47 protein-coding genes (1 of these 47 cut by a window edge) are annotated in these 57671 nt (G+C 71.8%); 21 read left to right on the forward strand and 26 right to left on the reverse strand.

Features of this window, described 5'->3' with window-relative positions; genetic code table 11:
* Positions 1-44 precede the first annotated feature (44 nt).
* The 6 genes from ACZ56U_RS15220 to ACZ56U_RS15245 form a co-directional block, all read right to left on the reverse strand.
* A complete protein-coding gene (locus tag ACZ56U_RS15220; RefSeq protein ID WP_469084472.1) occupies positions 45-2042 on the reverse strand; it encodes a glycosyltransferase family 2 protein in 1998 nt (665 codons plus the stop codon).
* A gap of 573 nt (positions 2043-2615) precedes the next feature.
* Positions 2616-3203 carry a Uma2 family endonuclease gene (locus tag ACZ56U_RS15225; RefSeq protein WP_469084473.1) on the reverse strand — a complete coding sequence of 196 codons (588 nt, stop codon included), beginning with the start codon at positions 3201-3203 and terminating at the stop codon, positions 2616-2618.
* A gap of 136 nt (positions 3204-3339) precedes the next feature.
* Positions 3340-4500: an acyl-CoA dehydrogenase family protein gene (locus ACZ56U_RS15230; protein ID WP_469084474.1), complete on the reverse strand. Its 1161-nt coding sequence runs from the start codon at positions 4498-4500 to the stop codon at positions 3340-3342.
* 6 nt (positions 4501-4506) lie between these two features.
* Positions 4507-5439 carry a hydroxymethylglutaryl-CoA lyase gene (locus ACZ56U_RS15235; RefSeq protein WP_469084475.1) on the reverse strand — a complete coding sequence of 311 codons (933 nt, stop codon included), beginning with the start codon at positions 5437-5439 and terminating at the stop codon, positions 4507-4509.
* Positions 5436-7430, reverse strand: coding sequence for an acetyl/propionyl/methylcrotonyl-CoA carboxylase subunit alpha (locus ACZ56U_RS15240; RefSeq protein WP_469084476.1), 1995 nt, complete (start codon positions 7428-7430; stop codon positions 5436-5438). Before ACZ56U_RS15240 ends, ACZ56U_RS15235 begins: the two co-directional genes overlap by 4 nt.
* Positions 7431-7444: 14 nt before the next feature.
* Positions 7445-9061 (reverse strand): carboxyl transferase domain-containing protein, encoded by a 1617-nt coding sequence (locus ACZ56U_RS15245; RefSeq protein WP_469084477.1) that lies wholly within the window; start codon positions 9059-9061, stop codon positions 7445-7447.
* An 87-nt stretch (positions 9062-9148) separates the two neighbouring features.
* Here ACZ56U_RS15245 and ACZ56U_RS15250 point away from each other — a divergent pair, with 87 nt between their 5' ends.
* The 4 genes from ACZ56U_RS15250 to ACZ56U_RS15265 all read left to right on the forward strand — a co-directional run bounded on the left by ACZ56U_RS15250 (position 9149) and on the right by ACZ56U_RS15265 (position 12956).
* On the forward strand, positions 9149-9742 hold the full coding sequence (locus ACZ56U_RS15250) for an SACE_7040 family transcriptional regulator (RefSeq protein ID WP_469084478.1): 594 nt from the start codon (positions 9149-9151) through the stop codon (positions 9740-9742).
* A 165-nt stretch (positions 9743-9907) separates the two neighbouring features.
* Positions 9908-11065, forward strand: coding sequence for an acyl-CoA dehydrogenase family protein (locus ACZ56U_RS15255; protein ID WP_469084479.1), 1158 nt, complete (start codon positions 9908-9910; stop codon positions 11063-11065).
* 35 nt (positions 11066-11100) lie between these two features.
* Positions 11101-11973: an acyl-CoA thioesterase gene (locus ACZ56U_RS15260; RefSeq protein WP_469084480.1), complete on the forward strand. Its 873-nt coding sequence runs from the start codon at positions 11101-11103 to the stop codon at positions 11971-11973.
* A 5-nt stretch (positions 11974-11978) separates the two neighbouring features.
* Positions 11979-12956 carry a cation diffusion facilitator family transporter gene (locus ACZ56U_RS15265; RefSeq protein ID WP_469084481.1) on the forward strand — a complete coding sequence of 326 codons (978 nt, stop codon included), beginning with the start codon at positions 11979-11981 and terminating at the stop codon, positions 12954-12956.
* Between the two features lie 22 nt (positions 12957-12978).
* On the opposite strand, the gene ACZ56U_RS15270 is transcribed toward ACZ56U_RS15265, so the two are convergent.
* A complete protein-coding gene (locus ACZ56U_RS15270) occupies positions 12979-13767 on the reverse strand; it encodes a phosphatase (RefSeq protein WP_469084482.1) in 789 nt (262 codons plus the stop codon).
* Between the two features lie 62 nt (positions 13768-13829).
* Positions 13830-15293: a PucR family transcriptional regulator gene (locus ACZ56U_RS15275; RefSeq protein ID WP_469084483.1), complete on the reverse strand. Its 1464-nt coding sequence runs from the start codon at positions 15291-15293 to the stop codon at positions 13830-13832.
* A gap of 135 nt (positions 15294-15428) precedes the next feature.
* On the opposite strand from ACZ56U_RS15275, the gene speB reads away from it, so the two are divergent.
* Together speB and ACZ56U_RS15285 are read left to right on the forward strand one after the other, a co-directional pair.
* On the forward strand, positions 15429-16397 hold the full coding sequence (speB, locus tag ACZ56U_RS15280) for an agmatinase (protein WP_469084484.1): 969 nt from the start codon (positions 15429-15431) through the stop codon (positions 16395-16397).
* Positions 16394-18082: a thiamine pyrophosphate-binding protein gene (locus ACZ56U_RS15285; RefSeq protein ID WP_469084485.1), complete on the forward strand. Its 1689-nt coding sequence runs from the start codon at positions 16394-16396 to the stop codon at positions 18080-18082. Before speB ends, ACZ56U_RS15285 begins: the two co-directional genes overlap by 4 nt.
* A gap of 60 nt (positions 18083-18142) precedes the next feature.
* Here ACZ56U_RS15285 and ACZ56U_RS15290 read toward each other — a convergent pair whose 3' ends face one another.
* On the reverse strand, positions 18143-18952 hold the full coding sequence (locus ACZ56U_RS15290) for an endonuclease I family protein (protein WP_469084486.1): 810 nt from the start codon (positions 18950-18952) through the stop codon (positions 18143-18145).
* A gap of 330 nt (positions 18953-19282) precedes the next feature.
* Between ACZ56U_RS15290 and ACZ56U_RS15295 the strand changes: the two genes are divergently transcribed.
* Entirely contained in the window at positions 19283-20125 is an 843-nt protein-coding gene (locus ACZ56U_RS15295; protein ID WP_469084487.1) for a serine hydrolase, read from the forward strand.
* 175 nt (positions 20126-20300) lie between these two features.
* Here the strand turns inward: ACZ56U_RS15295 and ACZ56U_RS15300 are convergent, their stop codons facing one another.
* Positions 20301-20849, reverse strand: coding sequence for a GlcG/HbpS family heme-binding protein (locus ACZ56U_RS15300; RefSeq protein ID WP_469084488.1), 549 nt, complete (start codon positions 20847-20849; stop codon positions 20301-20303).
* A 307-nt stretch (positions 20850-21156) separates the two neighbouring features.
* Here ACZ56U_RS15300 and ACZ56U_RS15305 point away from each other — a divergent pair, with 307 nt between their 5' ends.
* Positions 21157-22392: a sensor histidine kinase gene (locus ACZ56U_RS15305; protein WP_469084672.1), complete on the forward strand. Its 1236-nt coding sequence runs from the start codon at positions 21157-21159 to the stop codon at positions 22390-22392.
* The gene (locus ACZ56U_RS15310; RefSeq protein ID WP_469084489.1) at positions 22389-23057 is read left to right on the forward strand and encodes a response regulator; all 669 of its coding nucleotides are present in this window, start codon (positions 22389-22391) and stop codon (positions 23055-23057) included. The genes ACZ56U_RS15305 and ACZ56U_RS15310 overlap by 4 nt, the downstream gene beginning before the upstream one ends.
* Positions 23058-23076: 19 nt before the next feature.
* On the opposite strand, the gene ACZ56U_RS15315 is transcribed toward ACZ56U_RS15310, so the two are convergent.
* Positions 23077-23646, reverse strand: a complete 570-nt coding sequence (locus ACZ56U_RS15315; RefSeq protein WP_469084490.1) for a hypothetical protein — start codon at positions 23644-23646, stop codon at positions 23077-23079.
* Between the two features lie 168 nt (positions 23647-23814).
* Between ACZ56U_RS15315 and ACZ56U_RS15320 the strand changes: the two genes are divergently transcribed.
* The 3 genes from ACZ56U_RS15320 to ACZ56U_RS15330 all read left to right on the forward strand — a co-directional run bounded on the left by ACZ56U_RS15320 (position 23815) and on the right by ACZ56U_RS15330 (position 29601).
* Entirely contained in the window at positions 23815-27543 is a 3729-nt protein-coding gene (locus ACZ56U_RS15320) for an ABC transporter ATP-binding protein (protein WP_469084491.1), read from the forward strand.
* A 119-nt stretch (positions 27544-27662) separates the two neighbouring features.
* Positions 27663-28049, forward strand: coding sequence for a hypothetical protein (locus tag ACZ56U_RS15325; RefSeq protein ID WP_469084492.1), 387 nt, complete (start codon positions 27663-27665; stop codon positions 28047-28049).
* A 121-nt stretch (positions 28050-28170) separates the two neighbouring features.
* The gene (locus ACZ56U_RS15330) at positions 28171-29601 is read left to right on the forward strand and encodes a S28 family serine protease (RefSeq protein WP_469084493.1); all 1431 of its coding nucleotides are present in this window, start codon (positions 28171-28173) and stop codon (positions 29599-29601) included.
* A 25-nt stretch (positions 29602-29626) separates the two neighbouring features.
* Here ACZ56U_RS15330 and ACZ56U_RS15335 read toward each other — a convergent pair whose 3' ends face one another.
* Together ACZ56U_RS15335 and ACZ56U_RS15340 are read right to left on the reverse strand one after the other, a co-directional pair.
* Positions 29627-30262: a hypothetical protein gene (locus tag ACZ56U_RS15335; RefSeq protein ID WP_469084494.1), complete on the reverse strand. Its 636-nt coding sequence runs from the start codon at positions 30260-30262 to the stop codon at positions 29627-29629.
* 116 nt (positions 30263-30378) lie between these two features.
* Positions 30379-32178, reverse strand: a complete 1800-nt coding sequence (locus tag ACZ56U_RS15340) for a glycoside hydrolase family 3 protein (protein WP_469084495.1) — start codon at positions 32176-32178, stop codon at positions 30379-30381.
* Positions 32179-32718: 540 nt separating this feature from the next.
* On the opposite strand from ACZ56U_RS15340, the gene aroA reads away from it, so the two are divergent.
* The gene (aroA, locus tag ACZ56U_RS15345) at positions 32719-33972 is read left to right on the forward strand and encodes a 3-phosphoshikimate 1-carboxyvinyltransferase (RefSeq protein ID WP_469084496.1); all 1254 of its coding nucleotides are present in this window, start codon (positions 32719-32721) and stop codon (positions 33970-33972) included.
* Positions 33969-34595 carry a GNAT family N-acetyltransferase gene (locus ACZ56U_RS15350; protein WP_469084497.1) on the forward strand — a complete coding sequence of 209 codons (627 nt, stop codon included), beginning with the start codon at positions 33969-33971 and terminating at the stop codon, positions 34593-34595. The genes aroA and ACZ56U_RS15350 overlap by 4 nt, the downstream gene beginning before the upstream one ends.
* A 30-nt stretch (positions 34596-34625) precedes the next feature.
* On the opposite strand, the gene ACZ56U_RS15355 is transcribed toward ACZ56U_RS15350, so the two are convergent.
* Positions 34626-35570 (reverse strand): LysR family transcriptional regulator, encoded by a 945-nt coding sequence (locus ACZ56U_RS15355; protein WP_469084498.1) that lies wholly within the window; start codon positions 35568-35570, stop codon positions 34626-34628.
* Positions 35571-35620: 50 nt separating this feature from the next.
* Between ACZ56U_RS15355 and ACZ56U_RS15360 the strand changes: the two genes are divergently transcribed.
* Positions 35621-36190, forward strand: coding sequence for an RBBP9/YdeN family alpha/beta hydrolase (locus ACZ56U_RS15360; RefSeq protein WP_469084499.1), 570 nt, complete (start codon positions 35621-35623; stop codon positions 36188-36190).
* Here ACZ56U_RS15360 and ACZ56U_RS15365 read toward each other — a convergent pair.
* The 5 genes from ACZ56U_RS15365 to ACZ56U_RS15385 form a co-directional block, all read right to left on the reverse strand.
* Positions 36174-37505, reverse strand: a complete 1332-nt coding sequence (locus ACZ56U_RS15365; protein WP_469084500.1) for an MFS transporter — start codon at positions 37503-37505, stop codon at positions 36174-36176. The genes ACZ56U_RS15360 and ACZ56U_RS15365 overlap by 17 nt on opposite strands.
* 121 nt (positions 37506-37626) lie before the next feature.
* Complete coding sequence (locus ACZ56U_RS15370) at positions 37627-38427, reverse strand: sugar phosphate isomerase/epimerase family protein (protein WP_469084501.1); 801 nt, start codon at positions 38425-38427, stop codon at positions 37627-37629.
* Between the two features lie 18 nt (positions 38428-38445).
* The gene (locus ACZ56U_RS15375; RefSeq protein ID WP_469084502.1) at positions 38446-38619 is read right to left on the reverse strand and encodes a hypothetical protein; all 174 of its coding nucleotides are present in this window, start codon (positions 38617-38619) and stop codon (positions 38446-38448) included.
* Between the two features lie 5 nt (positions 38620-38624).
* Complete coding sequence (locus tag ACZ56U_RS15380; protein ID WP_469084503.1) at positions 38625-39230, reverse strand: dihydrofolate reductase family protein; 606 nt, start codon at positions 39228-39230, stop codon at positions 38625-38627.
* Positions 39231-39661: 431 nt separating this feature from the next.
* The gene (locus ACZ56U_RS15385; protein ID WP_469084504.1) at positions 39662-40708 is read right to left on the reverse strand and encodes a LacI family DNA-binding transcriptional regulator; all 1047 of its coding nucleotides are present in this window, start codon (positions 40706-40708) and stop codon (positions 39662-39664) included.
* Between the two features lie 293 nt (positions 40709-41001).
* Here ACZ56U_RS15385 and ACZ56U_RS15390 point away from each other — a divergent pair, with 293 nt between their 5' ends.
* Genes ACZ56U_RS15390 through ACZ56U_RS15400 form a run of 3 tightly spaced genes read left to right on the forward strand, consistent with a single transcriptional unit; the run spans position 41002 to position 44131 of the window.
* Positions 41002-42153 (forward strand): Gfo/Idh/MocA family protein, encoded by a 1152-nt coding sequence (locus tag ACZ56U_RS15390; protein ID WP_469084505.1) that lies wholly within the window; start codon positions 41002-41004, stop codon positions 42151-42153.
* Entirely contained in the window at positions 42150-43304 is a 1155-nt protein-coding gene (locus ACZ56U_RS15395) for a dihydrodipicolinate synthase family protein (RefSeq protein ID WP_469084506.1), read from the forward strand. Before ACZ56U_RS15390 ends, ACZ56U_RS15395 begins: the two co-directional genes overlap by 4 nt.
* Positions 43301-44131, forward strand: a complete 831-nt coding sequence (locus tag ACZ56U_RS15400) for a sugar phosphate isomerase/epimerase family protein (protein ID WP_469084507.1) — start codon at positions 43301-43303, stop codon at positions 44129-44131. Before ACZ56U_RS15395 ends, ACZ56U_RS15400 begins: the two co-directional genes overlap by 4 nt.
* A gap of 174 nt (positions 44132-44305) precedes the next feature.
* Here ACZ56U_RS15400 and rbsD read toward each other — a convergent pair whose 3' ends face one another.
* The 5 genes from rbsD to ACZ56U_RS15425 form a co-directional block, all read right to left on the reverse strand.
* Positions 44306-44698: a D-ribose pyranase gene (rbsD, locus tag ACZ56U_RS15405; protein WP_469084508.1), complete on the reverse strand. Its 393-nt coding sequence runs from the start codon at positions 44696-44698 to the stop codon at positions 44306-44308.
* Positions 44695-45597, reverse strand: a complete 903-nt coding sequence (locus tag ACZ56U_RS15410) for a ribokinase (RefSeq protein WP_469084509.1) — start codon at positions 45595-45597, stop codon at positions 44695-44697. Before ACZ56U_RS15410 ends, rbsD begins: the two co-directional genes overlap by 4 nt.
* Positions 45598-45665: 68 nt before the next feature.
* On the reverse strand, positions 45666-47606 hold the full coding sequence (locus ACZ56U_RS15415) for an ABC transporter permease/substrate-binding protein (protein WP_469084510.1): 1941 nt from the start codon (positions 47604-47606) through the stop codon (positions 45666-45668).
* Positions 47596-49119 carry a sugar ABC transporter ATP-binding protein gene (locus ACZ56U_RS15420; protein ID WP_469084511.1) on the reverse strand — a complete coding sequence of 508 codons (1524 nt, stop codon included), beginning with the start codon at positions 49117-49119 and terminating at the stop codon, positions 47596-47598. The genes ACZ56U_RS15415 and ACZ56U_RS15420 overlap by 11 nt, the downstream gene beginning before the upstream one ends.
* A complete protein-coding gene (locus tag ACZ56U_RS15425) occupies positions 49116-50153 on the reverse strand; it encodes a LacI family DNA-binding transcriptional regulator (protein WP_469084512.1) in 1038 nt (345 codons plus the stop codon). Before ACZ56U_RS15425 ends, ACZ56U_RS15420 begins: the two co-directional genes overlap by 4 nt.
* A 201-nt stretch (positions 50154-50354) precedes the next feature.
* Between ACZ56U_RS15425 and ACZ56U_RS15430 the strand changes: the two genes are divergently transcribed.
* From ACZ56U_RS15430 to ACZ56U_RS15440, 3 genes are all read left to right on the forward strand, one after another.
* Entirely contained in the window at positions 50355-50720 is a 366-nt protein-coding gene (locus tag ACZ56U_RS15430; protein ID WP_469084513.1) for a cupin domain-containing protein, read from the forward strand.
* A 53-nt stretch (positions 50721-50773) separates the two neighbouring features.
* Entirely contained in the window at positions 50774-53038 is a 2265-nt protein-coding gene (gene recD2, locus ACZ56U_RS15435; RefSeq protein WP_469084514.1) for an SF1B family DNA helicase RecD2, read from the forward strand.
* 233 nt (positions 53039-53271) lie between these two features.
* On the forward strand, positions 53272-54561 hold the full coding sequence (locus ACZ56U_RS15440) for a citrate synthase (protein WP_266826777.1): 1290 nt from the start codon (positions 53272-53274) through the stop codon (positions 54559-54561).
* 611 nt (positions 54562-55172) lie between these two features.
* Here the strand turns inward: ACZ56U_RS15440 and ACZ56U_RS15445 are convergent.
* A complete protein-coding gene (locus tag ACZ56U_RS15445; RefSeq protein WP_469084515.1) occupies positions 55173-57392 on the reverse strand; it encodes a heavy metal translocating P-type ATPase in 2220 nt (739 codons plus the stop codon).
* Positions 57393-57511: 119 nt separating this feature from the next.
* Positions 57512-57671, reverse strand: the 3' portion of a protein-coding gene (locus ACZ56U_RS15450) for a heavy-metal-associated domain-containing protein (RefSeq protein ID WP_391235707.1). Its footprint extends 80 nt past the window's final position; 160 of the gene's 240 nt are visible here — the last part of the coding sequence; the start codon falls outside the window, past its right edge; its stop codon occupies positions 57512-57514.

Genomic DNA, 57671 nt, shown 5'->3' on the forward strand with positions numbered 1-57671 from the left:
GTGGATGGCGGGCCGATCACGCGGTGAGTGTGACAACCCTCCACTCAGCCCTTGACGCGTCTGGTCATGGCTCTCACCAGATCGGTCCTGGTCACTTGCAGGGCAAACCTCTTGTCGTTGCCCGGCGCGGGCTTCGCGTACCAGGGCAGGCCGCGACGGCGCCACTTGGCGGGTGCAAGGTCCTGGGGGAGCTCAGGGAGAGGTAGTGACCACCTTCCGAGCCGGACTTCACCGCGCCAGACGCCACTCGGAAGCTCGCTGACCGGTACTCGTACGGCGAACTCGGCGCTCTCGGTAGAGCGGCGGGCGGAGAAGGTGACGAGGTGCCCCTGCTCGTCGGTCAGCGTCACGGTGAGAGCGGCCTCCGGGTAGTCAGCGAGCGTGCAGCGGCCGGTGAACTCCAGCTCGGTGGGTGCGTCGGAGGCCCAGCGGACGGTGTCGATGCTCAGGTGCGGCAGTACGTCGTGCTTCTGCTCGCCGATGTCGAGGGTGAAGTTGCCGTGCGGCCTGGTGGCATAGAGGGTGACGGCGCGCATGTCCCCCGCGAGATCAATGACGCGCGTAGAGGCCGTGCCCGAGACGTCGGAGGCCCGCTTGGTACCGATGCGGACCTCTCGTGACAGACCCTGGGCGCCGATCGCGAGGGAGATGTCCCACAGCCCGTCGCTGAGAGGGCTGCCGTCGGCGGCCGTGGCGAGGTCGACGGCGGCTTCGAAGCCGGCCTGTTCGTACGCGAACCGGCCTTCGTCATCGTCGGCGCCCAGACCAGGGGTCGCGGTGTGCGTGACCGGCAGTCGGTACTCCACTGACGTGTCGCGCTCGCGTAGGACCAACTCGGTGGTGACGTCGCGGGTTTCTATTCGGTGGATGTAGGCGTGGCCGGCCGCATGCAGTGTGGTGCCGTTGATCTCGGCCCGGGTGACGTGGTGGCGTGTAGCCAGCTGAGCAGTGACGTCGTAGCAGATGTCGGGGATGCTCCGGTCGGTGTCACGGAGGAACGGGTATCGGGCGAGGGCGCGCCCGTCCTCGACGATGACGGGAGTGGCCGCCTTGCTCTCCTTGATCTGCCTCTCGAAGGCGATCAGTTCCAGGAGCTCGTCGAGCATGTGATGGCGCACCAAGTGCACCCTGAGGCGGGCCATGGCCGAGAGGTGGTCGTTCATCCCGTGGTGCCACAGCGGCTCGATGATCCCGGCGAGCTGACGCAGCATCTTCTGCTGCGTCTCGCGGGGTTCGTGAACCAGGTGGTCTCGCAGGATCTCCTGTACCTCCACGGTCAGGTGACGATGTGCGAGGTGGTCGCGTCCGGGGCCGGAGGGTACGTGCTCGAGGAGCAGATCGACCATGTGCGGCAGGAACCGCAGCCGGGGCTCCGAACCCCGGTTGAGGACGGTGGTGTTGCCTCCGTCCTCCCGCAGGGTGCAGTACATGCAGTCATAGTCCGCAATCACGGAGATGCCTGACGCCCGCAGGTACGCAAGGGCCACGAATGGCTGGTCCTCGCCGATGGGCAGGCCGGTCGGGAAGCGCAGCGCGTGCCGTTCCAGCAGGTCACGACGGAACAGCTTGAGTGGGTTGAGGGCCCAGTACACACGGGAGTTGAAGACGTCCGTCTTCGGCTGGTTGCGCTTGAACATGGTCATGGGGAGGTTGCGCCCACCAACGCCCACCATTTTGCCGAGGACGATGTCAGTGCCGTTCTTCTCGGCCATCGAGACCATGCGTTCCAGGGTCTCGGGCCCCAGATGGTCGTCGGCGTCCAGGAAGAACACGAAGCGCCCCTGGGCGAGGTCGAGTCCGGTGTTCCTTGGCGCTGCGGGACCGCCGGAGTTCTCCTGGTGGACCACCTGCATCAACCCGGGGTACATGCCCGACAGTCGGACCAGCTCCTCCGCCGTCCCGTCGGTCGAGCCGTCGTCGACGACGATGACCTCCAGCGCCTCCTGGCCGATACTTTGCTCCGCAACGGAGGAAATGCATCGAGTCAAGTAGGGCATCGCGTTGTACGCGGGAATAATGATCGAAACGGTTGGATCGGCCATCCTGATGATCTCCAAAAGGTGGGGGCACGCCCCTTTTTGGATGGCTCATTTTCCGGTACCGACGTGACCGCGGGGCGCCATTTGTGAGGGAAAGGTGCCGCAAGGGTTGTGAAGATATCATGAGGTGCCCGCGATCGCCAGGTGACTTCTGCAGCAGTGCCTGGTCGCGCCAGGTCCACGCCGTATGGCCGGATGGTTGATTTGGGTGTGTCTCGACCGGAAAAGCGCTCTCTGATGACGACCTCGTGGATATCTTCGCTCCAGCAGACTGTTCCGAGGTCGGAACGCTAGAAGACCAGCCAGCGGCGATGCGGAAGCTGTTTCGCATGAAATGAAGTTGATTCACCTTGGGCAAATCTGATGGCCCCGCCAGATAATTCCGGTGGGGGCATCAGGGCGATGTGACGGCAGCTCTGACGGCAAACGTCAGCGGACAGCTGCTGTGGTGGGCGGGTCGTCTGGGGCGTCGTCGGCCGGGGGTTCCGCGCGTACCAGCTTGCTTGCCCACGCGTGCCGCCTTCGCACGGCTTCAGGGACGGCGATGCCACGGAGGCGAGGACGCCGCTGGTGGGGTCATCGGGCACCGCCGTTCTCCGTCTTGCCGTAACGCCGGAAGGACGCCGTCTCCACCGTCCACGGACCGAACGGCACCGAGTCCCCGAAGATGTACGGCTCCTTGCTGCTGTACCGGCCCTTGCACGGCTCGGAGTGCACCTCGATCGTCCCGGTCCGGGGGTCGACGATCAGGTAGTGGGCGATGCCCATGGCCGGATACTCGGTGAGTTTGTCGCCGTAGTCGTTGTTCGGGTTGGACGGGGAGACGATCTCGACGACGGCCAGGGCTTCTGTGGCGTCGACGGCGAGACCTTCTTCGTCGAGTACGCGCTCCGGGATGACGACCGCGTCAGGGCGGCGCATGCGGCCGATCGACGGATGTTCGATCTCGGGGCCGTTCGCGCAGATGTAGCCGGGGTGGGTGGTGAGCAGTTGCTCGTCCAGTTGCTTGCAGATGCGGCGTACGGTGCCCTCGTGGCGCTTCGACGGGCGCCTCATGGCCAGTACCGGGCCCGACGGACCGATCTCGACGGTCCAGGAGCCCTCAAGGCGCTCAGCGTGGGCTCCGAGGTCCGCGGCGATCGCGCGCATCTTGGCGTAGTCCATACCCGAAACGTAACGAGGGTTGCGCAGAGTGGTCATCCGTTCCGACCGGAGTATGCGGAGGTCGTGAACGGACCGGGGCCGGTGGCACCCGCAGGACGTCGGCCCGAGTCCCTCGGAGTCGGGCCGACGTCATCCCTCAGCTCGTCAGGCCCAGTTCCCGCGCGATCAGCATCCGCTGCACCTCGCTCGTGCCCTCCCCGATCTCCAGGATCTTGGAGTCACGCCACATGCGGGCCACCGGGTACTCGTTCATGAAGCCGTAGCCGCCGTGGACCTGGGTGGCGTCGCGGGCGTTGTCCACCGCGACCGTCGACGAGTAGAGCTTGGCGAGGGCCGCCTCCTTCTTGAAGGGCTCGCCCGAGACCAGGCGGGAAGCGGCGTCGCGCCAGGCCAACCTCGCCGTGTGGGCCTTCATCTCCATGTCGGCGATCTTGAACTGGATGGCCTGGTTGGAGCCGATCGGCCGGCCGAAGGCGTGGCGTTCCTTGGCGTACTTCACCGACTCGTCCACACAGCCCTGGGCCAGCCCCGTCGCCAGCGCCGCGATCGCGATGCGGCCCTCGTCGAGGATGCGCAGGAACTGGGCGTAGCCGCGGCCCTCGGTGCCCAGCAGGTTCTCCGCCGGGACCCGGACGTCGGTGAAGGACAACTCCCGGGTGTCGGAGGCGTTCCAGCCGACCTTGGAGTACGGGGCCGCGACCGAGAAGCCCGGGGTGCCGGAAGGGACGATGATCGAGGAGATCAGCGGCTTGCCGTCCGGCTTGCGGCCGGTGACCGCCGTGACCGTCACCAGGCCCGTGATGTCCGTGCCCGAGTTGGTGATGAAGCACTTGGTGCCGTTGATCACCCACTCGTTCGTCGACTCGTCCAGGCGGGCCGTGGTGCGGGTCGCGCCCGCGTCGCTGCCGCCGTCCGGCTCCGTCAGACCGAACGCGCCAAGGATCTCGCCCGAGCAGAGCCGGGGGAGCCACTCCCGCTTCTGCGCCTCCGTGCCGTACAGGTGGAACGGCATCGCGCCCAGCGACACCCCCGCCTCCAGGGTGATGGCCACCGAGGAGTCCACCCGCGCCAGTTCCTCCAGGGCCACGCCCAGCGCCAGGTAGTCGCCGCCCATGCCGCCGTACTCCTCCGGGAAGGGCAGGCCGAACAGGCCCATGCGGCCCATCTCCCGGACGATCTCGTAGGGGAACTCGTGGTGCTCGTAGTACTCACCGATCTTCGGCGCCACGACGTCGTGCGCGAACTCCTCGACCGTACGGCGGAGTTCGTCGAGTTCGGGGGAGAGACGATGGTCCATGGCGGGTCACTGCTCCTTGTGGGACAGGGCTCGGACGGTGCGGGACGGGCTGGGTCGGCCCAGTTGTTCGGCCATCCAGACGCTGGTGGCGACGAGACGGTCGAGGTCGACGCCGGTGTCGATGCCAAGGCCCCGCAGCATCCACACGAGGTCCTCGGTGGCGAGGTTGCCGGTGGCGGACTTGGCGTACGGGCAGCCGCCGAGGCCGCCCGCGGAGGCGTCGACCGTGGTGACGCCGTGCTGGAGGGCGGCGTAGGTGTTGGCGAGGGCCTGGCCGTAGGTGTCGTGGAAGTGCACGCCCAGGATCTCCACGGGCACGCCGTGGCCGGTCAGTTCGCTCAGCAGCGCCCGGACGTGGCCCGGCGTCGCCACGCCGATGGTGTCGCCCAGGCTCAGCTCGTCGCAGCCCATGTCGAGCAGCGCCCGGCAGACGTCCACCACCTGCGGGACGGGCACCGGGCCCTCCCAGGGGTCGCCGAAGCACATCGACAGATAGCCGCGGACATGGACGCCGGCCTCCTTGGCGCGCGTCACGACCGGCGCGAACATCGCGAGCGCCGCGTCCAGGGTCCGGTTGAGGTTGGCCTTGGCGAAGGACTCGCTGGCACTGGCGAAGACGGCCACGCGGGTGGCCTTGAGCGCCAGGGCGCGGTCCAGGCCGCGTTCGTTCGGCACGAGCACCGGCAGGTCCACCGGGAGGTCGGCGACCTGCGGGAACAGCTCCTCCGCGTCGGCCAGTTGGGGCACCCATCGCGGGTGGACGAAGCTGGTCGCCTCGATCGTGGTCAGGCCCGCGTCGGCCAGACGGCGGATGAACTGCGCCTTGACCGCCGTCGGGACCGTGCCCTTCTCGTTCTGCAGCCCGTCGCGGGCACCCACCTCGTGGATGCGCACCCGGGCGGGCAGGCCGGGTTCGGGGACCGTCATGGGCAGGTTCACGGCGCCGCCTCCTCATGGGGGGCGATCACGGCCAGCACCTGGTCCATGGCGACCGTCGCGCCGGGGGTGACGTCGAGTTCGGCGACCGTACCGGCGTGCGGGGCGGAGACGACGTGCTCCATCTTCATCGCCTCCACCACCAACAGGCTCTGCCCCGCGGCCACTTCGTCACCGAGCGCGACCTTCACCACCGTCACCGTCCCCGGCATGGGCGCGGTGAGCGAGTCGGCGCCCGCGTGCTTGGCGCCGGTGAGGGAGGCGGCCACCGGGTCGTGGTCGCGCACCTGCCAGGCGTCACCGTCGCGGCCCAGCCAGGTGCCGTCCGGCAGGGCGCTGAAGGTGTGGGTGCGGCCGTCGAGCTGGAAGGTGAACCGGCCCTCGGCGACCGAGGTCGGCGGCCGCCCCGCGAGCGGTGACTCCGCGCCGTCGAGCAGCACCTCCACCCCGCCGCCCGGGGTGCTGCGCACGCGGACGGCGAGCGCGTCGTGACCGGCGGCGTGCAGGTGGTGCGGCGTCCAGACCGGCTCGCCGCCCAGCCGCCAGCCGCTCGGGACGGAGTACGGATCGACCCAGCCGGAGTCCGGCGCGGGGGCCAGAGCGGCGTGCCGCACCAGCGCCGCGGCCGCGTAGACCGCCGGCGGTACGTCGGTGGGGACGAGCGCCGCCACCTCCCGCTCCACCAGACCGGTGTCCAACTCGCCCGCCACGACCGCCGGATGGCCCAGCAGCCGCCGCAGGAACCCGGCGTTCGTCTGCACGCCGAGCGTGACCGTCTCCGCGAGCGCCGCCCGGAGCTTGCGGATCGCGGTGGCGCGGTCGGGGCCGTACGCGATCACCTTGCTCAGCATCGGGTCGTACAGGCTGCCGACCTCGGTGCCCTCGCTGAGCCCGGAGTCGGTGCGGACGCCGTCACCCTGGGGCTCGCGCAGCCGCAGGACGGTGCCGCCGGACGGCAGGAACCCGCGCGCGGGGTCCTCGGCGCAGACGCGGGCCTCGATGGCGTGCCCGGTGAGCGTGACGTCGTCCTGGCCGAAGCCCAGCCGCTCGCCCGCGGCCACCCGCAGCTGCCACTCGACCAGGTCCAGGCCGGTGATCAGCTCGGTGACCGGGTGTTCCACCTGGAGGCGGGTGTTCATCTCCATGAAGTAGTACGAGGAGGGGTCGTCGCCCGGGACGATGAACTCCACCGTGCCCGCGCCCCGGTAGCCGCAGGAGCGGGCCGCCTCGACCGCCGCGCCGCCCATCGACGCGCGCGTGGTCTCGTCGAGCAGGACGCTGGGCGCCTCCTCGATGATCTTCTGGTGGCGGCGCTGGAGCGAGCACTCGCGTTCGCCGAGGTGGACGACGTTGCCGTGGCCGTCCGCCAGGACCTGGATCTCGATGTGCCGGGGGCGGTCGACCCAGCGCTCGACGAGGAGGGTGTCGTCGCCGAAGGAGGCGCGGGCCTCACGGCGGGCGGCCGCGATCTCCTCGTCCAGGAGGTCGAGGTCGCGGACCAGGCGCATGCCCTTGCCGCCGCCGCCCGCGGAGGGCTTGAGCAGGACCGGGGCGCCCAGGGCCCGGGCGGCGTCGGCCAGTTCGGGGTCGCGGCCGCCGGGGACCACGGGGACGCCCGCGGCCTGGACGGTCTCCTTGGCGCGGATCTTGTCGCCCATCAGGGCGATGGCGTCGGCGGGCGGCCCGATGAAGACCAGCCCCGCGTCGGCGCACGCCCGCGCGAAGGCCGCGTTCTCGGCGAGGAAGCCGTACCCGGGGTGGACGGCCTGGGCGCCGGTGCGGGCGGCGGCGTCGAGCAGCCGCTCCACCGACAGATAGCTCTCGGCCGCCGGTGCCGGGCCGATCCGTACCGCGGTGTCGGCCTCGCGGACGTGCCGGGCGTCGGCGTCGGCGTCGGAGAAGACGGCGACGGAGCGCACCCCCATCGAGCGCAGGGTCCGGATCACGCGGACCGCGATCTCGCCCCGGTTGGCGACAAGCACTGTGTCGAACATCGTGTGGAAGTCCCTCACATCCGGAAGACGCCGAACTGGGGGTCACCCAGCGGCGCGTTGGCGCAGGCGGTCAGGGCCAGACCCAGGACCTGCCGGGTCTCCAGGGGATCGATGACCCCGTCGTCCCACAGCCGGGCCGTCGCGTAGTAGGCGTTCCCCTGACGCTCGTACTGCGCGCGGATCGGGTCCTTGAAGCTCTCCTCGTCCTCCGCGGCCCAGGACTCGCCGCGCGCCTCCAACTGGTCCCGCTTGACGGTCGCGAGGACCGAGGCGGCCTGCTCGCCGCCCATGACGGAGATCTTGGCGTTGGGCCACATCCACAGGAAGCGGGGGGAGTAGGCCCGCCCGCACATGGAGTAGTTGCCCGCCCCGTAGGACCCGCCGACCACGACGGTCAGCTTGGGCACGCGCGTGCAGGCCACCGCGGTCACCATCTTGGCGCCGTGCTTGGCGATGCCGCCCGCCTCGTAGTCCTTGCCGACCATGAAGCCGGAGATGTTCTGGAGGAAGAGCAGCGGGATGCCGCGCTGGTCGCACAGCTCGATGAAGTGGGCGCCCTTCTGGGCGGACTCGGAGAAGAGGATGCCGTTGTTGGCGACGATGCCCACCGGGTGGCCGTGGATGTGGGCGAAACCGGTGACCAGGGTCTGCCCGAACTCGGCCTTGAACTCCGAGAAGCGGGAGCCGTCGGCGACGCGGGCGATGATCTCGCGCACGTCGTAGGGGGTGCGGGAGTCGACGGGCACGGCGCCGTAGAGGCCGTAGGGGTCGACCTTCGGCTCCTCGGGGGTGCGCACCTCCCAGGGGAGCGGTCCGCGCGCGGGCAGCGTCGCGGCGATATTCCGCACGATCCGCAGGGCGTGCGCGTCGTCCTCGGCGAGGTGGTCGGTGACCCCGGAGGTCCGGGAGTGCACCTCGCCGCCGCCCAGCTCCTCGGCGGTGACGACCTCGCCGGTGGCGGCCTTCACCAGCGGTGGGCCGCCCAGGAAGATCGTGCCCTGGTTGCGCACGATGACGGCCTCGTCGCTCATGGCCGGCACATAGGCGCCGCCGGCCGTGCAGGAGCCGAGGACCGCGGCGATCTGCGGGATGCCCGCGCCGGACATCCGGGCCTGGTTGAAGAAGATCCGCCCGAAGTGCTCACGGTCGGGGAAGACCTCGTCCTGCATCGGCAGGAAGGCGCCGCCGGAGTCCACGAGGTAGAGGCAGGGCAGCCGGTTCTCCAGGGCCACCTCCTGGGCCCGCAGGTGCTTCTTCACCGTCATCGGGTAGTAGGTGCCGCCCTTGACGGTGGCGTCGTTGGCGACGATCACGCACTCGCGCCCGCTGACCCGCCCGATCCCGGCGATCACACCGGCCGCCGGGGCCTGGCCCTCGTACATCCCGTCGGCGGCGAGGGGGGCGAGCTCCAGGAAGGGGGAGCCGGGGTCGAGCAGGGCGTCGACCCGGTCGCGCGGCAGCAGCTTGCCGCGCGCGGTGTGCCGGGCGCGGGCCTTCTCGCCCCCGCCGAGACGGGCGGCGGCGAGCTTGTCGCGCAGCTCCTCGACGAGTCGCCGGTGACCCCGCTCGTTGGCCCGCCAGGCCTCCGACGCGGGGTCCGCCGCGCTGTGGAGCTCCGGTGCCTGATGCATCCTCGCGATCCCCTCACCTTGTTAATGAGCGTTAACGCATTTCGTCCAGGTTAACGAGCGCTAACCTCCCTGTCTAGAATTGCCTCCATGGCCACCAGAACCGACGCCCCCACCCGCCGCGAGCAGATCCTCAAGGAGGCCGCTCGGCTCTTCGCCGAGCGCGGCTTCCACGGCGTCGGCGTGGACGAGATAGGGGCCGCGGTCGGCATCAGCGGGCCGGGGCTGTACCGCCACTTCGCGGGCAAGGACGCGATGCTCGCCGAGCTCCTGGTGGGGATCAGCGAGCAGCTCCTCAGGGGCGCCAGGCACCGTCTGGCGGAGGTCGACGGCTCCGGTGCCTCGGAGATCCTCGACTCGCTCATCGAGGGGCACATCGACTTCGCGCTCGACGACCGCCCCCTGATCACCCTGCACGACCGCGAGCTGGACCGCCTGCGCGACAGCGACCGCAAGCTCGTACGACAGCTCCAGCGGCAGTACGTCGAGCTGTGGGTGGGCGTCGTGCGCGAGGTGTACCCGGGGCTGACGGAACCCACGGCGCGCTCGGCCGTGCACTCGGTCTTCGGCCTGCTGAACTCGACGCCGCACCTGGGGCGCCCCGGCTCGCTGCCGGGCCGCGGCGCCATGGCCGCTCTGCTGCACCGGATGGCCCGGGGGGCGTTCGCGGCGGCCGGGGAGTGACGAGCGTTACGGACGGGTTCCTCTGGACGGCTCTCGCTACCGGCCGGTACGGTGGATGAGCAAGCGCTTAGCCGTGCGGACCGCAACCATCGATTGAGGAACCCCAACGGCGAGCAACCACCTACGCGAGAGCGGCGCCGACTGAGGCGCAAAGGAGGTGCGGCGGTGCGCCGTACGGTGTTCAACGAGGATCACGAGGCGTTCCGGGAGACCCTCCGGGCCTTCATCGAGGCCGAGGTCGTACCCGTCTACGACGAGTGGTTCGCCGCGGGCCAGGCACCGCGCGACTTCTACTACAAGCTCGCCGAGCTCGGCGTCTTCGGCATCCGCGTGGACGAGGAGTACGGCGGCGCCGGCATCGACTCGTACAAGTTCGAGGCCGTGATGTACGAGGAGACGGCCCGCGCGGGCGTCCAGTTCGGCGGCTCCGGCGTGCACGTGCTGCTCGGCCTGCCGTACATCAAGATGCTCGCCACCGACGAGCAGAAGAAGCGCTTCCTGCCGAAGTTCGTCTCCGGCGAGGAGATGTGGGCCCTGGCGATGACCGAGCCGGGCACCGGCTCCGACCTCGCGGGCATGAAGACCACCGCCAAGCTCTCCGAGGACGGCACGCACTACGTCCTCAACGGCTCCAAGACCTTCATCACCGGCGGCGTCCACGCCGACCGCGTGATCGTCTGCGCCCGCACCTCCGCGCCGACCGCCGAGGACCGCCGCTTCGGCATCTCCCTGTTCGCCGTGGACACCAAGTCCGAGGGCTACTCCATCGGCCGCAAGCTCGACAAGCTCGGCCTGAAGACCTCCGACACCGCCGAGCTGGCGTTCGTCGACGTGAAGGTCCCGGTCGAGGACCTCCTCGGCGAGGAGAACAAGGGCTTCTACTACCTCGGCCACAACCTGGCCTCCGAGCGCTGGGGCATCGCCTTCGGCGCCTACGCGCAGGCCAAGGCCGCCGTCCGGTTCGCCAAGGAGTACGTCCGGGAGCGCACCGTCTTCGGCAAGCCCGTCGCGTCCTTCCAGAACACCAAGTTCGAGCTGGCCGCCTGCCAGGCCGAGGTGGACGCGGCCGAGGCCGTCGTCGACCGCGCCCTGGAGGCCCTGGACGCCGGTGAGCTCACCCCCGCCGAGGCCGCCAGCGCCAAGCTGTTCGCCACCGAGGTCGCGCACCGCGTGATCGACCGCTGCCTCCAGCTGCACGGCGGCTACGGCTTCATGAACGAGTACCCGATCGCCCGCCTCTACGCGGACAACCGCGTCAACCGCATCTACGGCGGCACCAGCGAGATCATGAAGTCGATCATCGCCAAGGACATGGGGCTGTAAGGTTCCGGAAAATCCCCGCCCGTAGCGTCGGCTCCATGAGTCAGGCACTTCAGGATCTCCTCGATCTGCTCGACCTCGAGCAGATCGAGGAGACCATCTTCCGCGGCCGCTCCCGGCCCGCGATCGTCCCCCGTGTCTTCGGCGGCCAGGTCGCGGCCCAGGCACTCGTCGCCGCCGGCCGGACGGTCCCCGAGGACCGCCTCGCCCACTCCCTGCACGCGTACTTCCTGCGCACCGGGGACCCGGGCGCCCCCATCGTGTACACGGTCGAGCCCCTGAACGACGGTCGTTCCTTCACCACCCGCCGCGTGGTCGCCGTCCAGCACGGCAAGCCGATCTTCGCGCTGTCCGCCTCCTTCCAGAGGCACGAGGACGGCTTCGACCACCAGGCCCCCATGCCGCCCGCCCCCGACCCGGCCACCCTCCCCACCTCCGCGGACCGGCTGCGCGGCTACGCCCACATCGCCCCCGACGTCATCGAGAAGTTCCTGGAGGCCCGCGAGGCGATCGACCTGCGCTATGTCGACGAGCCGCCGTACGGGAAGTTCGGCGAGCCGCGCGAGCCGCACTCCCAGGTCTGGTTCCGCACCAACGGCAAGCTGGCGGACGACCCCCTCCTGCACGTCGTCCTCGCCACCTACGTCTCCGACATGACCCTGCTCGACTCGGTCCTCCTCGCCCACGGGCGCGGCGGCTGGGCCGTCGGGGACGTCGTCGGCGCCTCCCTGGACCACGCGATGTGGTTCCACCGCCCCTTCCGCGCCGACGAGTGGCTCCTCTACGACCAGGAGTCGCCCTCCGCGCACGGCGGCCGCGGTCTCGGCCAGGCGCGCATCTACACCCGGGACGGACGGCTCGCCATCTCGGTGATCCAGGAAGGCGTGGTCCGCTCACCTCGGGAAAACTGAAGGGCATGACGAGCGGCAGCACTTCTGAGGACGACGGCGGCGGCGAGTCCACCTTCACGGTGATCGTCGCCGCCGTCGCCAATCTCGGCATCGCGGTGGCCAAGGCCGTCGCCGGTGTCATCAGCGGATCGAGCGCGATGCTGTCGGAGGCGGCCCACTCCGTCGCCGACACCGTCACCGAGGTGCTGCTGCTCACCGCGCTCAAACGCAGCGAGAAACCCGCCGACGAGGACCATCCGCTGGGCTACGGGCCCGAGCGCTACATCTGGGCGATGCTCGCCGCCGTCGCCACCTTCGTCGGCGGCGCGGTCTTCTCCCTCTACGACGGCGTCCACACCCTCGTCACCGGCGAGGAACTCGGCGACCCGCTCGTGTCGTACGTCGTCCTGGGCGTCGCCTTCCTGCTGGAGGGCTACTCCCTGCGGACCGGCGTCAAGCAGGCGCGGGGCGAGGCGGCCAGGTTCCGGGCGCCCTTCCGGGTCTATCTGCGCCACACACCCGACACCGCCGTGAAGGCCGTGGTCCTGGAGGACTCCGCCGCGCTCATCGGGCTCCTGCTCGCCGCGGGCGGCCTGCTCGGCGGGCAGCTCACCGGCTCCGGCGTCTGGGACGGGATCGCCTCGCTGCTCATCGGGCTGCTGCTGCTCTACGTGGCGTGGGTGCTCGGGCGGTCCAACGCCGAGCTGCTCATCGGCCGGCCGCTGCCGAAGCCGATGCGGGAGCGGATCCGGGCCGAGCTGCTGGCGGTGGAGCACATCGAGGCCGTGCTGGAGCTGACCACCCTGGTCCAGGGGCCGCGCGAGGCGCTGGTCGCGGCCAAGGTCGACTTCCGGGACGTGTCGACGGCGGCCCAGATCGAGTGGGCCTGCGAACAGGCCGAGCTGCGGCTGCGGGCGACGTTCCCCGAGGTGAGCCGGGTGTACCTGGACCCGACACCGGGGTACGCGCAGGACCGGACGCAGGGGCTGAATCCCTGGCCGTGACGCCGGGGTCCGGCCCGCCGCCCTACGCCAGCCCCGCCTCCGCCAGCAGATACGCCGTCATCGGGTCGTAGTGGCGGGGGCTGACGACGTGGTCGTCGAGGGGGACCGTCACCTGGACGGTGCCCTCCGCCTCGGCGAGGAAGAGCGCCGGGTCGTTGCAGTCGGCGTAGCCCACGGAGTCGACGCCGTGCTGACCGGCGTAACCCGCCCAGCCGTGGTCGGCGACGACCAGGTCCGGCAGCGGACGGCCCGCGCGCTCCAGTCCGGTCAGGATCGCCTTCATCGGCTCGCCGGAGTGGGTGTGCCACAGCGTGGCCCCGTGCTCCAGGACCGCCACGTCCGCGAACTGCACGACGTACCCCTCGTCCGTCTGGAGCCCCTCCGGGATGACGACGATCTCGCAGCCGGCGGCCCGCAGCGCGGCGGCCGTGGAGTGGTGGACCTCCAGGAGCCCGCCGGGGTGGCCGGTGGCGAACAGGACGCGCTGCCGGCCGTCGGCGGCCTTGCGCAGCCGTGCCGCCATGCGATCCAGGCCGTCCACGGTCAGCTCGGGGTCGATGGTGTCCTGGCCGTACCGGTACTCCGGGTCGTCGTTGACGCCCACCCGCTCCGCCATCACCGCGAGCACGTCCTGCTCGTCACTCCAGCGGTCGCCGAGCTCCAGGCCGAGCCAGAAGTTGCGGACGCCGTTGGCCAGCTGACGGTAGTGGGAGAGGTTGTTCTCGCGGGGCGTCGCGACATCGCCCGCGATGCGGGTCCGTACGAGGTGGTCGACGAGCTCGGCGCGGCTGGGGGTCCCGGGTATCGGCATGCTGCCCATTGTGAGGCAGAGGGCCGCGAGCGTGCCGGGCGGACCGGCCGCTGGGACGCGGGTCACTGCCGCAGGGCGAACCACAACTCCATGCGTACGTCGGGGTCGTCCAGGTCCGCCTCCAGCAGGGACGCGCAACGGGCGATGCGTTGGCGGACGGTGTTGCGGTGCACGGCGAGGGCGACGGCGGTGCGGTCCCAACTGCCGTGCAGGGAGAGCCAGGTGCGCAGGGTGTCGGTGAGCGCCGCCTGGCCCCCGAGAGGCGCGAGGAGCGTGCGGGCGTGGGCCGCCGCCGCGTCGGGCGGGACCAGTGCGGCGAGTGCGGGGCGGGCGCCGTGCCGGACGAGCGCGGTGCGGGTCGCCCGGGCGCGGGCCAGGGCGCGGGCGGCCTGGGTGTCGGCGGACGGCCAGTCGCGCGGAGCGGCGGGGGCGCTGACGCCGAGGGTCCAGCCGGGCTGCGCCGCGGTGTCCCGGTCGGCCGGCACCAGGACCCGTACGACGTCGTCCGCCAGGTCCACCAGCGGCGACCCGAGCGCGGCCCCGAGCCCCGAGGCGGCGACGGCGTCGGGCGCCTGCGCGTCGGGACGGGCGTGCACGACGACCCACCGCCCGCCGCCCAGCAGCCCGGCCACCTCCTCCGGCGGGGCACCCAGCAGCAGCCGTACGAGGGCGAAGGACCGTGCCGCGCCGGAGCCGCTCTGGTGCTCGCCGGTGAGCAGGGAGAGCAGGACGGCGGCGACGGAGGCGATGGTGTGGTCGCCGGGCACCCCCTCGGGCGAGGCGACCCCGAGCACGAACCCCCGGCCCGGGCCGAGCGCGTAGGCGGCGAGATGGGTGCCGGCGACGGTGTCGGTGGCGGTGGTGGTCGAGGAGGCGCGGCCGTTGACGATCTGCGGCAGCTGTGCGAGCGCGTCGCGCACGGCGTCGCCGGGAGCCCGGCCCGCCGAGGCGACCTCCGTCCCCTCCGGCCCGTACAGCACGGCCCACCCCCCGACCCGCTGGGCCAGCCGGCGCAGCACGGACGGCACCGGGTCCGGGCGGGAGGCCGCCGCCGCCAGGCTCTGCTGGGCCTCGGTGACCCGGCGCAGCTCGGCGAGGCGGGCCTGGGCCATGAGCTGCCAGACCGCGCGGGCCACCCCGGAGAAGGTGGTCCGCGGCGGGACCTCGACGAGCGGGAGGCCGGCCGCGTCGCAGGCCGCCACCAGGGCTGTCGGCACCGTGTCGTGCACCGGCGCCACGCCGAAGCCGAGGGCCGCGCCGCCCGCCGCCACGATCCGGGAGACGTAGTCGGCGAAGTAGCTCCCCGAGCCCGCCGCCTGCGCCTGCGGGACATGGACGCCGGCGGTCAGCAGCAGCTCGCCGCCCAGCAGATACGGGTACGGGTCCGCCATCTCCGAGGCGTGCGCCCAGTGGATCGTCGTGGCGGGGTCGCGGGGCCCCGCGATCTGCCGCAGGGCGAGGTCCTCACGGGCCAGGAGTGCCGCGAGGGGCACCGGGGGAGTGGGCGGGACCGCGGGATCCGACATGATGTGCGTTTCCTTCACTCCGTACCGCCTGAATGGATGAAACGTACACTTCGCAGGCTCGGCGCGGCCACCTAGTGTGGCGATGACGTGTATCGCTCCGTGCGCGACGGCGCGCAGGAAAGAAGGCAGTACCTCATGACCAGCAACGAGACGCCCCGCGGCCCCGTCGACTCCTCCCGTGTCCCGCGGTACGCCGGACCCGCGACCTTCGCCCGGCTGCCCCGCCTCGACGAGGTCGGCCGGGCCGATGTCGCCGTGGTCGGCGTGCCCTTCGACTCAGGTGTCTCCTACCGGCCGGGCGCCCGCTTCGGCGGCAACGCGATCCGCGAGGCGTCCCGGCTGCTGCGGCCGTACAACCCGGCGCAGGACGCCTCCCCCTTCGCCCTCGCACAGGTGGCGGACGGCGGCGACATCGCGGTGAACCCGTTCAACATCAACGAGGCCGTCGAGACGGTCGAGGCCGCGGCCGACGACCTGCTGGCCACCGGCGCCCGCCTGATGACCCTCGGCGGCGACCACACCATCGCCCTGCCGCTGCTGCGCTCGGTCGCCAAGAAGCACGGTCCGGTGGCGCTGCTGCACTTCGACGCCCACCTCGACACCTGGGACACCTACTTCGGCGCCGAGTACACGCACGGCACCCCGTTCCGGCGGGCCGTGGAGGAGGGCATCCTCGACACCGAGGCGCTCTCCCACGTGGGTACGCGCGGTCCGCTCTACGGCAAGCAGGACCTCACCGACGACGCGAAGATGGGCTTCGGCATCGTCACGTCCGCGGACGTCTACCGCCGGGGCGCCGACGAGGTCGCCGACCAGCTCCGCCAGCGCATCGGCGACCGGCCGCTCTACATCTCCATCGACATCGACTGCCTGGACCCGGCGCACGCGCCCGGCACGGGTACGCCGGAGGCCGGGGGCATGACGTCCAGGGAGCTGCTGGAGATCCTGCGCGGGCTGGCCGGGTGCAACCTGGTCTCGGCGGACGTCGTCGAGGTGGCCCCCGCGTACGATCACGCGGAGATCACGTCGGTGGCCGCGTCCCACACGGCGTACGAACTGACCACGATCATGTCCCGCCAGATTGCAGAGGCCCGCGCGCAGTGACTCACGACCACGACCTGGTGCTCCGTCCGACGCAGGCGCAGACCGCCGCCGCGCTGCACCCCCCTGCCGGCCGCACCGGCGGAGACCTGGTCGTGGAGACCCTCGCCGCGCTCGGCACGACCACGGTCTTCGGACTGCCGGGCCAGCACGCGCTGGGGATGTTCGACGCGCTGCGGCGGTCCGGCCTGCGCTACGTCGGACTGCGGATGGAGAACAACGCGGGCTTCGCGGCGGACGCGTACGGCCGGATCACCGGCGAGGCGGCGCCGCTGCTGCTGTCGACGGGGCCGGGGGCGCTGACCTCCCTGGCCGCGCTCCAGGAGGCGGCGGCGGCCTCCGCTCCCGTGCTGGCGATCAGCAGCCAGGTCCCGACCGCGGGGCTGGGCGGCGGCCGCCACGGCTATCTGCACGAACTCCCGGACCAGGCGGCCTCGTTCCGGGGCGTGGTGAAGTCGGTGCACACCGTCCGCAGCCAGTCCCAGATCCCCTCCGCGATCGAGGCGGCCTGGAGGTCGGCGCTGACGGCCCCGCACGGGCCGGTGTGGGTGGAGATCCCGCAGGACGTGCTGCTCGCCGAGACGGTGCTCCCGGTCGTCACGGGCGGCGACGCGTTCCCGGAGGAACTGCCGCCGCGCCCCGAACTGACGGCGGTGGCGGCCGACCTGCTCTCGAACGCGGCCCGGCCGGCGATCATCGCGGGCGGGGGAGTGGTACGGGCGGACGCGTCCGGCAAGTTGAGGCAGCTCGCGGAGGTCCTGAAGGCCGCGGTGGTCACCACCCCCGGCGGCAAGGGCGCGTTCCCCTGGAAGCACCCGCTGTCCCTCCAGTCCTGGATGGAGGACCGGCACACCACGGACTTCCTGGAGGACGCCGACGTCCTCCTGGTGGTCGGCTCGGGGCTCGGCGAACTCTCCTCGAACTACCACACGTTCAAGCCGCGCGGCCGGGTGATCCAGATCGAGGCCGACCTCGGCAAGCTGGAGTCCAACCACCCCGCCCTCGGTGTCCACGCGGACGCGCGACTGGCGTTGCAGGCGCTGCTGGAGACGGTGTCGCCGAGGCAGGACGAGGAGGCCGCCGAGCGGGTCCGTTCCGTCCTCGCGAAGGTCTCCGACCGCATCGCCGCCCAGGAACTCACCCTGGAACAGGACGTGTTGGCGTCCGTCCGCAAGGCGCTGCCCGCCGGCTCCCCGTCCTTCTGGGACATGACGATCCTCGCCTACTGGGCCTGGTCGGCCTTCGACGCCCAGGGACCCAACCTCCTGCACTCCGCGCAGGGCGCCGGCGGCCTCGGCTACGGCTTCCCGGCGGCCCTGGGCGCGGCGGTCGCGGACCCGACCCGGCCGGTGCTGGCGGTGTCCGGCGACGGGGGCGCGCTGTACTCGATCGCCGAACTGGCCACGGCACGGCAGTACGACCTCGACGTGACGTGGCTGATCGTCGACGACGGCGGCTACGGCATCCTGCGCGAGTACATGACCGACGCGTTCGGGGAGGCGACGGGCACCGAGCTGAGCCGCCCGGACTTCGCGGCGCTGGCACGGTCGTTCGGGGTCCCGGGGGTGCGGACCACCCCGGAGACGCTTCAGGCGGACCTGGCGAAGGCGCTGGGCGAGCCCGGACCGTCGGTGGTCGTCCTCCCCGCGGTGCTGCGGATGTTCGCGCCGACGCATCTGCGGAGCTGACCCGCACCGCGCGGGTGTGGGGCCCCGGCGGTACGGGTCAGCGGTCCAGCGACGGCACTGCTACCAGATCGCCTCGACCCACTCCGGGTGGTCGATGAACGGGTTGCGGTTCTTCTGGTAGGTGTCGTAGATGACCTGGTTGCGGCGCTCCTCGAAGGCGCTCGGCGGGTCCGCCTCGTTCCAGGCCTTGAGGACGGCGAGCTTGCCCATGTAGGGGGCGGAGCCGTTGCCGACCTTCTCGTTGGGCTCCAGGTCGGCGAAGCCGTCGTCGCCCTCGTAGCGCACGGCCATGTAGAGGATCATGCGGGCCACGTCGCCCCGGTCCGCGGCGCGCGGCGCGAAGGAGTCGGAGTCGACGGTGCTGCCGCCGCCGTTGGTGGCGGAGCTGCCGCCGTTGTCGAAGTCCAGGTTGCCGCGGATGCTGTTGAGCTGGACGTCGCAGGCGCGCAGGTGGTGCAGGTCGGTGCCGGGGCCGGTCACCTCACCGAAGTCGCCGTGGGACTTGGCCCAGGTGTGCTCGCGGTTCCAGTCCCCGAGGTCGCCGCCGTTGAGGGACTTGCTGCGGGAGACACCGCTGTAGAGCAACAGCACGTTGCTGCTGTTGTTCGGGTCCTGGTCGGTGACCTTCAGGGCGTTCCAGACCGCGGAGTACGAGATCTTCGTCTGGCTGCTGATGATCGTGTGCAGCGAGGACTTCAGGCTCGTGCCGGTCTTCCCGATCGCGTTCTTGTAGTACGTCGAGTCGTAGGCCGTCGTGGTCGCCGCCGCCGGGGTCGCGGTCAGCGTGGGGGCGGTGAGGGCGACGAGTACGGCCGAGACGGCGAGCGCCAGGGACTTCGCGCGGCGGGTGCGTATGGGTCTCACGGGCATCGGGGGGTGTCCGTTCTACGCGTGTTGAATGGAGCGGGCATTCGGGAGCGTGACATGGACATGCGCTCCTGTAAATGGCTGGTAGATGTCGATCAGATGACCGGAAACGGCATATCGCCCCTCTTCTACGCGAGTTGGCATGCCGAAAAGCCCCCCGGCCCGTGGGCGGGGGGCTGGTGGCAGTCGTCGCGGGGACGGTGTGTCACCCGACGTCGGACGGGTCCCTGTACGTGGCGTTTTCCTGCGAAATGCCCCAGGGGCGGATAACGGATCGCACATTCATTCCCTGACTCGTGCAACCTTTCGGTCGAACTCGTGAGTCAACAGGGCATGACACAGGGGATATCGAGGCGTGCGAGATGGGTGGCCGGAGGCGCGCTCGTCGCGTGCGTGGCCGCCGCCACACCCGCCACGGCGGCCACCGCGCCGACCGTCAGCTGCACTTCGGCCACCGCCGGGCTCGCCGGCAAGCTGAAGAAGGACATCACGTCGGCGCTCGCCAACCGCAAGGGGACCATCGCGGTCGGCCTGTACGACCGTACGACCAAGACGACCTGCACCCTGCGGGCCGGCACGGCCTACGACTCCGCGAGCGTGGTCAAGGTCACGGTGCTCGCCACGCTGCTGTGGGACGCGAAGAGGAACAACCGGTATCTCACCGACCGCGAGAACACCCTCGCCAAGGCGATGATCACCAAGTCGGACAACGACGCGACCAGCAAGCTGTGGAAGCAGCTGGGCATGACGAAGATCAAGGGGTTCCTCGCCGCGGCGGGCATGACCCAGACCAAGCCCGGCGCGAACGGCTACTGGGGCCTGACCCAGATCACGGTCACCGACGAGCAGAAGCTGCTCAAGCTGGTCACCGCGAACAACGCGGTCCTCAGCGACAACTCCCGTGCCTACATCCTGAAGTTGATGGGGCAGGTCGTGTCGTCCCAGCGCTGGGGCACACCGTACGGCGCCGGGTCGGACGTCTCCGTGCACGTCAAGAACGGCTGGCTCCAGCGCTCCACGCACGGCTGGCGCGTGCACAGCGTCGGCACCTTCAAGGGCGGCGGGCACGACTACGTGATGACGGTGCTCACGCACGGCAACAGCACCATGAACTACGGCATCACGACCATCCAGGGCGTCGCCAAGGTCATCCACCGGGACCTCGCCGCGTCCTGACGCCTGCCGGACTCCCGCCCGTCACCCACCCGCCCTACGGTGACGGCCATGCGCAGCAGAACCGTACTCGCGACCCTCGCCGCCGGCCTGGCGGCGGCCACCTGTGTGACCGCCGCCGGACCCGCCAACGCGTACAGACGACGCGGTTCTACGCCCTGAAGGTGCGAACCTCTTCCTAGCGCAGCGTCGCCGCACCGGCGCGCGCGAACGTCTCGTCCAGGTCGCCGGACGGGGCGCCCGCGACGCCGATGCCCGCGATCGGGGCGTTGCCCGCGGTCACCGGCACGGCTCCCGCGAGGAACAGCGTGCCCGGGATGTCCTTCAGGTTCGGCGCGCTCTGGAGGCGCTTGGCCAGCTCGGAGGTCGGGGCGTTCCAGGACACCGCGGTGAAGGCCTTGCGGACCGCGGACTCGTAGGACTGCGGGCCGGCGCCGTCGCCGCGCAGCGTCACCAGGGTGTTGCCGTTGCGGTCGACGACCGCGACGGACACCCGCTGGTTGTCCTTCCTCGCCGCGTCCAGGACCGCCTCGGCGGCCTCGGTGGCCGCGGCGACCGACAGGTGCGTGGAGGTGACGGTGTCCGCCTGCCGCACGGCGGCGGGGCGGGCCGGGGCGGCGGCCGGCGCCGAGGCGTTGGCGGACACGGTGCCGAAGGTTCCGGCGGCCACGGCCGCGAGGACGACGCCACCGGTGGCGACACGGGCACGACGGGAGAGCTTCTTCATGGCTCGGGGCTCCTCAGACTCAGCGGCGTCGGGCGGCCCGACGTTCGGTGTGCTTCCAGCCTGGGTCCGGATCCGGCCCTTCCCCGTCGGCGTTCCGGCTGCTCACGGCGGGCGGGACGGTCGACACGGGGGTCATCCGATCGGTTGACCCCCGGGTCGTGCGGGGCGGGGGACACTGAAGGTGTTCGTCCTGTCCACCGCACGGTGCGGGGCTCGGTGGGAAGTGGGAAGGCGGTCCGGCGCGATGCGGACACCCCGGTACGGCGGAGCGCCGAAGCCCCCGGCCCAGGGCCAGGCCCAGGCGCAGATGCCGGCCGACCCCGACGCCCGTTGGCTCGCCGCCGTCATGCACGTCACCTTCTTCGTGCTGCTCGCCTCGTCGATGGTCCGCTACGTCCACCGCCACGAGCACGAGGCCCGAGCCCCCTGGGTGATCGCGCTGGCCGTGGTCCTCGCGGTCCTGTACGCCCTCGGACCGCTGCGTGAGCGCACGCGCCCGGCGGCACCGCGGCTGGCGTGGCTCGGTGGCGTCATCGCGGTCTGGGCCGTCCTGGTCGCCCTGGCGCCCAGCTTCTCCTGGGTGGCCGTCCCGCTCTTCTACGTCGTCCTGCGGCGGCTGCCCCCGGTCGCCGCGTACGTCCTCGTCGGCGTGCTCACCGTCTTCGTGATCGTCGCCCAGCTCCAGCTCGCCCGGCGGTTCGACCTCGACCTGGTCGTCGGCCCGGCGGCCGTGGCCGGGTTCGCCACCGCGGTCTTCGCGCACATGCAGCGCCAGGCGGACCGCCGACGCACCCTGATCGACGACCTCGTCCGCACCCGCCGCGAGCTGGCCGCCACCGAGCGCCGCGAGGGCACCCTCGCCGAACGCCAGCGGCTCGCCATGGAGATCCACGACACCCTCGCCCAGGGCCTGTCCAGCCAGCAGATGCTGCTCCAGGCCGCCGAGCGGGTGTGGGAGTCGGACCCGGCCAAGGCCCGCGCCCATGTCCGCACCGCCGGGTCGGTCGCCGAGCACAACCTCGCCGAGGCCCGCCGCTTCGTCCACGATCTGGCCCCGGCCGACCTGGCGCGCGGCACAGGCCTGGCCGAGGCGCTGCGCACGCTGGCCGCCCGCGAGTCCGGCGACCGTCTCACCGTCCGCGCGCACATCGACGACGGCGGCCGTACGGCCCCGCTGCCCGACCGCGTCCAGTCGGCGCTGCTGCGGATCGCGCAGGGCGCCCTGGCCAACGTGCGGGAGCACTCCGGCGCCGCCACCGCCGCGCTCACCCTGACCCTCCTCGACGACCAGGCCGTCCTGGACGTCGCCGACGACGGTCGCGGCTTCGACCCCGGGGCCCTGCCCGACACCCCGACCGGGACCCGCGGCCACGGCCTGCCCGCGATCCGCGCCCGCGTGCGGCAGCTGGGCGGCACCCTGACCGTCGAATCCGCCCCCGACGAGGGCACGGTCCTGTCGGCCGCGATCCCGCTGGCGAACGGCACCTCCCCAGCGCCCTCCGCATCCCCCGCGTCCCCCCAGCCCCCGGAGGCCCGCCCATGACCGACGCCGCGCCTCCCGCCGCCCGGGCCACCCCCGCCGCTCCCGTCCGTATCCTCCTCTGCGACGACCACGCCGTCGTGCGCGCCGGGCTGCTCGCCCTGCTCGACAGCGCGCCCGGCATCGAGGTGGTCGGTGAGGCGGGCACCGGGGAGGAGGCCCTGGCGCTGGCCGCGAAGGTGGCGCCGGACGTCGTGCTGATGGACCTCCAGCTCGGGGACGGGATCGACGGCGTGACGACCACGCGCCGCCTCACCGCGGGGCCCGGCGGCGGCCCGCACGTCCTGGTCCTCACCACCTACGACACCGACGCCGACATCACCCGTGCCATCGAGGCCGGCGCCACCGGCTATCTGCTGAAGGCCGAGCGGCCCGAGGAGCTGTTCGCCGCGATCCACGCCGCCGCCCAGGGCCGCACCGCCCTGTCGGCGCCGGTCGCCGGCCGGGTCATGGCCAACCTGCGCAGCCCCCGGCCCACCCTCACCGACCGTGAGCGCGACATCCTCGCCCAGCTCGCGCGGGGCCTCGGCAACCGGGAGATCGCCAAGGCCCTGTTCATCAGCGAGGCGACGGTCAAGACCCATCTGGGCCGGATCTACGACAAGCTCGGCGTGGACACCCGGGCGGGCGCGGTCGCGGTGGCGAAGGAGCAGCGGCTGCTCTCGTGAGAGCGGGAACCCGGCACGCTCACCGCGCCCGCTCGTACGCGTCGACCGTCCCGTCACCGTTGTCGTCGAACATGTAGTCGTACGCGTCGCCGTAGTCGTCCCGGTAGCGCATGCACGTGCCCTCGGCGCGCAGCTCGGGCTCGCCGTCGTAGTAGCCGCGGTGGAGCGTCACCCGGATCCCGCCGTCGAGGGTGGTCGCGATGCCGTTCTCCACCTCCTCGACCGTGCGGCCGTCCGCGCGCCACGTGGCCCGCAGGGACGCCAGCGCCGCGCGATAGTCCTCGTCGCCCGCGAAGTCCAGGTCCCACGTGAAGGAGGGCTCGTCCCGGGTGACACCGCCCTCGTCGAAGCCGAGGTCGTCCACGCACGACGAGCTGCCCTCCTGGGAGGCGTACGGCTCACCGGCCGGCGCCGGGGACAGCGCCCGGTAGGCGTCCTCGCCGGCCCGGGTGGTGGCCCGGACATGGGCACGGAACTCCTCGGTGCTGCGCACGGGCCCGCCCTGCATCGCCTCGCACCCCTTGGCCGTCAGCCCGAGAAGCGCCACGAGGGCGACACCGAGGACGGGGACCACGATCGTCGACTTCATGCCGTCGATCAAAGCGGCCGGGGACGGCGTGCGGCAGCGCTCCGCTACTCAGCCGGTCTGAGCAGCGGCACTCAGGCCGATTGTTGCGGAGGGATGAAATCCGGTTCCTTTCGTGTTGGTGCCTTCCGGAAGATCAGGACCACCCACCGACCGACGGAGGACACCCGCGTGAGCGCGCACCAGGGAGGGCCCGGGCGGGAACGAGCGGGCTGGGCACGGCGACTGGCCGGATACGCCTGGCGGTATCCGAAGGACGTCGTCCTCGCTCTCGGCTCCTCGCTGGTCGGCATGGCCGTGATGGCGCTGGTCCCGCTGATCACCAAGGTGATCATCGACGACGTCATCGGCGACCACAGCCGGGACATGGCCCCCTGGGCGGGCCTCCTCATCGGCGCCGCCCTCGTCGTCTACGTCCTGACCTACATCCGCCGCTACTACGGCGGCCGCCTCGCCCTCGACGTCCAGCACGACCTGCGCACCGACATGTACGGCACGATCACCCGCCTCGACGGCCGCCGCCAGGACGAGCTGTCCACGGGCCAGGTCGTCGGCCGGGCCACCAGCGACCTCCAGCTGATCCAGGGCCTGCTGTTCATGCTCCCGATGACGATCGGGAACTTCGCCCTGTTCCTGGTCTCCCTGGTCGTCATGGCCTGGCTCTCGCTGCCGCTCACCGTCGTCGCGCTGGCGGTCGCGCCCGCCGTGTGGTGGATCGCCAGGCGCAGCCGCAGCAAGCTGCACCCCGCCACCTGGTACGCCCAGGCCCAGGCCGCCGCCGTCGCGGGCGTGGTCGACGGGGCCGTGGGCGGGGTCCGGGTGGTCAAGGGCTTCGGCCAGGAGGAGCAGGAGACCGGCAAGCTGCGGGAGGTCAGCCGGCGGCTCTTCGCGGGGCGGCTGCGCACCATCCGCCTCAACTCCCGGTACACCCCCGCGCTCCAGGCCGTCCCCGCCCTCGGGCAGGTCGCGATGCTCGCCCTCGGCGGCTGGCTCGCGGTCCGCGGCCACATCACCCTCGGCACCTTCGTCGCCTTCTCCACCTACCTCGCCCAGCTGGTCGGCCCGGTCCGGATGCTCGCCATGGTCCTCACGGTCGCCCAGCAGGCCCGCGCGGGCACCGAGCGGGTGCTGGAGCTCATCGACACCGAGCCGTCGATGAAGGACGGCACCAAGGAGCTGCCCGCCGACGCGCCCGCGACCGTCGAGTTCGACGACGTCTCCTTCGGGTACGAGGCCACCAGACCCGTCCTCGACGGCCTCAGCTTCGAGATCCGGCCCGGCGAGACCCTCGCCGTCGTCGGCTCCTCCGGCTCCGGCAAGTCCACCGTCTCCCTGCTGCTGCCGCGCTTCTACGACGTCACCCACGGCGCCGTCCTCGTCGGCGGCCACGACGTCCGCGAACTCACCCAGGACTCCCTCAGGGCCGCGATCGGACTGGTCCCCGAGGACTCCTTCCTGTTCTCGGACACCGTCCGCGCCAACATCGCGTACGGCCGTCCCGAGGCCAGTCAGGAGGAGATCGAGAAGGCCGCCCGCGCCGCCCAGGCGGACCGTTTCATCGCCGAGCTGCCCGAGGGCTACGACACCAAGGTCGGTGAGCACGGCCTCACCCTCTCCGGCGGCCAGCGCCAGCGCGTCGCCCTCGCCCGGGCGATCCTCACCGACCCGCGGCTCCTCGTCCTCGACGACGCCACCTCCGCGGTGGACGCCCAGGTCGAGCACGAGATCCACGAGGCGCTGAAGCAGGTCATGCAGGGCCGCACGACCCTCCTCATCGCGCACCGCCGCTCCACCCTGAACCTCGCCGACCGCATCGCCGTCCTCGACGAGGGCCGCCTCGCCGACCTCGGCACCCACGAGGAGCTCCAGCGGCGGTCCGCGCTCTACCGGCGCCTGCTCACCGACCCCGACGAACTCGGCGGCGTCTCGCCCGGCCACGCCCCGCCCCCCGCGCCCCGCGAGGACACCTCCGTACGGGAGGAGCTGGACGCCGAGTTCGACGCCGAGCGCGGCATCACGCCCCGGCTGTGGGCGGGGGAGCGCGGCTCCCGGGACACGGCGCCGGCCGGCACGCCGGCCACCCCGGAGCTGCTCGCCCAGGTCGAGGCGCTGCCTCCGGCGACCGACACCCCCGACATCGACGAGGCCCGCGCGGTCACCCCGGAGGAGTCCTACGGCCTGCGCCGGCTGCTCCACGGCTTCGGCCCCGTCCTGCTGATCAGCCTCGGGCTCGTCGCCGTGGACGCCGGCATGGGGCTGCTGCTGCCGATCCTGATCCGGCACGGCATCGACTCCGGTGTCGGCGAACTCGCCCTCGGCGCGGTGTGGGCGGCCTCGCTGCTCGGACTGGTCACCGTGGGCGTGCAGTGGGCGGCACAGGTCGGTGAGACCCGGATGACGGGACGGACGGGCGAGCGTGTCCTCTACTCGCTCCGCCTGAAGATCTTCGCGCAGCTCCAGCGGCTCGGACTCGACTACTACGAGCGGGAGTTGACCGGCCGGATCATGACCCGCATGACCACCGACGTCGACGCGCTGTCCACCTTCCTCCAGACCGGCCTGGTCACCGCGTTCGTCTCGGTCGTCACCTTCTTCGGCATCATGGTCGCCCTGCTGGTGCTCGACGTGGAGCTCGCGTTGCTGGTGTTCGCGACGCTGCCTCCGCTGATCGTCGCCACGTACTTCTTCCGCAGGGCGAGCGTGAAGGCGTACGAACTGGCCCGTGAGCGGGTGTCGGGGGTCAACGCCGACCTCCAGGAGTCCGTCGCCGGGCTGCGGATCGTGCAGGCCTTCCGGCGCGAGCGGGACGGCGGGGCGCGGTTCGCGGAGCGCAGCGACGGCTACCGGCAGGCGCGGATCCGGGGGCAGTGGCTGATCTCGATCTACTTCCCCTTCGTGCAGCTGCTGTCCTCGGTCGCCGCGGCCGCCGTGCTGGTCGCGGGCGCGGGGCGGATCGACGACGCGACGCTGACCACCGGTGCGCTGGTGGCCTACCTGCTCTACATCGACCTGTTCTTCGCGCCGGTGCAGCAGCTCTCGCAGGTCTTCGACGGCTACCAGCAGGCGACCGTCTCACTGGGCCGGATCCAGGAGCTGCTCCGGGAGCCGACGTCGACGAAGGCGGCCGAGGAGCCGATGGAGGTGCTCTCGCTGCGGGGCGACGTGGCCTTCGAGGGCGTGCACTTTGCCTACGGCGAGGAGGAAGAGGCGCTCAGCGACGTCGAGTTGCGGATCCCCGCCGGGCAGACCGTCGCCTTCGTCGGCGAGACCGGCGCCGGCAAGTCGACCCTGGTGAAGCTGGTGGCGCGGTTCTACGACCCGACGGCGGGCCGGGTGACGGTCGACGGCACGGACCTGCGGGCGCTGGACCTCACGTCGTACCGGCACCACCTCGGTGTCGTCCCGCAGGAGGCGTACCTCTTCCAGGGCACGGTCCGTGACGCCATCGCCTACGGCCGTCCCGACGCCACGGACGCCGAGGTGGAGGCGGCGGCCCGCGCGGTCGGCGCCCACGAGATGATCGCGACCCTCGACGGCGGCTACCTCCACGAGGTCGCCGAACGCGGCCGCAACCTCTCCGCCGGCCAGCGCCAGCTGATCGCGCTGGCCCGCGCCGAACTCGTCGACCCCGACATCCTCCTCCTCGACGAGGCCACAGCCGCCCTCGACCTCGCCACGGAGGCCCAGGTCAACCAGGCCACGGACCGCCTGGCGGGCCGCCGCACCACCCTCGTGGTCGCCCACCGCCTCACCACCGCCGCCCGCGCCGACCGGGTCGTGGTGATGGACCACGGCCGTGTCGTGGAGGACGGCACCCACGAGGAGCTGCTGGCCCTGGACGGCCGGTACGCGGCCCTTTGGCGCACCTTCGTGGGGGAGGACGCGACCGCGGTGGCGTGAGGGCCGGCCGCGGGGGATCCCGGCCTGTTCCGGTGACGGGCGTGCAACCATCCGACACACGTCCTGCGTCCGTACACCAGTACGCTCATCGCCGGGGTACGGGAGGAACGACAGTGGCCATGGGGGCGATACGGCGGCGGCTGGCCGTCGGTCTTGCCGTGGTGACCGCATCCGGGGTGCTGGGGGTCGCCGCGCCGGGGGAGGCGCAGGCCGCCGTTGCGCTCTGCGAGGGGCGCAAGATCCGGACGTACACCTTCTCCACCGGCTCGGTGAAGGTCTACCGGCGCGGCCAGTCGCTGTGTGCCGTGACCGTCCCCAAGCGGGTCGGCTCGCCGCGCACCATGATGGTCAGCCTGCGGGCCCGGGGCTTCGAGGCCGTCGTCGACCAGGGCGTCTACACCAAGCGCGCCGGCCCGGTGTGGTCCTACGTCGGCAGCCGCAAGGTGTGGATCAAGGGGCGGGTCGGCAGCGGCTCGTACTCGACCGGGGGCTGGGTGCGGCTGTGACACCCCCACATCCGGGCGGGCGAACCCGCCAATAACCGAGGGTTTTCCCTGCTTCCCCTGGTGCGTAAGGGAGTTGCTCCGATACGTTCCGCTCGCACATCTGTCTCACAGGGGAGGGTGCATGCGCAAGGCGCTCAGATGGCTGCTGGCGTTCACCGTGTTCATCGGCACGTTGAGCACGGCAGGGGTGGCCACCGCCGCCCAGCCGGAGGCCACCGGTACCACCGACATCAAGGAGAGGCTGCTCTCCCTACCGGGGGTGAGCCTGATCGAGGAGAAGCCGTACACCGGGTACCGCTTCTTCGTCCTGGGCTTCACCCAGCCGGTCGACCACCGCCACCCGTCCAAGGGCACGTTCCAGCAGCGGATCACCGTGCTGCACAAGGACGTCTCCCGCCCGACGGTCTTCTACACCAGCGGCTACAACGTCTCCACGAACCCCAGCCGCCGCGAGCCGACCCAGATCGTGGACGGCAACCAGGTCTCCCTGGAGTACCGCTACTTCACCCCCTCCCGGCCCGAACCGGCCGACTGGAGCAAGCTGGACATCTGGCAGGCCGCCAGCGACCAGCACCGCGTCTTCAAGGCGCTGAAGAAGGTCTACGGCAAGAACTGGATCACCACGGGCGGCTCGAAGGGCGGCATGACCGCCACCTACTACGAGCGCTTCTACCCCAAGGACATGGACGGCGTCGTCGCCTACGTCGCCCCCAACGACGTGGTGAACAAGGAGGACTCCGCCTACGACCGCTTCTTCGGATCAGTCGGCACCAAGGAGTGCCGCGACCGCCTGAACGCGGTGCAGCGCGAGGCGCTGGTGCGCCGGGAGCCGCTGGAGCGCAAGTACGCCGAGCTCGCGGCGGCCGAGGGCTACACCTTCACCACCGTCGGCAGCCTCGACCGGGCCTACGAGGCGGTCGTCCTGGACTACGTGTGGGGCTTCTGGCAGTACAACCTGCTGGAGAACTGCGGTGACGACGCGCTGATCCCGCCGAACGCCAAGACCGCGACCGACGACCAGATCTGGAACTCGATCGACACGGTCTCCGGGTTCTCGTTCTACACCGACCAGGGCCTCACGCCCTACACGCCGTACTACTACCAGGCGGCCACCCAGCTCGGCGCGCCGACGATCAGGTTCCCGCACATCGAGAAGAAGTACATCCGCTACGGCTACCAGCCGCCGCGCAACTTCGTGCCGCGGGACATCGCCACCAAGTTCCAGCCGTACGCGATGCGCGACGTGGACACCTGGGTGCGCCACAACGCCCGTCACTTGCTCTACGTCTACGGCCAGAACGACCCGTGGGGCGCCGAGCGGTTCCACCTCGGCAAGGGCGCGAAGGACTCCTACGTCTTCACCGCCCCCGGCATGAACCACGGCGCGAACGTGGCCGGTCTGGTCGCCGACCAGAAGGCCTTCGCCACCGCCCGCATCCTGGACTGGGCCGGTGTCTCCGACACGGCCGTCGCCGCGGCCAAGCCGCTGGCGAAGTTCGACAGCAAGCTGGACGTCAGGGACGTGGAGCGCGAGCCCACGCTGCGTCCGTAACCCCGGTGCCGCGCCCGGCCGTCGCTCAGACCGGCCGGGCGCAGCCCACCGGCCTCTCGCCCCGCAACTGCACGTACAGGGCCGTCGAGACCGGGCACCCGGCGCGGCTCGCGACCGCCTTCGTCACCTCGTACTGCGGTTTCCGCTCGCCCGATCCGTCGCACGGCGTCTCGCGGACCTGGCCGTCACCGGAGCCGTAGACGCAGTCGCCGACGATGGTGCGCGGCCCGCCCCCGCCACCCGGGTCCCCCGGGTGTGGCGGGGTCAGGTTGCGCATGCAGGCGTAGCCCCGCGGGACCGCCCCGTCGCCGTCCTCGTCGGTGGCTGGGCTCCGGGCGCTGATGTGCAGCACGAAGTCCGTGGTCCCCGGGCACAGCGGACCGTCGCCCACCGTGCCGTCGAACCGCGCCACGACCCGTGCCGCCGCCCGCTCACTGGTGCACGCCACCTCGGTGAAGCTGGTCGTGCCGAAGGAACTGCACTCGTCGACCCCGAGGAACTCGGTCCCGTAACCCGAGGGGCGGGTGGGCGCCACCGCCTCGCCGAGCCGGCTGTCCGCGTCCGTGGCGTTCCCGTCCGACGCGTTCTGGCACCCCGCCAGCAGACCGGCGAGCAGCGCCAGCAGCGCGCACACCACCCCCACGGAACATCTCTCACGCATCGCCGTCCCCCCGGATACCCGCGTCCAGCGTGACCCGCCGCGGCGGGCCCACGCCAGACATGTGGGGTGCTTTGCTCCCTTCGGGGGGCGTACGCCGGGTGCGCGGCGTACGCGCGCTACGTCGGGTACGACAGTCCGTGCCCGATCGGATAGAGCACCGCGGCCGGATCGTCGGCCCGCTGCACCGGCACCGGCAGCCTCCCGCGCGGCGCCACCCTCCCCGCGATCACCCGTGCGGCGGCGCGCAGTTCGACGTCGGTCCACGAGTACGAGGCCAGGTACGCGGCCACGCCGGGCAGGTGGGCCACGTCGTAGGGGTTGCGCACGGCGAGGGCGATCACCGGCTTGCCGGTCGCGAGCAACTGCTCGACCAGGGTCTTCTGGGCGCTGGTCGCCGTGACGTTGTACGTCGCCACCACCACCGCGTCCACGTCCCGCGCCGCCGCGACCGCCCTGGCGACGGTGGCCGCCGAGGGTGCCGTACCGGTGGACAGGGCCGTGGCCGTGAAGCCGAGCTCGGTGAACGCGGCCGTGAGCACGCCGGTCGGGGGGCCCGTCGTCCCCGAGGGGGAGGCCGGGTCGGCGCCCGTCACCAGGAGCCTGCGCGGGGACAGGGGCAGCAGGTGCCCCTCGTTCACCAGCAGGGTCGTGGTCCGCTCGGCGATCCGGTCGGCCTGCGCGAGATGGGAGGGGATCCCGACCGTGCGGGTCACGCCCGCCTGCGCGACGTACGGCTCCCTGAACAGCCCCAGCCTCGCCTTCAGCCGCAGCACCCGAAGGATCGACTCGTCGAGCCGCCGCTCGGTCAGCTCCCCGTCCTGGACGGCCTTCAGCACCGCGTTCCAGGCGACGGCGAGGTTCGGCGGGTTGAGCAACTGGTCCACGCCCGCCTTGAGCGCGAGCACCGGCACCCGGTCGTCGCCGTACTTGGTGCGGACGCCCTCCATGCCGAGGGAGTCGGTGACGATCACGCCGTCGTAGCCCAGTTCCTCGCGCAGGATGCCCTGGAGGATCGGACGGGACAGGGTGGCCGGGTCGCCGGAGTCGTCGAGGGCCGGGACCATGAGGTGCGCGGTCATGATCGAGTCGATGCCCGCGGCGATCGCGGCACGGAACGGCGGCGCGTCGAGCTTCTCCCACTCGGCGCGGGTGTGGGTGATGACCGGGAAGCCGTAGTGGCTGTCGACGGCGGTGTCGCCATGCCCGGGGAAGTGCTTGGCGGTGGCCGCGACCTGCCGGGCGCGCTGGTACCCGGCGACCTCGGCGGCGACCATCCCGGCGACCGCGTCCGGGCCGGCGCCGAAGGAGCGGACGCCGATGACCGGGTTCGCCGGGTTGACGTTGACGTCGGCGACCGGGGAGTAGTTCTGCCGGATGCCCATCGCCCTGAGCTCCCGCCCGGCGATCCGGCCGAGGGTGCGGGCGTCGTGGTGCGAGCGGCCCGCGCCGAGGGCCATGGCGCCCGGGAAGAGCGTGGCGGGCTCGCCCACCCGGCAGACGATGCCGTGCTCCTGGTCGGTGGAGATGAGGACCGGCAGCCCGCGCGGCAGGGAGAGGGACGCCTTCTGGATGCCGTTGGAGAGGTCGGCGATCTGGTGCGGGTCCCGGGTGTTGTGCGCCCAGGTGAAGTAGATGACGCCGCCGACGCGGTACCTGTCGATCAGCTCGGCGGCCGTGCGGACGCCGATCTCCTTGAGGTTGGCGTCGATGTCGGCCTGGTCGGGGGCGGTGGCGGAGTGGCCGTAGACCCGCATCACGAACAGCTGGCCGACCTTCTCGGGCAGCGTCATGCGGGAGATGAGAGAGCGGAGTCTGGTGTCGTCGTGCTTCTTCTGGTCCGCGTGGGCGGTCCCGCCCACGGCGAGGGTGGCGGCGGCGCCCGCGGAGGCGGTGAGGACGGTGCGTCTGGAGGGCACGTGCGCTCCTTCCGGAGGTGATCCGTTGAAGGAAACTTCCGAGGAATCACCAATATCCGGGAAGTTTCTGCCAGTCAAGGGAGCGCACAGTACTGGGGAAGGGGCCGCCATCGGCGCTGTTGGAGGGGGGCGCGCCGATGGCGGGTGCTGCCGGCCGCGGTACGGCGGAGAGGGTGGGTCAGCGTTCGCAGCCAGCAGCGAGGCCGACACCGCACCACGGTGACTCTCCGACAGCCTGCCGGTTGGACGAGCGGGGGTCGGGCGGGGTTCCCGGCTCGGCCCGGAATCCCGGAAGTTGGTGGGCCCGGGGCCAACGGGACGGATGGGCCGCCACCTTGGGCCGATGGCCCTGCCCCTTGTCCCTGCTGGTCCCGGTCTTCCTCCCTGTTGATCCCGGCCTTCGGGGTGTCCTTGGCGGCCCTGTTCCTCGACGAGACTGTGAGCGCCCTGCGCCGGCGCGCGGCGCCCATCCGGCTGCGGAGGCGGTCCATCCCCTGGACGGACCGGCGCCGGAGGCGAACGTCGGCCGATCATGAGGGCATGCCAGTGGTCGACATCCCCGGTTCCAAGTCCCTCACCGCCCGCGCCCTCTTCCTGGCGGCGGCGGCCGACGGGGTCACCACCCTCGAACGCCCCCTGCGGTCGGACGACACCGAGGGGTTCGCCGAGGGGCTGACGCGGCTCGGCTACCGGGTGGGCCGCACCCCGGACACCTGGCAGGTCGACGGCCGCCCCGAGGGCCCTCCGGCGCCGGAGGCGGACGTGTACTGCCGGGACGGCGCGACGACGGCCCGCTTCCTGCCGACCCTGGCGGCGGCGGGCCACGGCACCTACCGCTTCGACGCCTCGGAGCAGATGCGCCGCCGCCCCCTGCTCCCGCTGACCCGGGCCCTGCGCGACCTCGGCGTGGACCTGCGGCACGAGCGGGCGGAGGGCCACCACCCGCTGACGGTCCGCGCGGCGGGCGTCGAGGGCGGCGAGGTCGTGCTGGACGCGGGCCAGTCCTCCCAGTACCTGACCGCCCTGCTCCTCCTCGGCCCACTGACCCGCGAGGGCCTGCGGATCCGGGTGACGGACCTGGTCTCGGCGCCGTACGTGGAGATCACCCTCGCGATGATGCGGGCGTTCGGGGTGGAGGTGGACAGGCAGGCTGGTCCGCGGGGGGACGTCTTCGTGGTCCCGCCGGGCGGCTACCGCGCGACGACCTACCCGATCGAGCCGGACGCCTCCACGGCGAGCTACTTCTTCGCCGCGGCCGCGCTGACGCCCGGTGCGGAGGTGACGGTGCCGGGCCTCGGGGCGGGGGCGCTCCAGGGCGACCTGGGCTTCGTCGACGTACTGCGCCGGATGGGCGCGGAGGTGACCGTCGGGGACACGGGCACGACGGTGCGTGGCACCGGCGAACTGCGCGGCCTCACGGTCACCATGCGGGACATCTCCGACACCATGCCGACCCTGGCGGCGATCGCGCCCTTCGCCTCCGGCCCGGTCCGCATCGAGGACGTGGCGAACACCCGCGTGAAGGAGTGCGACCGCCTGGAGGCCTGCGCGGAGAACCTGCGGCGCCTCGGCGTGGCGGTGGCCACCGGCCCCGACTGGATCGAGATCCGGCCCGGCGGAACCGGCGAGGGCACGCAGATCAAGACCTACGGCGACCACCGCATGGCGATGTCCTTCGCGGTCACCGGGCTGCGGGTGCCGGGAATCTCGTTCGACGACCCGGGGTGCGTACGCAAGACTTTCCCCGCGTTCCACGAGGCGTTCGCCGAGTTGCGAGGGAGCATCGAACGGTGAGTTTCACCCTGGAGGGGCCGGTCCTGGAAGGCGCGCTGGTGCGCCTGGAGCCGCTGGCGCACCGGCACGCCGCCGGGCTGGCCGAGGCGGCGGAGGAGGAACGCGGCACCTACGAGTTCACCTGGGTGCCGCGCGCGGACGAGGTGCCCGCATATCTCGACGCCCAACTCGCCCGCGCGGCCACGGGGCGGCTCGCGCCGTACGCGCAGATCGCGGTGGCCACCGGACGGGTGGTCGGCGCCACCTCCTTCTGGGAGCCACGCAGTTGGCTGGCGGAGGACCGGCTCGACGCCGTCGAGGTCGGCTTCACCTGGCTGGCCGGCTCGGCCCAGGGCACGGGCGTGAACGCCGAGGCCAAGCTGCTGCTGTTCCGGCACGCCTTCGAGGTGTGGGGCGTCTCCCGGGTCGACCTGAAGACGGACGCCCGCAACGCCCGCTCCCGCGCGGCGATCGAGCGCGTCGGCGCCCGCTTCGAGGGTGTCCTGCGCAACTGGTCGCGCTCCTGGGCCCCCGGTGAGGACGGCCGGCTCCGCGATTCCGCGATCTTCTCCGTCACGGCGGCGGAGTGGCCGCGGTGCCGGGAGCGGCTGGAGAAGCGGGTGGCGGGGTATCCGCGAGGCTGAGCGGCACCCCCTCGCCGCCGCGTCCGCGCGTCACACTCCCGGGCCGGTCGACTCGACGGCCGACAGCCGCAGTTGGTCCCGTACCGCGGCCAGTACCGGATCGGCCTCCGCCCCCGTGCGCACGGCCGCGAAGATGTTCCGCGACGGCTGCTCGCCCCGTGTGGCCGGCACCGCCAGCCGCCGGTGCGCGTACAGCGGCCGGACCAGGCGCGGGATCAGCGCCACTCCCGCCCCCGCCTCGACCAGCGCGGCCACGGCGCCCCAGTCGTCGACGGCGTGCCGGATGTCCGGGGTGAAGCCGGAGGTCGCGCAGACGGCGCGGGCGATGGCGCCCACGCAGCTGCGGGGGTCACCCGCGATCCAGGTCTCGGCGGCCAGCTCCCGCAGCGCGACGGCCTCACGGTCCGCCAGCGGGTGGTCCGCCGGGACGACGAGGTCCAGCACGTCCCGGAGCAGGTCGGTCCGGCTGTAGCGGCGGTCCGTGTGCGGCGGTGTCGCCGCGAAGTCCACGGCGACCGCCACATCCACCTGCCCGGCGTCCAGCGCCGTGAAGAGGTCCGGCGGCTCCGACTCCACCACGTCCACCCGGACCTCGGGCAGCCGCTCGGCCAGCGCTCGCAGCACCCCCGGCAGCAGCCCCAGGATCGCGCTGGAGAAGCAGCCGATCGTCACCGCGCCCCGGCCGCCGCTCCCGTACGCCGCCAAGTCGGCCCGCGCCCGCTCCAGTTGGGCGGCGATCGCGTCGGCGTGGGCCAGCAGGACCCGGGCCTGGCCGGTGAGGCGTACGCCCCGGCCGTCCCGTTCCGTCAGCGGTGCGCCGATCTCCCGGGACAGGGCGGCGATCTGCTGCGACACCGCCGACGGCGTCAGATGCAGGGCCTGGGCCGTGCGCGCCAGGCTGCCCCGGCGCTGGAGTTCACGCAGGACGGTCAGGCGGCGCAGGTCGACGGTGAAGGTTTGGCTTAAGTGTTCCATCGAGAAAGGTTAACTGGACCGAGGGGCCCGGATCGGAAACCATCGACGCCATGACCGCCTACCTGATCCTCCACGGCTGGCAGAACCACCGTCCCGAGGCCCACTGGCAGCACTGGCTCGCCGACCGTCTCGGCGCACTCGGCCACCGGGTCGCCTACCCCCAGCTGCCCGACCCCGACGACCCGGACCTGGAGACCTGGCTCGGCGAACTCGCCCGGCACCTCGCCGAGGACGCGCCGGACGTCGTCCTCGCCCACAGCGCCTCCGCGCTGCTGTGGCTGCACGCCGTGGCCCGGGGGACGGCCGGGACCGGTGACGTGGAGCGCGTCCTGCTGGTCGGCCCGCCCGCGCCCGTCGTCGTCGCACAGCACCCCGAGGTCGCCGGATTCGCCCCGCCCCCGCTGGAGTTCACCCTCCCGGGCCCGACCCTCCTGGTGGCCGGCGACGACGACCCGTACTGCCCCGGGGGCGCCCGCGCGGTCTACGGCGACCCGCTCGGCCTGCGCACCGAACTGCTCCCCGGCGCCGGTCACCTGGACCTGGACGCCGGGTACGGCCCCTGGCCCGCCGTGCTGGACTGGTGCCTGGACCCGGGGGCGAGGATCACGGGCCGTTCGTGAGGGGTCCGTCCGTGAGGGGGCCGTCCGTGAGGGGCGCGCCCTCGATGGAGTCGTCCTTGATGGGGCCGGGGCCCTCCTCGCCGGGCCCGTCCTCCTGAGGAGCCGCTCGCAGTTGCGGAGTGCTCGTGCCGACGTAGGCCACCGCGAGCACGCACAGCAACCCGCCCGTGACCAGGGCCGTGGCGCCCGAGGTCCAGCCCGCGACCAGGCCGCCGCGCAGGTTGCCGAGGTGCGGGCCCGCCTGGCCGACGATCGTCTCGGCGGCGGTGACCCGGCCGAGAAGGGCGTCGGGGGTGCGGGTCTGCACGATGGTCGTACGGCACAGGACGGCGAGGGCGTCCCCCGCGCCCGCCACCGCGAGCAGGCCGAGCCCTAGCCAGGCGCTGGTCGTCAGGCCGAACATGCACAGCCCCGCACCCCAGGTCGCGGACGCGCACAGCATCACCGGGCCGGGGCGGGCCAGCCGGGTCACCGGGCCCGACAGGGCCGTCGCGGCGACCCCGCCCACGGCCAGCGCGGACAGGAACAGCCCCAGCGTGCGCGGATCGCCGCCGAAGCGCTCCTGGTTGACGAGCGGGAAGAGGCTGGTCGGCATGGACAGCACGGTGGCCGCCAGGTCGGTCAGCAGCGCGCCGCGCACCACGCGGTGGCCGGTCAGGAAGCGCAGGCCGTCCAGGACGCCGTGCACCCCGGGGCGGGACTTGTCGCCCTCGGGTGGCAGCGCGGGGAGCCCGTAGACGCCGTAGAAGGACAGCGCGAAGCTCAGGGTGTCCACGAGGTAGCAGACGCCGATGCCCCACCAGCCGAGCACGACCCCGGCGACCGCCGGGCCGACCAGCATCATCGCCTGGCCGGAGACCTGCTGGAGGGCGAGACCGGCGGCCACCTGCTCCTTGGGCAGCAGCCTGGGGACGAACACCCCCGCGGCGGGGGCGCCGAGCGCGGCGAAGGACGTCTGGACCGCGACCAGCACCAGGATCACGCCCACCGGCGCGTGCCCGGCGAAGCCCTGCACGGTCAGCAGCAGGGAGCAGGCCATCGAGCCGACGGTGCCGGTGAGGAACAGCCGGCGCCGGTCCACCCGGTCCGCCCAGGCCCCCGCGAACAGACTGACCGCGACCATCGGCACCGCCTGCGCGATGCCGACCGCGCCGCTCCAGACCGCGCTGTGCGTCATGTCCCAGACCTGGTACATGACGGTGACCATGGTCATGAAGGAGCCGAGCGTGGAGGCCGTGCGCCCGAACAGCAGCCGTCGGAAGACGGGGGAGGTGCGCAGGGGCCGTACGTCGAGCAGGACGTCGGACAGGCTCATGAGAGCGGGACCGGGAGCGGGGTGGGCTGAGGCACCCGGGGACGTTAACCGGCCGCCCGCCTCCGGGCCACCGAATTAGTCACGTCCTCGTGGCGGCGCGGTCACCTGCGCGCGCGGCCGGTCACGCGCTGTCGTTCAGCAGCCGCGCCAGGTGCTCACGGCCGCCGCGCAGCAGCCCGGGCAGCGGCGCGGCCTTCTCGTACCACCGCTTCTCGTACTCCCAGCACAGCCAGCCGTCCCAGCCGTGCCGGGAGAGCACCTCGACGCACTCGGCGAGCGGCAGGACGCCGGCGCCGAGGGCGAGCGGGGTGGTGTCCTCGCTCGACGCGATGTCCTTGACCTGGACGTATCCGAGGTACGGGGAGAGCGCCGCGTAGGTCTGCGAGGGCTGCTCACCGCCCAGCCAGGTGTGCATGACGTCCCAGAGGGAGCCGACCTGACGGTGACCGACCCGACCGAGGACACGGATGGCGTCGGCACCGGTGCGGTGCGAGTCGTGGGTCTCCAGCAGGACGCGTACGTCGACGTCGGCCGCGTACTGCGCCGCCGTGCCCAGCCGCCGGGCCGCGATCGCGTCGGCCTCCGCGGCCGGCTGCCCGGGGCCCGCGCCGGGGAAGACGCGGATGTACGGGGCGCCCAGGTCGTGGGCGAGGTCGAGGAGGGCGCGGATCTCGTCGAGGACCGGCTCGTCGTCGCCGGGCGCGGCCACCCGCGCGTACCCGGCCAGGCCCAGGATCTCCACCCCGGCCGCCCGGAATTCCGCGGCCACGTCCGCGCGCGCGGCCGCGTCGATGCCCGGGTGGACCGCCTCCTCCGGATGCGCGCGCAGCTCCACGCCGTGATAGCCGTGCGCGGTCGCGAGGCGGAGCACCTCGGGGACGGGGAGACCGGGGACGCCGAGAGTGGAGAAGGCCAGCTTCATGCCCCCGGACTCTACGCGTCAGTCGCGGACACCGCCGCGCAGATCCAGGCGCCGGTCCCGGCCGACCAGGTCCTTGCCGAGGGTGCGGTGCGGTGTCTCGACGACCAGGACCCGGCCGCGCGGGGTGAGCGTGACGCGCCGCGCTCGACGAGCCCGTGGACGCCCGGGCCTGCCCGGCCAGTGCCGTGACACCCGCTCTAGCTCTGGCCCTCGGTCGCCGCGGGGCGGTACACGCACAGCTGCACGCCCGTCTTGCCGGCCACCGTGGACACCAGCTCGAAGGGACGCTTGCCGCCGTCCTCCGGGAAGATCGACTTGCCGCCGCCGAGGATCACCGGCATCACGATGAGCTGGAGCTCGTCCACCAGGCCCTCGGCGAGGAGGGTGCGCACCAGGGTGGGGCTGCCCATCATCGCCAGCTCGCCGCCCTCGGTCTCGCGCAGCGCGCGGATCCGCTCGACGGCCTGGGAGCCGGGGATCCGTTCGGTGTTGTTCCACGTCAGCTCGTCGTCGCCGAGGGTGTCGGTCACCACGTACTTCTTCAGCGAGTTCAGCCGGTCCGCGAACGGGTCCCCGGCCCGCTCCGGCCAGGCCCCCGCCATCGTCAGATACGTCCGCCGCCCGTACAGCAGGGCCTCGGCCCGCTCCATCCCCTCGCTGAACGCCGGGCCGAGCACCTCCTCGTCGAAGTACGGGTGCGACCAGCCGCCGTGCGCGAACCCGCCGTCGGTGTCCTCCTGCGGACCGCCGGGCGCCTGGACGACACCGTCAAGGCTGATGAACTCGCTGACCACGATGCGCATGGGATTCCCTCCGTTGGGGCCGACCGCGGATCGGTACCGCGTTGATCGGCGCTGTGTTGATCGGTTACGGCAATGAGACCGGAGGATGCCACGGAACTCATCGGAGCGTGCTGAGGAACTTTGTAGCCGCTCCCGCCGGGCAGTGTCGGGCACGTCTCAGCCCGTCAGGGTGCGTGTCTTTCAGCCCGTCCGGCGTTTGAGGACGAGGGCACGTGTCCTCCAGCCCGTCCGGCGTTTGAGGACGAGGCCCGTTCAGGGCCGACGGGGGTCTGGGGGCGGAGCCCCCAGGAGGCGGGGTCGAAGGGGCGGCAGCCCCTGGGGGATGGGACGGGTAGGGGCGGCGGGGGCGAAAACAACCAGCGCCCACCCCGCCGCGCCCCCACAGGCCACGCCACCCCCAAGCGCCCTCGCACCCCCGAACCCCCACCCCCTCACTCCCGAGGCGCCCCCGTAGACCCCCGAACCATCAACTCCCCCCGGATCACGGCGATCCCCCCGGGCGGCGCCTCCTCCCGCCCCATCGCGATCCGCCCCGCCCGAGCCCCCGCCTCCGCCAACGGCAACCGCACCGTCGTCAGCGCCGGCACCGCGTCGATGCTGAACGGCAGGTCGTCGAACCCGGCGACGGACACGTCGTCCGGGATCCGCAGCCCCGAGTCCCGCAGCGCGGCACACGCCCCCAGCGCCACGGAGTCGTTCGCGGCCACCACCGCCGTGAGGGACGGGTCCCGCCGCAGCAGCTCCAGCGTCGCCTCGTACCCGGACCGCCGGTCGTACCGCCCGTGCACGGTCCAGCGCGGATCCTCCGAGATCCCCGCGTCGACGAGCGCGGCCCGGTGTCCCTCCAGCCGGTGCCGGGTGGTGGTGCGCTCCTCCGGCCCCGCGATGTAGCCGAGCCGGCGATGGCCGAGACCGATGAGGTGTTCCGTCAGCTCCCGCCCGCCCCCGCGGTTGTCGAAGGTCAGCGCGATCGCCGGGGTGTCCGGCGCCGGCGGCCGCCCGCACAGCACCACCCGCGTCCCGGCGTCCTCCAGCTTCCGCAGCTTCGCCGCGACCGCCGCCGCGTGCGGGACGTCCTCGACCGCGCCGCCGGTCAGCACGACCGCCGCCGCGCGCTGCCGCTGGAGCAGGGTCAGATAGGTCAGCTCGCGTTCCGGGGAACCCCCGGTGTTGCAGGTCACCGCCAGCCGCTCACCGCCCGCGCGCCCGCCGGGCCCGCCGATCTCGGACTGGATCGCGCCGGCCATGATCCCGAAGAAGGGGTCGGCGATGTCGTTGACGAGGATCCCGACCAGGTCGGAGGTGGCCGCGGCCAGTGAGCTGGCCGGTCCGTTCAGTACGTAGTCCAGTTCGTCCACGGCCCGCAGCACCCGTTCCCGGGTGGTCGCGGCGACGGGGTAGTTCCCGTTCAGCACGCGCGACACCGTCGCGGGCGAGACCTGGGCGCGCGCAGCCACGTCCGCCAGGGTCACCGTCATCTAGTCGTCCTCCGGTCGCGCATCTCAGTCGTACCTCGTTGTACACGCACAGGCGCACGGCATTGGTTTCGTGCGGGCCGTGCGGACCAGGCCACCCAGACCTTAAGGCCCCCACCCCCGGTTGTTCGCCCCCTCGAACAACTCAACCCCGTCACGGTCTTGTCCGGACCGCTGCCCAGAGGCTAGCTTCTACCATGATAGAAAGCGCTTGCTGTATCGCTCACCAGTAGAGGCGTACGCGGCGCCCACGACCGCGTACGAAAGCTGCGTACGACTCCTACGAAGGGACTGCCGTGACACGCAAGACGGTGCGTATCGCCATGAATGGTGTGACCGGGCGGATGGGTTACCGCCAGCACCTGGTCCGCTCCATCCTGGCCCTCCGCGAGCAGGGCGGCCTCGACCTCGGGGACGGCACCGTGCTGTGGCCCGAGCCGATCCTGGTGGGCCGCCGCGAGCACGCGCTCAAGGCACTCGCCGAACAGCACGGCCTGGAGCACTGGGCGACCGACGTCGACGCCGTCCTCGCCGACCCCACCGTCGACATCTACTTCGACGCCCAGGTCACCTCCGCGCGCGAGGAGGCGATCAAGAAGGCCATCGCGGCGGGCAAGCACATCTACACCGAGAAGCCCACCGCCACCGGCCTGGAGGCCGCCCTGGAGCTGGCCCGCCTGGCGAACGCGGCCGGCATCAAGCACGGCGTCGTCCAGGACAAGCTCTTCCTGCCCGGCCTGCTCAAGCTGAAGCGGCTCATCGACGGCGGCTTCTTCGGCCGGATCCTCTCGATCCGCGGCGAGTTCGGCTACTGGGTCTTCGAGGGCGACTGGCAGCAGGCCCAGCGCCCGAGCTGGAACTACCGCGCCGAGGACGGCGGGGGCATCGTCGTCGACATGTTCCCGCACTGGGAGTACGTGCTCCACGAGCTCTTCGGCCGGGTGAAGTCCGTCCAGGCCCTCACCGCCACCCACATCCCGCAGCGCTGGGACGAGAACGACAAGCCCTACGACGCCACCGCCGACGACGCCGCCTACGGGATCTTCGAGCTGGAGGGCGGCGCCATCGCCCAGATCAACTCCTCCTGGGCCGTGCGCGTCAACCGCGACGAGCTCGTGGAGTTCCAGGTCGACGGCACGGAGGGGTCGGCGGTCGCGGGGCTGCGCAACTGCCGCGTCCAGCACCGCAGCGCCACCCCCAAGCCGGTCTGGAACCCGGACATCCCCGCCACCGAGGTCTTCCGGGACCAGTGGCAGGAGGTCCCGGACAACGCCGAGTTCGACAACGGCTTCAAGGCCCAGTGGGAGCTCTTCCTCAAGCACGTCTACGCCGACGCCCCCTACCAGTGGGACCTCCTCGCCGGCGCCCGCGGCGTCCAGCTCGCCGAGCTGGGCCTGAAGTCCTCGGCCGAGGGCCGCCGCCTCGACGTCCCGGAGGTCTCGCTGTGACGATCCAACTCCCGACGGGTGGCGGGGGATTCAAGGCGTACGAGCCCCGCCAGGAGCCCTTCGCCGCCACCCCCGGCACCCCCTTCACCTCCCGTACGGTCTTCTCGGCGGCGCACGTCGTCGCCGACCCGTTCGCCGACTCCACGCCGGACTCCCCGGCCGCCGTCGACTGGGACGCCACCCTCGCCTTCCGCCGCCACCTGTGGTCGCACGGACTCGGTGTGGCCGAGGCGATGGACACCGCCCAGCGCGGCATGGGCCTGGACTGGGCGGGCGCGGCCGAGCTGATCCGCCGCAGCGCCGCCGAGGCCAGGTCGGTCGGCGGGCTCATCGCCTGCGGCGTGGGCACCGACCAGCTCACCGGCCCGGCGACCCTGGACGAGGTCCGAGCGGCCTACGAGGAGCAGCTCGCCCTCGTCGAGGAGTCCGGCGCGCAGGCCATCCTGATGGCCTCCCGCGCCCTCGCCGCCACGGCCAAGGGCCCCGAGGACTACCTGGAGGTCTACGGCCACCTGCTCCGCCAGGCCACCGAGCCGGTGATCCTGCACTGGCTCGGCCCGATGTTCGACCCGGCGCTGGAGGGCTACTGGGGGTCGAGCGACCTCGACGCGGCGACCGACGTGTTCCTGGAAGTCATCGCGGCCCACCCGGACAAGGTCGACGGCATCAAGGTCTCCCTGCTGGAGGCCCAGCGCGAGATCGACATCCGCCGCCGCCTCCCGCAGGGCGTGCGCTGCTACACCGGCGACGACTTCAACTACCCCGAGCTGATCGCGGGTGACGAACAGGGCTTCTCCCACGCGCTGCTCGGCATCTTCGACCCGCTGGGCCCGCTCGCGGCCGAGGCGGTCCGGGTGCTGGACACCGGTGACGCCAAGGGTTTCCGCGAACTCCTCGACCCCACGGTCGAGTTGTCCCGGCACCTCTTCCAGGCGCCCACCCGCTTCTACAAGACGGGCGTGGTCTTCCTCGCCTGGCTGGCCGGCCACCAGAGCCACTTCACGATGGTCGGCGGCCTCCAGTCGGCCCGCTCCCTCCCGCACTTCGCGCGCGCCTACGAACTCGCCGACGGCCTGGGCCTGTTCCCCGACCCGAAGCTGGCCGAGGAGCGCATGAAGAACCTGCTGTCCCTGTACGGGGTGACCCAGTGACCGACCTGTCCCGCTTCTCCATCAACCAGATGACGGTCAAGCAGCTGTCGCTGCCGGAGCTGGCGTCCGCCTGCGGCGAGTCGGGCATCTCGAACGTCGGCCTGTGGCGCGAGCCCGTCCAGTCGTACGGCGTCGAGGCGACGGCCAAGCTGGTCCGCGACGCGGGGCTGACCGTCACCACCCTGTGCCGCGGCGGCTTCTTCACGGCGATCGACCCCGACGAGCGCGCGGCGGCCCTGGAGGACAACCGCCGCGCGGTCGACGAGGCGGCGACGCTCGGCACCGACACCCTGGTACTGGTCTCCGGTGGCCTCCCGGCCGGTTCGAAGGACCTGCACGGCGCCCGCGAACGCATCGCGGACGCCCTGTCGGTGCTGGGCCCGTACGCCGAGGAGCGCGGGGTGAAGCTGGCCATCGAGCCGCTGCACCCCATGTACGCCTCGGACCGCTGCGTGGTCTCGACCCTCGCCCAGGCCCTGGACCTGGCGGAGCGCTTCCCCGCCCACCAGGTCGGCGTCACCGTGGACACGTACCACATCTGGTGGGACGACAACGCCCCCGCGCAGATCGCCCGCGCGGGCGCGGGCGGCCGTATCCACACCTTCCAGCTCGCCGACTGGACGACCCCCCTGCCGGAGGGCGTCCTCAACGGCCGCGGCCAGATCGGCGACGGCACGATCGACATGCGCGAGTGGCTCGGACACGTGACGGCGGCGGGCTACACCGGCGCCATCGAGGTCGAACTCTTCAACGACGTCCTGTGGGCACGGGACGGGCGCGAGGTGCTGGCGGAGACGGCGGCGCGGTTCGTGGAGCACGTCTCGTGATCGCTTAGAAATTTCTTGAGAATCCGTGCAACCCTCCCTCCACCTCGCGGGTCGTACGTGGCATCAGGACTTCTGGGGAGGGGATCTGGGGGGATCGCGGGGGTTCTGATACGGAGGGGAGACCCGAGGGGGCCTGGTCGACGGACCAGGCCCCCTCGAAGGTTTCCGGGCGGCTCAGAAGAAGACCCCGCACCTCAGCAGCACATTCGCGTACGGCCGCGCCTCGCCCGTGCGCACGACCAGCCGGGCGCCCGCCGAGAGTTCCTTCAGCCGCTCGTGCGCGACCAGCTCCAGGCCCTGCGGGAAGTGCCCGTCCAGCAGCCGCGCCGCCGCCGGATTGGCGTCCCGCACCTCCGTCGCCGCCGTGGCGCCCTCCACGACCAGCTCCTCCAGCAGCCCCTCCAGCACCTCCGCGAACGACGGCACCCCGGCCCGGAAGGCGAGGTCCACGACCCGGGGGCCGTGGGGTATCGGCATCCCGGCGTCACACACCAGCACCCCGTGGCCATGGCCCAACTCGGCGAGGGCGCCGGAGAGATGACGGTTCAGGATTCCCGCCCTCCTCACAGCGCGTCGACCTCCGCCGCCGTCGGGAAGGACGCCTGCGCGCCCTGCCTGGTGACGGCCGCCGCGCCCACCCGGGCCGCGTACGCCGCCGCCTCGGTGAGGGAGGCGCCCGCGCCCAGCCGGTAGGCCAGCGCCGCGGTGAACGCGTCGCCCGCGCCGGTGGTGTCCACCGCGTCCACCGTCACGGGCGCGATGCGGGCCACCCCCGCCGAGGACGCCACCAGCGCACCTTCGGCGCCCAGCGTCACGACCACCGACCGCGGCCCCTTCGCGAGCAGGATCCGCGCCCAGTCCTCGGGCGCGTCCCCGACCGCGGACGCGCCGAGGATCACCTTCGCCTCGTGCTCGTTGACGATCAGCGGGTCGCACGCGGCGAGCACCTCCGTGGGCAGCGGCCGCGGCGGCGACGGGTTCAGCACGAAACGGCTGCCCGGCGCCAGGTTCCGCACGACCTCCACGACCGTCTCCAGCGGGATCTCCAGCTGCGTGGAGACCACCCGCGAGGCGTGGAAGAGGCTGCTCGCGGTCCGGACGTCCTCGGGCGTCAGCCGTCCGTTGGCGCCCGGCGACACCACGATGCTGTTGTCCCCCGAGGGGTCCACCGTGATCAGCGCGACCCCGGTCGGCGCCCCGCCCACCAGCACGCCCACCGTGTCGACCCCGGCCGAGCGCTGCGACTCCAGCAGCAGCCTGCCGTGCCCGTCGTCGCCGACCCGGGCGAGGAGTGCCGTACGGGCACCCAGCCGGGCGGCCGCGACCGCCTGGTTCGCGCCCTTGCCGCCCGGGTGGACGACCAGGTCGGAGCCGAGCACGGTCTCCCCGGCCGCCGGCCGGCGCTCGACACCGATCACCAGGTCGGCGTTGGCCGACCCTACGACCAGGAGGTCGTAGTCGTACATGAGAATGCTCCCCTGGTAAGTGATTTCGGGCGGACGGCTCCTCAAGGGGAACCGTCCGCCCGCTGTCCTCAGCCCGTGAAGCCGGCCACGTTCTGCTTCGTGACCACCTTCACCGGCACCATCACCGACTTCTCGACCTTCTCGCCCTCGGCGGCCTTCACCGCGTTCCGTACGGCGATCCTGCCCAGTTCGGACGGCTGTTGCGCCACGGACGCGTACAACGTGCCTGCCGTGACGGCCTTGAGACCGTCGGCGGTTCCGTCGAAGCCGATGACCTGGACGGACTTTCCGGCCTTGGAGCCCAGCGCCTTGATCGCGCCGAGCGCCATCTCGTCGTTCTCCGCGAAGACGGCGGAGATGTCCGGGTGGGCCTGGAGCAGGTTGGTCATGACGTCCAGGCCCTTGGTGCGGTCCCAGTCGGCGGGCTGCTTGGCGACGACGTCGATCCCCGGGTAGGCCTTCAGGCCCTCGGCGAAACCGGCGCCGCGCTCCCGGCTGGCGGAGGTGCCGGCCTGGCCCTGGAGGATCACGATCTTTCCCTTGCCGCCCAGCTTCTCGGCGAGCGACTTGGCGGCGAGCTTGCCGCCGGTGGTGTTGTCGGAGGCGACGAGGGCGGCGGTGGAGGCGTTGTTGACCGCGCGGTCGACGGCGACCAGCGGGATGTCCGCCTTGTTGACGGCCTTCGCCGCCGGGGTGACCGCGTCGGAGTCCACCGGGTTGACGATGATCGTGCCGAGCCCCGAACTGGTGAAGTTCTCCAGCTGGTTGGCCTGCTGGGAGGCGTCGTTCTGGGCGTCGGTGACGGTCAGGTCCACGCCCAGCCTCTTCGCCTCGGCCTGCGCGCCGGAGCGGATCGACACGAAGAACGGGTTGTTGAGCGTCGACAGGGACAGCCCGATCCGCTGCGACTTCGCCGTGTCCGAGGAACCGCTGTGCAGGAAGGAGGTGGCCCCGACGATCGCCGCCGCGACCACGGCCGCGAGCAGGTAGGTCGCCGCCTGCCTGCCCTTGTTGCCGGTCCCGCTCGCCGTGACCGGGGTCGCCCCGGCCTTGCGCCGCACCGTGTCCAGGAGCACCGCCAGCGCGATGACGACACCGATGACGACCTGCTGCCAGAACGCGGACACCGACAGCAGGTTGAGCCCGTTCCTGAGCACCGCGAGGATCAGCGCGCCGATCAGCGTGCCGGACGCCTTGCCGGTGCCACCGGCCAGCGAGGCGCCGCCGATGACGACCGCGGCGATCGCGTCGAGCTCGTAGCCCTGCGCGGCCTGCGGCTGCGCGGAGGAGAGCCGGGAGGCGAGCACGATGCCCGCGGCGGCGGCGAACAGACCGGAGAAGGCGTAGATCGCGAGCTTCTGCTTCTTCACCCGCAGCCCGGACAGCCGGGCCGCCTCCTCGTTGCCGCCGATCGCGTACATCGAACGCCCGATGTACGTCCGGCCCAGCACGAACGCCGTGAGCAGACCCATCACCAGCATCACGAGCACCGGCACCGGCAGCCAGCCGCCGAGCGTGTCACCGAGGTGCGAGACGGACTCGGGGAAGGCGATGGGGGAGCCCTGCGAGATCACCAGGGACAGACCGCGGGCCACCGACAGCATGGCGAGCGTCGCGATGAACGGCGGCAGCTTCCCGTACGAGATCAGGAAACCGTTGACCAGGCCGCACGCGATGCCGGTCGCGACGGCGAGGACGACGGCCAGGGCGACCGGCACGCCCTCGGACGTGGCGCTCCAGGCGAGGACGGTGGCGGAGAGGGCGGCGACCGATCCGACCGACAGGTCGATGCCCGCCGAGACGATCACGAAGGTCACACCGAAGGCGAGGATGGCGGTCACGGCCGCCTGGACGCCGACGTTGAGCAGGTTGTCCGTCGTCATGAAGTCGCCGGACAGCGCCGACATGGCGATGACGAGGACGATCAGCGCCGTGAGCGCGCCGTTGTCGAGGAGCAGCCGGCGCAGCCCTGAGGCGCCCGTCGTGCCCTTGAGCGTGTCAGTGGCCACGGGGGGCCTCCTTGTCGATCGTGGTGGGGTTGCTGACCGCGAGGGCCATGACGGCGTCCTGGGTGGCCCGGTCCGCGGGGAGTTCACCCGCGATCCGGCCCTGGGCCATGACCAGGACCCGGTCGCTCATGCCGAGCACCTCGGGCAGGTCGCTGGAGATCATGAGGACGGCGGCACCGGCGGCCGTGAGTTCGTTGACGAGTTGGTAGATCTCGACCTTGGCGCCGACGTCGATACCGCGCGTCGGCTCGTCGAGGATGAGCACCTTGGTGTCGGCGAGCAGCCACTTGCCGATGACGACCTTCTGCTGGTTGCCGCCGGACAGCGTGCGCACCTGCTGCCCGAGCCCGGCCATCCGCACCCCGAGCTGCTCGGCGATCCGGGCCGCGTTCTCCCGCTGCCCCTTGAGATCGACGAGCCCCGCGCGCGTGGCCGAGCGCAGCGTCACCAGACCGAGGTTCTCCTCGACGGACGCGTCCAGGAGCAGCCCCTGGCCCTTGCGGTCCTCGGGGACGAGCCCGATGCCGGCCGCCATGGCGGAGTTGACGTCGTGCCCCTTCAGCGGCGTCCCGGAGACCTTCACGGTGCCCCGGTCGTAGGGGTCCGCACCGAACACGGCCCGCACGACCTCGGTACGGCCGGCGCCGACCAGCCCGGCGATGCCGACGACCTCTCCGGCGTGCACCTCGAAGGAGACGTCGTGGAAGACGCCGTCTCGCGTCAGCCCCTCGACGGTGAGCAACGCGGCGCCCTTCTCGGGCACTTCACGCGGGTACTGCTGCTCGATCGAGCGGCCCACCATGAGGCGTACGAGCTCGTCCTCGGGGGTCGTCGCCGGGACCTGCCCGACGGACCTGCCGTCGCGGATGACGGTGACCCGGTCCCCGAGGGCGGCGATCTCCTCCAGATGGTGGGTGATGAAGACGACGCCCACTCCGTCCTCGCGCAGCGTGCGCACGATGGCGAAGAGCGTGTCGACCTCCTCGGAGGTGAGCACGGCGGTCGGCTCGTCCATGATCAGCACGCGCGCGTCCAGGCTGAGCGCCTTGGCGATCTCGACCATCTGGAGGCGGGCGATGCCGAGGTCACGCACCCGCGCGCGGGGCGAGACGTCGACGCCCACGCGCGCGAGGAGCACCTCGGCGTCGGCCTCCATGCGCCCCCGGTCGATCATGCCGAGGCGGCGCGGCTGGCGGCCCAGGAAGATGTTCTCGGCGACCGTGAGGTCGGGCACGAGGTTGAACTCCTGGTAGATGGTGGCGATCCCGAGGCGCTCGGAGTCCTGCGCGCCCTGGATGCGCACCTCCTTGCCACCGGCCAGGATCCGCCCGCCGTCCGGGGTGTAGGCGCCGGAGAGCATCTTGATGAGGGTGCTCTTGCCCGCGCCGTTCTCACCGAGGAGGACGTGCACCTCGCCGCGCCGCAGATCGAAGTCGACGCCGTCGAGCGCGACCACGCCGGGGAAGGTCTTCCTGATGCCTTCGATGCGCAGCAACTCGTCCGGGTTGCTCACGACTGGCTCCTGTTCTGTGCGGGTGCCGGCCCGGGGGAGGCCGGCTGCTCGCCGCACGAGCGGCGTACGACGAGACGGGCGGGGAGGGTGACGGACCGCGGGGGCCGCCCCTCGATGCGGTCGACGAGCGCGCGCACGGCGGCCCGGCCCAGCTCGCCCGTGGGCTGGGCGACCGCGGTGATCGGCGGATCGGTGTGCACGAACCACGGGATGTCGTCGAACGCGGCGAGCGCGAGGTCCTCGGGCACCCGCAGCCCACGCGCGCGTACGGCGTCCAGGGCGCCGAGCGCCATCAGGTTGTCGGCCGCGAACACGACCTCGGGCGGCTCGGGCAGGTCGAGGAAGCCCTCGGTGACCCGGCGGCCGCTCTCGGCCTGGAAGTCGCCCTGTCCCGTGTAGGCGTCGGGGAGTTCGAGCCCGTACGCGTGCAGGGCCTCCCGGAAGGCCTCCACGCGCTCGCGGCCGGTGGTGGTGGCCGCCGGTCCCGCGATGATGGCGAGCCGGCGGTGCCCGAGCGCGTGCAGATGCGCGACCAGGTCCCGTACGGCCCCGCGCCCGTCGGCCCGCACCACCGGCACGTCCACGCCCGGGATCCACCGGTCCACGAAGACCATCGGCGTCCCCCCGCGCGCGGCGTCCAGCATCAGCGGGGAGCCGCCGTCGGTGGGGGAGACCAGGAGACCGTCGATACGGCGGTCCAGCAGGGTCCTCACATGGTGGTCCTGGAGGTCCGGCCGCTCGTCGGCGTTGCCGATGATGACGCTGTACCCCAGCGCGCGGGCCTCCTCCTCGACGGAGCGGGCCAGCTCGGTGAAGTAGGGGTTCATCACGTCGCTGATGACCAGACCGAGGGTGTGGGTCTGGTCGGTGCGCAGCGACCGGGCGACGGCGTTGGGGCGGTAGCCCAGGGTCTCGACAGCGGCCAGCACGCGTGCGCGTGCGTCCTCGCTGACCGACGGATGGTCGTTCAGGACGCGCGACACCGTGGCGACGGACACCCCGGCCTCGGCAGCGACGTCCTTGATGCTCGCCATCGCCGCTCCACCTCCTCGTGGAACCTCGGGAAACGCATGGAATCGATTACATCGATGTGTGTAGAGGATTGGAATCGATTACACGGAGGATGACAAGACCCCGAGACCGGATCGTGATGTCGCGGTCGGCGGCCAGGCGGATCAGGCTGGAAGGAGCGGAGTGTCGCGTCCAGGCCCCGCGGGGCCGGAGACGGAGGAGTCATGACGTCCATGGCCCGGAACGACGTCCCTGTCGCGATGGAAGGCGACGGGATCGAACTGCGCATGGCGCCCATCGGCGGCGGCATGTCGATCGGCTACTTCCACCTGCCCCAGGGCACCGACCTCGGGCCGGCCCTCAAGGGCATGCCCGACGACGCCTGCCAGTGCCCGCACTGGGGTTACCTGCTCAAGGGCAAGGTGCGCATCCGCACGGCCTCGGGCTCGGAGGACTACGAGGCGGGCCAGGCCTACCACTGGGGCCCCGGCCACGTCCCGGAGGCGCTGGAGGACTGCGATCTCGTGGAGTTCTCCCCGACGGAGGAGTTCGAGACGGTGATCAACTACGTGAAGGAGCACGCCGGATAGGGGCGGGCCGCGGCCCCGGCGGGGCTGTCGGTGGCGGGCGGTACCGTCGGATCATGGCCAATCAGACGGTGGGCGGGGGCGACGGCGAACGCCGGCTCGCCGTGCTCGAAGGCGTGCTGGAGCGGATCACGTACGCCAACGAGGACAACGGCTACACGGTCGCCCGTGTCGACACCGGCCGGGGCGGCGGCGACCTGCTCACGGTCGTCGGCGCGCTGCTCGGCGCCCAGGTCGGCGAGTCCCTGCGCATGGAGGGCCGTTGGGGCTCCCACCCGCAGTACGGCAAGCAGTTCACCGTCGAGAACTACACCACCGTCCTGCCCGCCACCGTCCAGGGAATCCGCCGCTATCTCGGCTCGGGCCTGGTCAAGGGCATCGGTCCGGTCTTCGCCGACCGCATCACCCAGCACTTCGGCCTGGACACCCTCCGGATCATCGAGGAGGAGCCCAAGCGGCTGATCGAGGTGCCCGGCCTGGGGCCCAAGCGCACCAAGAAGATCGCCGACGCCTGGGAGGAGCAGAAGGCGATCAAGGAGGTCATGGTCTTCCTCCAGAGCGTGGAGGTCTCCACCTCCATCGCCGTGCGCATCTACAAGAAGTACGGCGACGCCTCGATCTCCGTCGTCAGGAACCAGCCCTACCGGCTCGCCTCCGACGTCTGGGGCATCGGCTTCCTCACCGCCGACAGGATCGCCCAGTCCGTCGGCATCCCGCACGACAGCCCGGAGCGCGTCAAGGCGGGCCTTCAGTACGCCCTGTCGCAGTCCACCGACCAGGGGCACTGCTACCTGCCCGAGGAGAAACTGATCGCCGACGCGGTCAAGCTCCTCCAGGTCGACACCGGCCTGGTCATCGAGTGCCTCGCCGAACTGGCGGAGCCCTCCGAGGAGGGCGAGGAGCCCGGTGTCGTCCGCGAGAAGGTCCCCGGCGAGCACGGCGAGGCCGTCACCGCGATCTACCTCGTCCCCTTCCACCGCGCCGAACTCTCCCTCTCCGCCCAGCTGCTGCGCCTCCTGCGCACCGACGAGGACCGCATGCCGGGCTTCCGGGACGTGGCCTGGGACAAGGCGCTGACCTGGCTGAAGGGCCGCACCGGTGCCGACCTCGCCCCCGAGCAGGAGGCCGCGGTCAGGCTGGCGCTCACCGAGAAGGTCGCCGTCCTCACCGGCGGCCCCGGCTGCGGCAAGTCCTTCACGGTCCGCTCGATCGTGGAGCTGGCCCGCGCCAAGAAGGCCCGGGTCGTCCTCGCCGCGCCCACCGGACGCGCCGCCAAGCGCCTGGCCGAGCTCACCGGCGCCGAGGCCTCCACCGTCCACCGCCTGCTGGAGCTCAAGCCCGGCGGCGACGCGGCGTACGACAGGGACCGCCCCCTCCAGGCGGACCTGGTCGTGGTCGACGAGGCGTCCATGCTGGACCTGCTGCTCGCCAACAAGCTGGCGAAGGCGGTCCCGCCGGGCGCGCATCTGCTCTTCGTCGGTGACGTGGACCAGTTGCCGAGCGTCGGCGCCGGGGAGGTCCTGCGCGACCTGCTCGCCGACGGCGGCCCGATCCCCGCGGTGCGCCTCACACGCGTGTTCCGGCAGGCCCAGCAGTCCGGCGTCGTCACCAACGCCCACCGGATCAACGCCGGGCAGCACCCCCTCACCGACGGCATGCGGGACTTCTTCCTCTTCGTCGAGGACGACACCGAGGAGGCCGGCCGGCTCACCGTGGACGTCGCCGCTCGGCGAATTCCGGCCAAGTTCGGGCTCGACCCGCGCCGGGACGTCCAGGTGCTCGCCCCCATGCACCGCGGCCCCGCCGGCGCCGGCACCCTCAACGGCCTGTTGCAGCAGGCCATCACGCCGGGGCGGCCCGAGCTGCCCGAGAAGCGGTTCGGCGGAAGGGTGTTCCGGGTCGGCGACAAGGTCACCCAGATTCGCAACAATTACGAGAAGGGCGAGAACGGCGTCTTCAACGGCACCGTCGGCGTCGTCACCTCGCTCGACCCGGTCGACCAGCGCCTGACGGTGCTGACGGACGAGGACGAGGAGGTGCCGTACGAATTCGACGAACTGGACGAACTGGCCCACGCGTACGCGGTGACCATCCACCGCTCCCAGGGCAGTGAATATCCCGCCGTGGTCATCCCCGTCACCACCGGAGCATGGATGATGCTTCAACGGAACCTGCTCTACACGGCGGTCACCCGGGCCAGGAAGCTGGTCGTGCTCGTCGGTTCACGCAAGGCGATCGGTCAGGCGGTGCGCACGGTGTCGGCGGGACGGCGCTGCACCGCCCTGGATTTCCGCCTCTCACCCGGCCCCCTGCGGGGGTGAGACGGGACGCGGTGCCACGCATCACGAAAAATGATCGATCAAATGAGTCATGAAGGTCACAGAGCCCTTCCGGAACCGGGTCGGGAGGGGCAGGATGGGCAAGTTGGCGGCACTGAGTGCCGCCAATAGGCCCAATGGTCGACCCCCAGTGCACTCTCCTGCGCCGAATGGGGGATGGTAGAGACAGTCAGGGCAACCTCGAAGATGAGGCACAACGTCGGGTGAGGGAAGACGTGAGCGACAACTCTGTAGTACTGCGGTACGGCGATGGCGAGTACACCTACCCGGTGATCGACAGCACCGTCGGCGACAAGGGCTTCGACATCGGCAAGCTCCGCGCCCAGACCGGTCTGGTGACGCTGGACAGCGGCTACGGCAACACCGCGGCCTATAAATCCGCCGTCACCTACCTCGACGGCGAGGCGGGCATCCTCCGCTACCGCGGCTACCCGATCGAGCAGCTGGCCGAGCGCTCCACCTTCCTGGAGGTCGCCTACCTGCTGATCAACGGCGAGCTCCCGACCGTCGACGAGCTCACCTCGTTCAAGAACGAGATCACGCAGCACACCCTGCTGCACGAGGACGTCAAGAACTTCTACCGCGGCTTCCCGCGCGACGCGCACCCGATGGCCATGCTGTCGTCCGTGGTCAGCGCCCTGTCGACGTTCTACCAGGACAGCCACAACCCCTTCGACGAGAACCAGCGCAACCTCTCGACGATCCGGCTGCTCGCCAAGCTTCCGACCATCGCGGCGTACGCGTACAAGAAGTCGATCGGTCACCCGTTCGTCTACCCGCGCAACGACCTCGGTTACGTCGAGAACTTCCTGCGGATGACGTTCTCGGTCCCGGCGCAGGAGTACGAGCTCGACCCGGTCGTCGTCTCGGCGCTCGACAAGCTGCTCATCCTGCACGCCGACCACGAGCAGAACTGCTCGACGTCGACCGTCCGCCTGGTGGGCTCCTCCCAGGCGAACATGTTCGCGTCGATCTCCGCCGGCATCTCCGCCCTGTGGGGCCCGCTGCACGGTGGCGCCAACCAGTCGGTGCTGGAGATGCTCGAGGGCATCCAGGCCTCCGGCGGCGACGTCGACTCCTTCATCCGCAAGGTGAAGAACAAGGAGGACGGCGTCCGTCTGATGGGCTTCGGCCACCGGGTCTACAAGAACTTCGACCCGCGCGCGAAGATCATCAAGGCCGCCGCGCACGACGTCCTCTCGGCGCTGGGCAAGTCCGACGAGCTGCTGGACATCGCCCTCAAGCTCGAGGAGCACGCGCTCTCCGACGACTACTTCGTCTCGCGCAGCCTCTACCCGAACGTCGACTTCTACACCGGCCTCATCTACCGGGCCATGGGCTTCCCGACCGAGATGTTCACGGTCCTGTTCGCCCTCGGCCGCCTCCCGGGCTGGATCGCCCAGTGGCACGAGATGATCAAGGAGCCCGGCTCCCGCATCGGGCGCCCCCGCCAGATCTACACGGGCGTGGTCGAGCGCGACTTCGTCCCCGTCGAAGAGCGCTGATCCGCTTCTGAGGCGACCGGGCCCCGTACACCTGGAGTGTGCGGGGCCTTCGTGTGTCCGGGCGCATGCAGGAGCGGCGCGTACCCGGGCGGGCAAAGAAGAAGGCGCCCCGGCGCCAGTCCCCCCACGGGCCGACGACCAGGGCGCCTTCCCATGTCCCGGTGCGGATTCCCCCCACGGGATCCGGCCGGGCGTCTGAGAGACCAGCGCCTGAATTCGCTGTCTTCTGGTACTGCCTGGTACTGCCGTTGAGCAGAACGAGCAAAAGTCGCCGTACTACTCCTGTGTGCGATCTGCCGGGACAGCGCACGGTCGGGAGGGCCGCTCAAAGCTTCCCGGCGTACGTGTCCCGGCAACGCATCTCTGAGGAAGTCCCCCAAGACATCCCCAGATGCCAGGATGCGCCCCCCAAGACGCGGCCTGACATCGCAAACTTAGACCTTCGAAGCCCTTCGATGGTTACGTTCACGTCACTGTGATCTGCGTCTCTTGCATATGTCCGATAAATACGCAAGGGGCCCGATACGTCGATCGAGACCCAAGCGTAAGGATGATGCGCGAGCCTTGTGAAGAGCTTATGTGAGTGGCGCGCCGGACTCCAGAGGGGCCCCTCAACGGAATGCGCGCAGACGCAGGCTGTTCGTCACCACGAAGACCGAGGAGAACGCCATCGCGGCGCCCGCGATCATCGGGTTCAGCAGTCCCGCGGCGGCCAGCGGCAGCGCGGCCACGTTGTAGCCGAACGCCCATACGAGGTTTCCCTTGATCGTGCGCAGCGTCCGCCGCGACAGCCGGATCGCGTCGGCGGCCACCCGCAGGTCCCCGCGCACCAGCGTCAGGTCGCTCGCCTCGATCGCCGCGTCCGTCCCCGTCCCCATGGCCAGTCCCAGGTCCGCCGTGGCGAGCGCCGCCGCGTCGTTGACGCCGTCCCCGACCATCGCGACGACCCGGCCCTCGTCCCGCAGCCGCCGTACGACGTCGACCTTGTCCTCGGGCAGCACCTCGGCCACGACCCGCTCGATCCCGACCTGCCGGGCCACCGCCGCCGCGACCGCCTGGTTGTCCCCGGTCAGCAGCACCGGCGTCAGCCCCAGCGCCCGCAGCTCCCGTACCGCCTCGGCGCTGGTCTCCTTCACCGCGTCGGCGACGGCCACCACACCGCGCGCCACGCCGTCCCAGCCGACCACCACGGCCGTACAGCCGCCGCTCTCGGCCTCTTCCCTGGCGCGGGCCAACTCCCGCGGCAGGACGTCGTAGAGGCGCCCCACGGCCACGTCATGGCCCTCCACGCGTCCGCGTACGCCACGCCCCGGCACGTTCTCGAACCCCTCGACCTCCGGCAGCGGCCCGACTTGCTCCTCGGCGCCGGCCGCGACCGCCCGGGCCACGGGGTGCTCGGAGGCGTGCTCCAGGGCGCCCGCGAGCCGCAGCAGCTGCTTCTCGTCGGTGCCCTCGGCGGCGTGGACCTCCCGCAGGGTCATCCGTCCGGTGGTCACGGTGCCGGTCTTGTCGAGGACGACGGTGTCGACGCGGCGCGTGGACTCCAGCACCTCGGGACCCTTGATGAGGATGCCCAGCTGTGCCCCACGGCCCGTCCCGACCATCAGCGCGGTCGGCGTGGCCAGCCCCAGCGCGCACGGACAGGCGATGATCAGCACGGCGACGGCCGCGGTGAACGCGGCGCCGGTGTCCCCGGTGAGGCCGAGCCAGGCCCCGAAGGTGGCGACGGCGAGGAGGATGACGGCCGGTACGAACACGGCGGAGATCCGGTCGGCGAGCCGCTGCACCTCCGCCTTGCCGTTCTGCGCCTCCTCCACCAGCCTCGCCATCCGCGCGAGCCGCGTGTCGGCGCCCACGCGCGTGGCCGCCACGACGAGCCGCCCGCCGGCGTTCACGGTCGCGCCCGCGACGGCGGACCCCACGCCCACGTCCACCGGCACCGACTCGCCCGTCAGCATGGACGCGTCCACGGCGGAGGCGCCCTCGACGACGGTGCCGTCGGTGGCGATCTTCTCCCCGGGCCGTACGACGAACCGGTCCCCGACCGCCAGCCGGTCCACCGGGACCCGCACCTCGCGCCCTTCCCGCAGCACCGCCACGTCCCTGGCGCCCAGCTCCATCAGCGCCCGCAGCGCCGCCCCCGCGCGGCGCTTGGAACGGGCCTCCAGATACCGCCCGAGCAGGATGAACACGGTGACCCCTGCGGCCACTTCGAGATAGATGGTCGAGGCGCCCCGCGCGCGGGAGACGGTGAACGCGAACTCGTCCTTCATGCCCGCCATGCCCGCGTCCCCGAGGAACAGCGCCCACAGCGACCAGCCGAAGGCGGCCAGTGTGCCCAGTGAGACCAGGGTGTCCATGGTGGCCGCGGCGTGCCGCGCGTTGGTCCAGGCGGCCTGGTGGAAGGGCAGGCCGCCCCAGACGACGACGGGGGAGGCGAGGGTGAGCGCGAGCCACTGCCAGTTGTCGAACTGGAGGGCGGGGACCATCGACAGCAGCACGACCGGGACGGCGAGGAGCGCGCTGACGACGAGACGCTGCCGCAGCGCGGCCGACTCCGGGTCCTCGTCCGGGGGTTCCTCACGCGGCGGCGCGGGTTCCTGGGCGGTGTACCCCGTCTTCACGACCGTCGCGATCAGGTCGGCGACCCCGACCCCCTCGGCGTAGGTGACCTTCGCCTTCTCGGTGGCGTAGTTCACCGTGGCGGTGACCCCGTCCATCCGGTTGAGCTTCTTCTCCACGCGGGCCGCGCAGGAGGCGCAGGTCATCCCGCCGATGAGCAGCTCGACCTCGGAGGTGGGGGTCATCGGGGCGTGAGGGGTGCCGGCCATCTTCGTACTCCGGGTGGGGGAGCGCCCTTCAGGGGCGCGGGAACTGCGCGCCGAGCCACGAGGGTGCCGCGGATGCTGCACGGCCCGTCGCGGCTCGACGCTTCGCGGTCTCCTCCGGGTCAGGCCTTGCCGACGAGCTCGAACCCGGCCTCGTCCACGGCCGCCCGGACCGCCGCCTCGTCCAGCGCCGCCTCGGAGACCACGGTGACCTCGCCGGTCGACGCGACGGCCTTCACCGAGCTGACGCCCGCGATCTCGGAGATCTCGGCGGACACGGAG

The organism is Streptomyces sp. NPDC034103, assembly GCF_055575395.1.

Excerpts from the sequence above, each read along its gene's own strand:
- ACZ56U_RS15220 (WP_469084472.1), bottom strand. The coding sequence starts at position 2,042 with ATGGCCGATCCAACCGTTTCGATCATTATTCCCGCGTACAACGCGATG.
- ACZ56U_RS15225 (WP_469084473.1), bottom strand. The coding sequence starts at position 3,203 with ATGGACTACGCCAAGATGCGCGCGATCGCCGCGGACCTCGGAGCCCAC.
- ACZ56U_RS15230 (WP_469084474.1), bottom strand. The coding sequence starts at position 4,500 with ATGGACCATCGTCTCTCCCCCGAACTCGACGAACTCCGCCGTACGGTC.
- ACZ56U_RS15240 (WP_469084476.1), bottom strand. The coding sequence starts at position 7,430 with ATGTTCGACACAGTGCTTGTCGCCAACCGGGGCGAGATCGCGGTCCGC.
- ACZ56U_RS15245 (WP_469084477.1), bottom strand. The coding sequence starts at position 9,061 with ATGCATCAGGCACCGGAGCTCCACAGCGCGGCGGACCCCGCGTCGGAG.
- ACZ56U_RS15250 (WP_469084478.1), top strand. The coding sequence starts at position 9,149 with ATGGCCACCAGAACCGACGCCCCCACCCGCCGCGAGCAGATCCTCAAG.
- ACZ56U_RS15260 (WP_469084480.1), top strand. The coding sequence starts at position 11,101 with ATGAGTCAGGCACTTCAGGATCTCCTCGATCTGCTCGACCTCGAGCAG.
- ACZ56U_RS15265 (WP_469084481.1), top strand. The coding sequence starts at position 11,979 with ATGACGAGCGGCAGCACTTCTGAGGACGACGGCGGCGGCGAGTCCACC.
- ACZ56U_RS15270 (WP_469084482.1), bottom strand. The coding sequence starts at position 13,767 with ATGCCGATACCCGGGACCCCCAGCCGCGCCGAGCTCGTCGACCACCTC.
- ACZ56U_RS15275 (WP_469084483.1), bottom strand. The coding sequence starts at position 15,293 with ATGTCGGATCCCGCGGTCCCGCCCACTCCCCCGGTGCCCCTCGCGGCA.
- speB (WP_469084484.1), top strand. The coding sequence starts at position 15,429 with ATGACCAGCAACGAGACGCCCCGCGGCCCCGTCGACTCCTCCCGTGTC.
- ACZ56U_RS15290 (WP_469084486.1), bottom strand. The coding sequence starts at position 18,952 with ATGCCCGTGAGACCCATACGCACCCGCCGCGCGAAGTCCCTGGCGCTC.
- ACZ56U_RS15295 (WP_469084487.1), top strand. The coding sequence starts at position 19,283 with ATGACACAGGGGATATCGAGGCGTGCGAGATGGGTGGCCGGAGGCGCG.
- ACZ56U_RS15300 (WP_469084488.1), bottom strand. The coding sequence starts at position 20,849 with ATGAAGAAGCTCTCCCGTCGTGCCCGTGTCGCCACCGGTGGCGTCGTC.
- ACZ56U_RS15305 (WP_469084672.1), top strand. The coding sequence starts at position 21,157 with ATGCCGGCCGACCCCGACGCCCGTTGGCTCGCCGCCGTCATGCACGTC.
- ACZ56U_RS15310 (WP_469084489.1), top strand. The coding sequence starts at position 22,389 with ATGACCGACGCCGCGCCTCCCGCCGCCCGGGCCACCCCCGCCGCTCCC.
- ACZ56U_RS15315 (WP_469084490.1), bottom strand. The coding sequence starts at position 23,646 with ATGAAGTCGACGATCGTGGTCCCCGTCCTCGGTGTCGCCCTCGTGGCG.
- ACZ56U_RS15325 (WP_469084492.1), top strand. The coding sequence starts at position 27,663 with ATGGGGGCGATACGGCGGCGGCTGGCCGTCGGTCTTGCCGTGGTGACC.
- ACZ56U_RS15330 (WP_469084493.1), top strand. The coding sequence starts at position 28,171 with ATGCGCAAGGCGCTCAGATGGCTGCTGGCGTTCACCGTGTTCATCGGC.
- ACZ56U_RS15335 (WP_469084494.1), bottom strand. The coding sequence starts at position 30,262 with ATGCGTGAGAGATGTTCCGTGGGGGTGGTGTGCGCGCTGCTGGCGCTG.
- aroA (WP_469084496.1), top strand. The coding sequence starts at position 32,719 with ATGCCAGTGGTCGACATCCCCGGTTCCAAGTCCCTCACCGCCCGCGCC.
- ACZ56U_RS15355 (WP_469084498.1), bottom strand. The coding sequence starts at position 35,570 with ATGGAACACTTAAGCCAAACCTTCACCGTCGACCTGCGCCGCCTGACC.
- ACZ56U_RS15360 (WP_469084499.1), top strand. The coding sequence starts at position 35,621 with ATGACCGCCTACCTGATCCTCCACGGCTGGCAGAACCACCGTCCCGAG.
- ACZ56U_RS15365 (WP_469084500.1), bottom strand. The coding sequence starts at position 37,505 with ATGAGCCTGTCCGACGTCCTGCTCGACGTACGGCCCCTGCGCACCTCC.
- ACZ56U_RS15370 (WP_469084501.1), bottom strand. The coding sequence starts at position 38,427 with ATGAAGCTGGCCTTCTCCACTCTCGGCGTCCCCGGTCTCCCCGTCCCC.
- ACZ56U_RS15380 (WP_469084503.1), bottom strand. The coding sequence starts at position 39,230 with ATGCGCATCGTGGTCAGCGAGTTCATCAGCCTTGACGGTGTCGTCCAG.
- ACZ56U_RS15385 (WP_469084504.1), bottom strand. The coding sequence starts at position 40,708 with ATGACGGTGACCCTGGCGGACGTGGCTGCGCGCGCCCAGGTCTCGCCC.
- ACZ56U_RS15410 (WP_469084509.1), bottom strand. The coding sequence starts at position 45,597 with ATGTACGACTACGACCTCCTGGTCGTAGGGTCGGCCAACGCCGACCTG.
- ACZ56U_RS15425 (WP_469084512.1), bottom strand. The coding sequence starts at position 50,153 with ATGGCGAGCATCAAGGACGTCGCTGCCGAGGCCGGGGTGTCCGTCGCC.
- ACZ56U_RS15430 (WP_469084513.1), top strand. The coding sequence starts at position 50,355 with ATGACGTCCATGGCCCGGAACGACGTCCCTGTCGCGATGGAAGGCGAC.
- recD2 (WP_469084514.1), top strand. The coding sequence starts at position 50,774 with ATGGCCAATCAGACGGTGGGCGGGGGCGACGGCGAACGCCGGCTCGCC.
- ACZ56U_RS15445 (WP_469084515.1), bottom strand. The coding sequence starts at position 57,392 with ATGGCCGGCACCCCTCACGCCCCGATGACCCCCACCTCCGAGGTCGAG.